Annotated in this window: 48 protein-coding genes, 2 tRNA genes and 1 pseudogene (2 of these 51 cut by a window edge); 35 read left to right on the forward strand and 16 right to left on the reverse strand. The window is 69.5% G+C overall.

Annotated elements, in window-relative coordinates:
* Positions 1-359, reverse strand: partial view of a mechanosensitive ion channel family protein gene (locus NGB36_RS15075; RefSeq protein ID WP_505016739.1) — the start only. The gene continues 721 nt to the left of window position 1, outside the view; 359 of the gene's 1,080 nt are visible here — the first part of the coding sequence; its start codon is at positions 357-359; its stop codon lies beyond the left edge, outside the window.
* A gap of 272 nt (positions 360-631) precedes the next feature.
* Between NGB36_RS15075 and NGB36_RS15080 the strand changes: the two genes are divergently transcribed.
* On the forward strand, positions 632-1,168 hold the full coding sequence (locus tag NGB36_RS15080) for an HNH endonuclease (protein ID WP_255920784.1): 537 nt from the start codon (positions 632-634) through the stop codon (positions 1,166-1,168).
* Between the two features lie 50 nt (positions 1,169-1,218).
* Here NGB36_RS15080 and NGB36_RS15085 read toward each other — a convergent pair whose 3' ends face one another.
* Entirely contained in the window at positions 1,219-3,375 is a 2,157-nt protein-coding gene (locus NGB36_RS15085) for a beta-sandwich domain-containing protein (RefSeq protein WP_255920785.1), read from the reverse strand.
* Positions 3,376-3,449: 74 nt separating this feature from the next.
* On the opposite strand from NGB36_RS15085, the gene NGB36_RS15090 reads away from it, so the two are divergent.
* Complete coding sequence (locus NGB36_RS15090; protein ID WP_255920909.1) at positions 3,450-3,782, forward strand: SRPBCC family protein; 333 nt, start codon at positions 3,450-3,452, stop codon at positions 3,780-3,782.
* A gap of 29 nt (positions 3,783-3,811) precedes the next feature.
* Here the strand turns inward: NGB36_RS15090 and NGB36_RS15095 are convergent, their stop codons facing one another.
* On the reverse strand, positions 3,812-4,228 hold the full coding sequence (locus NGB36_RS15095; protein WP_255920786.1) for a PIN domain-containing protein: 417 nt from the start codon (positions 4,226-4,228) through the stop codon (positions 3,812-3,814).
* Positions 4,225-4,446, reverse strand: a complete 222-nt coding sequence (locus NGB36_RS15100) for a type II toxin-antitoxin system VapB family antitoxin (protein ID WP_255920787.1) — start codon at positions 4,444-4,446, stop codon at positions 4,225-4,227. The genes NGB36_RS15095 and NGB36_RS15100 overlap by 4 nt, the downstream gene beginning before the upstream one ends.
* 120 nt (positions 4,447-4,566) lie before the next feature.
* On the opposite strand from NGB36_RS15100, the pseudogene NGB36_RS15105 reads away from it, so the two are divergent.
* The 6 genes and pseudogenes from NGB36_RS15105 to NGB36_RS15130 all read left to right on the forward strand — a co-directional run.
* Positions 4,567-4,776 (forward strand): annotated as a pseudogene (locus NGB36_RS15105) (Scr1 family TA system antitoxin-like transcriptional regulator); the annotation flags it as partial.
* A gap of 16 nt (positions 4,777-4,792) precedes the next feature.
* A complete protein-coding gene (locus NGB36_RS15110) occupies positions 4,793-5,023 on the forward strand; it encodes a DUF397 domain-containing protein (RefSeq protein ID WP_255920788.1) in 231 nt (76 codons plus the stop codon).
* Positions 5,024-5,298: 275 nt separating this feature from the next.
* Positions 5,299-6,732, forward strand: a complete 1,434-nt coding sequence (locus tag NGB36_RS15115) for an amidase (protein ID WP_255920789.1) — start codon at positions 5,299-5,301, stop codon at positions 6,730-6,732.
* A gap of 162 nt (positions 6,733-6,894) precedes the next feature.
* Positions 6,895-7,152: a hypothetical protein gene (locus tag NGB36_RS15120; RefSeq protein WP_255920790.1), complete on the forward strand. Its 258-nt coding sequence runs from the start codon at positions 6,895-6,897 to the stop codon at positions 7,150-7,152.
* Positions 7,152-9,293 (forward strand): 4-alpha-glucanotransferase, encoded by a 2,142-nt coding sequence (malQ, locus tag NGB36_RS15125; RefSeq protein ID WP_255920791.1) that lies wholly within the window; start codon positions 7,152-7,154, stop codon positions 9,291-9,293. Before NGB36_RS15120 ends, malQ begins: the two co-directional genes overlap by 1 nt.
* 9 nt (positions 9,294-9,302) lie before the next feature.
* A complete protein-coding gene (locus NGB36_RS15130) occupies positions 9,303-9,530 on the forward strand; it encodes a hypothetical protein (RefSeq protein WP_255920919.1) in 228 nt (75 codons plus the stop codon).
* Between the two features lie 101 nt (positions 9,531-9,631).
* Here NGB36_RS15130 and pepN (NGB36_RS15135) read toward each other — a convergent pair whose 3' ends face one another.
* The 3 genes from pepN (NGB36_RS15135) to pepN (NGB36_RS15145) form a co-directional block, all read right to left on the reverse strand.
* Positions 9,632-12,202, reverse strand: a complete 2,571-nt coding sequence (gene pepN, locus NGB36_RS15135) for an aminopeptidase N (RefSeq protein ID WP_255920792.1) — start codon at positions 12,200-12,202, stop codon at positions 9,632-9,634.
* A 191-nt stretch (positions 12,203-12,393) separates the two neighbouring features.
* Positions 12,394-13,407, reverse strand: a complete 1,014-nt coding sequence (locus NGB36_RS15140) for a putative endonuclease domain-containing protein (protein ID WP_255920793.1) — start codon at positions 13,405-13,407, stop codon at positions 12,394-12,396.
* Positions 13,408-13,519: 112 nt separating this feature from the next.
* Positions 13,520-16,144 (reverse strand): aminopeptidase N, encoded by a 2,625-nt coding sequence (pepN, locus tag NGB36_RS15145; protein ID WP_255920794.1) that lies wholly within the window; start codon positions 16,142-16,144, stop codon positions 13,520-13,522.
* A 136-nt stretch (positions 16,145-16,280) separates the two neighbouring features.
* Between pepN (NGB36_RS15145) and NGB36_RS15150 the strand changes: the two genes are divergently transcribed.
* Positions 16,281-16,928, forward strand: coding sequence for a mycothiol-dependent nitroreductase Rv2466c family protein (locus NGB36_RS15150; RefSeq protein WP_255920795.1), 648 nt, complete (start codon positions 16,281-16,283; stop codon positions 16,926-16,928).
* A 526-nt stretch (positions 16,929-17,454) separates the two neighbouring features.
* Here NGB36_RS15150 and NGB36_RS15155 read toward each other — a convergent pair.
* Positions 17,455-18,900 carry an amino acid permease gene (locus NGB36_RS15155; RefSeq protein ID WP_372509446.1) on the reverse strand — a complete coding sequence of 482 codons (1,446 nt, stop codon included), beginning with the start codon at positions 18,898-18,900 and terminating at the stop codon, positions 17,455-17,457.
* Between the two features lie 276 nt (positions 18,901-19,176).
* Between NGB36_RS15155 and NGB36_RS15160 the strand changes: the two genes are divergently transcribed.
* Positions 19,177-19,782, forward strand: a complete 606-nt coding sequence (locus tag NGB36_RS15160; RefSeq protein ID WP_255920796.1) for a biotin transporter BioY — start codon at positions 19,177-19,179, stop codon at positions 19,780-19,782.
* A gap of 240 nt (positions 19,783-20,022) precedes the next feature.
* Here NGB36_RS15160 and NGB36_RS15165 read toward each other — a convergent pair whose 3' ends face one another.
* Positions 20,023-21,504, reverse strand: coding sequence for an amino acid permease (locus tag NGB36_RS15165; RefSeq protein WP_255920797.1), 1,482 nt, complete (start codon positions 21,502-21,504; stop codon positions 20,023-20,025).
* A 162-nt stretch (positions 21,505-21,666) separates the two neighbouring features.
* Between NGB36_RS15165 and NGB36_RS15170 the strand changes: the two genes are divergently transcribed.
* On the forward strand, positions 21,667-22,155 hold the full coding sequence (locus NGB36_RS15170; RefSeq protein ID WP_255920798.1) for a ribose-5-phosphate isomerase: 489 nt from the start codon (positions 21,667-21,669) through the stop codon (positions 22,153-22,155).
* Positions 22,155-22,964, forward strand: coding sequence for an Fpg/Nei family DNA glycosylase (locus NGB36_RS15175; protein ID WP_255920799.1), 810 nt, complete (start codon positions 22,155-22,157; stop codon positions 22,962-22,964). The genes NGB36_RS15170 and NGB36_RS15175 overlap by 1 nt, the downstream gene beginning before the upstream one ends.
* Before the next feature lie 19 nt (positions 22,965-22,983).
* Here the strand turns inward: NGB36_RS15175 and NGB36_RS15180 are convergent, their stop codons facing one another.
* Positions 22,984-24,213, reverse strand: coding sequence for a GNAT family N-acetyltransferase (locus NGB36_RS15180; protein ID WP_255920800.1), 1,230 nt, complete (start codon positions 24,211-24,213; stop codon positions 22,984-22,986).
* A 131-nt stretch (positions 24,214-24,344) separates the two neighbouring features.
* Between NGB36_RS15180 and NGB36_RS15185 the strand changes: the two genes are divergently transcribed.
* The 3 genes from NGB36_RS15185 to NGB36_RS15195 all read left to right on the forward strand — a co-directional run bounded on the left by NGB36_RS15185 (position 24,345) and on the right by NGB36_RS15195 (position 26,345).
* On the forward strand, positions 24,345-25,490 hold the full coding sequence (locus NGB36_RS15185; protein WP_255920801.1) for a PP2C family protein-serine/threonine phosphatase: 1,146 nt from the start codon (positions 24,345-24,347) through the stop codon (positions 25,488-25,490).
* A 176-nt stretch (positions 25,491-25,666) separates the two neighbouring features.
* Positions 25,667-25,861 carry a hypothetical protein gene (locus NGB36_RS15190; protein ID WP_255920802.1) on the forward strand — a complete coding sequence of 65 codons (195 nt, stop codon included), beginning with the start codon at positions 25,667-25,669 and terminating at the stop codon, positions 25,859-25,861.
* A 244-nt stretch (positions 25,862-26,105) separates the two neighbouring features.
* Positions 26,106-26,345: a hypothetical protein gene (locus tag NGB36_RS15195; protein WP_255920803.1), complete on the forward strand. Its 240-nt coding sequence runs from the start codon at positions 26,106-26,108 to the stop codon at positions 26,343-26,345.
* 132 nt (positions 26,346-26,477) lie between these two features.
* Here the strand turns inward: NGB36_RS15195 and NGB36_RS15200 are convergent, their stop codons facing one another.
* Positions 26,478-26,822, reverse strand: coding sequence for a VOC family protein (locus tag NGB36_RS15200; protein WP_255920804.1), 345 nt, complete (start codon positions 26,820-26,822; stop codon positions 26,478-26,480).
* 375 nt (positions 26,823-27,197) lie between these two features.
* Positions 27,198-27,268, reverse strand: a tRNA-Gly gene (locus NGB36_RS15205).
* Positions 27,269-27,427: 159 nt separating this feature from the next.
* On the opposite strand from NGB36_RS15205, the gene NGB36_RS15210 reads away from it, so the two are divergent.
* The 5 genes from NGB36_RS15210 to clpX all read left to right on the forward strand — a co-directional run bounded on the left by NGB36_RS15210 (position 27,428) and on the right by clpX (position 32,265).
* A tRNA-Pro gene (locus NGB36_RS15210) sits at positions 27,428-27,504 on the forward strand.
* Between the two features lie 221 nt (positions 27,505-27,725).
* A complete protein-coding gene (gene tig, locus NGB36_RS15215) occupies positions 27,726-29,138 on the forward strand; it encodes a trigger factor (protein ID WP_255920805.1) in 1,413 nt (470 codons plus the stop codon).
* 337 nt (positions 29,139-29,475) lie between these two features.
* The gene (locus tag NGB36_RS15220; RefSeq protein WP_255920911.1) at positions 29,476-30,078 is read left to right on the forward strand and encodes an ATP-dependent Clp protease proteolytic subunit; all 603 of its coding nucleotides are present in this window, start codon (positions 29,476-29,478) and stop codon (positions 30,076-30,078) included.
* Between the two features lie 65 nt (positions 30,079-30,143).
* Positions 30,144-30,827, forward strand: coding sequence for an ATP-dependent Clp protease proteolytic subunit (locus tag NGB36_RS15225; protein WP_372509447.1), 684 nt, complete (start codon positions 30,144-30,146; stop codon positions 30,825-30,827).
* Between the two features lie 151 nt (positions 30,828-30,978).
* Positions 30,979-32,265, forward strand: a complete 1,287-nt coding sequence (gene clpX / locus NGB36_RS15230; protein WP_255920806.1) for an ATP-dependent Clp protease ATP-binding subunit ClpX — start codon at positions 30,979-30,981, stop codon at positions 32,263-32,265.
* Positions 32,266-32,340: 75 nt separating this feature from the next.
* On the opposite strand, the gene NGB36_RS15235 is transcribed toward clpX, so the two are convergent.
* Positions 32,341-33,243 (reverse strand): hypothetical protein, encoded by a 903-nt coding sequence (locus tag NGB36_RS15235; protein ID WP_255920807.1) that lies wholly within the window; start codon positions 33,241-33,243, stop codon positions 32,341-32,343.
* Between the two features lie 145 nt (positions 33,244-33,388).
* On the opposite strand from NGB36_RS15235, the gene NGB36_RS15240 reads away from it, so the two are divergent.
* From NGB36_RS15240 to NGB36_RS15290, 11 genes are all read left to right on the forward strand, one after another.
* Positions 33,389-36,013: a valine--tRNA ligase gene (locus tag NGB36_RS15240; protein ID WP_269470206.1), complete on the forward strand. Its 2,625-nt coding sequence runs from the start codon at positions 33,389-33,391 to the stop codon at positions 36,011-36,013.
* Between the two features lie 81 nt (positions 36,014-36,094).
* On the forward strand, positions 36,095-37,618 hold the full coding sequence (folC, locus tag NGB36_RS15245; protein ID WP_308288856.1) for a bifunctional tetrahydrofolate synthase/dihydrofolate synthase: 1,524 nt from the start codon (positions 36,095-36,097) through the stop codon (positions 37,616-37,618).
* An 18-nt stretch (positions 37,619-37,636) separates the two neighbouring features.
* Positions 37,637-38,017 (forward strand): DUF4233 domain-containing protein, encoded by a 381-nt coding sequence (locus NGB36_RS15250; protein ID WP_255920809.1) that lies wholly within the window; start codon positions 37,637-37,639, stop codon positions 38,015-38,017.
* 71 nt (positions 38,018-38,088) lie between these two features.
* Positions 38,089-38,502 (forward strand): nucleoside-diphosphate kinase, encoded by a 414-nt coding sequence (ndk, locus tag NGB36_RS15255; RefSeq protein WP_255920810.1) that lies wholly within the window; start codon positions 38,089-38,091, stop codon positions 38,500-38,502.
* Positions 38,503-38,800: 298 nt separating this feature from the next.
* Positions 38,801-39,820 carry a rod shape-determining protein gene (locus NGB36_RS15260; protein ID WP_255920811.1) on the forward strand — a complete coding sequence of 340 codons (1,020 nt, stop codon included), beginning with the start codon at positions 38,801-38,803 and terminating at the stop codon, positions 39,818-39,820.
* 131 nt (positions 39,821-39,951) lie between these two features.
* Positions 39,952-41,007, forward strand: coding sequence for a rod shape-determining protein MreC (gene mreC / locus NGB36_RS15265; protein WP_255920812.1), 1,056 nt, complete (start codon positions 39,952-39,954; stop codon positions 41,005-41,007).
* A gap of 3 nt (positions 41,008-41,010) precedes the next feature.
* Positions 41,011-41,658: a rod shape-determining protein MreD gene (mreD, locus tag NGB36_RS15270; protein WP_255920813.1), complete on the forward strand. Its 648-nt coding sequence runs from the start codon at positions 41,011-41,013 to the stop codon at positions 41,656-41,658.
* Positions 41,659-41,710: 52 nt separating this feature from the next.
* Positions 41,711-43,933 (forward strand): penicillin-binding protein 2, encoded by a 2,223-nt coding sequence (mrdA, locus tag NGB36_RS15275; protein ID WP_255920814.1) that lies wholly within the window; start codon positions 41,711-41,713, stop codon positions 43,931-43,933.
* Between the two features lie 8 nt (positions 43,934-43,941).
* Positions 43,942-45,144 carry a rod shape-determining protein RodA gene (gene rodA, locus NGB36_RS15280; RefSeq protein WP_255920914.1) on the forward strand — a complete coding sequence of 401 codons (1,203 nt, stop codon included), beginning with the start codon at positions 43,942-43,944 and terminating at the stop codon, positions 45,142-45,144.
* A gap of 68 nt (positions 45,145-45,212) precedes the next feature.
* Positions 45,213-46,751, forward strand: coding sequence for a CYTH and CHAD domain-containing protein (locus NGB36_RS15285; RefSeq protein WP_255920815.1), 1,539 nt, complete (start codon positions 45,213-45,215; stop codon positions 46,749-46,751).
* A gap of 125 nt (positions 46,752-46,876) precedes the next feature.
* Positions 46,877-48,829: a TIGR03960 family B12-binding radical SAM protein gene (locus tag NGB36_RS15290; RefSeq protein WP_255920816.1), complete on the forward strand. Its 1,953-nt coding sequence runs from the start codon at positions 46,877-46,879 to the stop codon at positions 48,827-48,829.
* 279 nt (positions 48,830-49,108) lie between these two features.
* On the opposite strand, the gene NGB36_RS15295 is transcribed toward NGB36_RS15290, so the two are convergent.
* Both NGB36_RS15295 and NGB36_RS15300 read right to left on the reverse strand, forming a co-directional pair.
* Positions 49,109-49,768 (reverse strand): class I SAM-dependent methyltransferase, encoded by a 660-nt coding sequence (locus NGB36_RS15295; protein ID WP_255920817.1) that lies wholly within the window; start codon positions 49,766-49,768, stop codon positions 49,109-49,111.
* Between the two features lie 90 nt (positions 49,769-49,858).
* Positions 49,859-50,347 (reverse strand): hypothetical protein, encoded by a 489-nt coding sequence (locus NGB36_RS15300; RefSeq protein WP_255920818.1) that lies wholly within the window; start codon positions 50,345-50,347, stop codon positions 49,859-49,861.
* Between the two features lie 258 nt (positions 50,348-50,605).
* On the opposite strand from NGB36_RS15300, the gene NGB36_RS15305 reads away from it, so the two are divergent.
* Entirely contained in the window at positions 50,606-51,304 is a 699-nt protein-coding gene (locus NGB36_RS15305) for an XRE family transcriptional regulator (RefSeq protein WP_255920819.1), read from the forward strand.
* A 337-nt stretch (positions 51,305-51,641) separates the two neighbouring features.
* On the forward strand, positions 51,642-52,187 hold the full coding sequence (locus NGB36_RS33445) for a replication initiator (protein WP_308288857.1): 546 nt from the start codon (positions 51,642-51,644) through the stop codon (positions 52,185-52,187).
* Between the two features lie 221 nt (positions 52,188-52,408).
* On the opposite strand, the gene NGB36_RS15310 is transcribed toward NGB36_RS33445, so the two are convergent.
* Positions 52,409-54,028: a recombinase family protein gene (locus tag NGB36_RS15310; protein ID WP_255920820.1), complete on the reverse strand. Its 1,620-nt coding sequence runs from the start codon at positions 54,026-54,028 to the stop codon at positions 52,409-52,411.
* 279 nt (positions 54,029-54,307) lie between these two features.
* Between NGB36_RS15310 and NGB36_RS15315 the strand changes: the two genes are divergently transcribed.
* A complete protein-coding gene (locus NGB36_RS15315; protein ID WP_255920821.1) occupies positions 54,308-55,150 on the forward strand; it encodes a TIGR03936 family radical SAM-associated protein in 843 nt (280 codons plus the stop codon).
* A gap of 217 nt (positions 55,151-55,367) precedes the next feature.
* Positions 55,368-57,671, forward strand: partial view of a ribonuclease E/G gene (locus NGB36_RS15320; RefSeq protein ID WP_255920822.1) — the 5' portion only. The gene runs 1,281 nt beyond the window's last position; only the first 2,304 of its 3,585 coding nucleotides appear in the window; it begins with the start codon at positions 55,368-55,370; its stop codon lies beyond the right edge, outside the window.

Below are 57,671 nucleotides of genomic sequence, written 5' to 3' on the forward strand. Positions count from 1 at the left end.
AGTGCCGCGGTGCCCAGGATCACGAACGATGCGACGCTGCGCAGCACCGAGCCGATCGCCTCGCTGCGCTGGCGACGCCGCTCCGCGTTGACCAGCAGCCCGCCCAGCGCGCCGCCCTGTGCGCTCGCCTCGGCACCGCGGTTCATCCGGGCGATGAGCTGGGTGATCATCCGCCGTACGACGGCTCGCAGCACCACCGCGATCGCCAGGATGATCAAGATCTCTATGCCGGTGGAGAGCCAGTTCACCCAGTGATTCTCGACGTAGCTCGCCAAGCCGTTGGCGGACTGAGTGGCGCGCGTCACGGCGACGGCGGGGCTAGTCGGAGCGTCGGCGGTCGTGGACCAGGACCCGGGCACAGCTGAGAACCCTCCATGGAGAAGACCTGCCCGCCAGGTGCGGGATCTGTGAAAAGTGCGGGCAGTCCATCCACCCTAACGGTGCAATCTTTGGCCTTTCCCCGTCATTCCGTAGGGCTCCGTCCGAAATGATGGGATGTAAAGAGGTGTGGTCGAAAACACCTCGAGCTCGTTACCTGGTCATGGTGGCGCCACGACCAGGCTTCCGGCGACACTGAGGGGAGATCGTCCCGGCGCGAGCCACGCGCCGCCGGCGTACAAGGGAGGCATCCGTGCCGCATGTCCTGGTCCTCAACGCGTCGTACGAGCCGCTCGGCGTCGTACCGCTCCGCCGCGCGCTCGTTCTCGTCCTCAATGACAAGGCCGTATGCCTCGAGGAATCCGGCGCCCTGATGCACAGCGCGACCCGCGCCCTACCGGCGCCCAGCGTCGTCAAGCTCAACAGATTCGTCAGGGTCCCCTTTCGGGGACCCGTCCCGCTCACCCGCCGGGCGCTCTTCGCTCGCGACGGCGGCAAATGCGCGTACTGCGGAAGCGCCGCAACCAGCGTCGACCACGTCATCCCGCGCAGTCGCGGAGGCCAGCACTCCTGGGACAACGTGGTCGCCGCGTGTCGCCGCTGCAACCACGTCAAAGCCGACCGTCACGTCTCCGAGCTCGGCTGGCGCCTGCGCCATCAGCCGGCTCCGCCGACGGGCCTGGCGTGGCGGATCATCGGCACGGGCCATAGGGACCCGCGCTGGCTGCCATACCTGCAGCCATACGGCGCGGAGGACGCGATGGCCCGGATAGACGGCATCTCTGCCTGATATCCGGGTCATCGCGTTTTGTCATCCCTGTCAGCCGGGCGGTGCGTCGGTCACATGACGGAGATCGCGAAGATGTGAATGGCGCTGTCGCCCGGCAGCGTCACCGTCGCGATCTGCTTGCCCGCGGTCAGCGGGATCGTGTTGCTGAAGACGTCGTAGTCGGTGCCGAAGTTCGCGGGCCCGGACGGGGTGTCGCGGTGATCGGTGATGATCGCCACCTTCGCGCCGTAGGCGTCGGTCGGGGAGCAGCACCAGTTGGGGAAGCCGAGCGTCCCGGTCGATGTGGTGCCGTCGGTGTACTTCACCGTCACGGTCGCGCTGTCGAAGCCTGCCTCCGCGCCGAGGAGGGCCAGCTCCGAGCCGGAACCGCTCTCCTTGATCGTGACCGCGCCGCCCGCCACGTTGTCGGGCGTACCGCTCGCCGCACTCGGCCAGGTGAAGGTGAGGCCGTTCGCCGTCACCGTGGAGCCCGGGGTGACCCCGGCCTTCGCCAGCGCCTGCGCCGAGTAGGTGTCCCCGTTGCCGTCGAAGTCCCCGGCCGTCGGTGCGGACTCGTCGGTGACGGCGGCATTGTTGAACGCCTGCGCGAGATTGTCGTACGGCAGGTCGTAGAGCACCGTCGAATCGGCCGAGGTGTTCTGCTGCCGTCCCAGGGAGGCGTAGCCGGCGGTCGCGGTGAGCGTGTCGGTGGACCGCCCCGGGGGAGGGGCGGGTGCGATCACGGTGAAGGCGGCGGTGGCGCTGCCTCCGGCGCCGACCTTCCCCAGCGGTACGGACGAGGGCTCGACGCGCCAGCCCGCGGGAGCGTGCAGCGAGACGGAAGCGCCGTTCAGCGGGTTCGGTCCGTCATCGGAGAGGCTGACCGGCACCGAGACGCTCTTGCCGCCGGGGAAGGAACGCTGCGTGACACTCAGCACGGTCGCCGACGGCGCGGAGGCGCCGTGCGTGGGCGAGACCCGGTAGATCACGGTGCCGTGCGGCGGGACGGTGGCCGCGATGGTCCCCGTACTCGTCGTGACCTTCTTGCTCACCAGGTCCTTGAGCGTGACGTTGCCCGTGCCGGAGAACCCGACCGTCGTGGCGTGGGTGGTGATGGTCTGTGCACGGTCGTTCTTGTTGAACAGCACGACCGCGCGGTCGCCGTTCGCAAGCGGCTTGGACAGCACGTCGTAGCCGCCGCCCGTCTGCACCACCGTGCCCTGCGCGCCCAGCTTGTCCTGGTCGACGGCGATGACGTCCTTGTTGGAGACGATCGCCAGCGGGGCACCGCTCAGCGCGCCCACATCGGTGGAGAGCAGCAGCGGTGAGGCGAGCTCCGACCAGAGCGTGAACTGCGACTGCTGCTCGGTGAGGCTGAGACCGGGATTGCCGACCTCCAGCATGTCCGCGTCGTTCCAGTGGCCCGGCCCGGCGTACGGGGCGAGGCGCAGCATCGAGGTCTGCTCGTAATTGGTCAGCACGCTCTGCCAGTTGTCGGCGATGTCGTCGCCGACCCGCCACAGATTCCCCTCGTTCCCGATCCACTTCATGATCTGCCAGAAAGTGGAGTTGTCGAAGTAGTACGCGGGCGCGGACTCCGAGAAGACGATCGGGCGCCCGGTCTTGCGCAGCGCCTCGCTCGCCTGGGTGTAGACGATCTTCGCGACGTCGGCCGCGGATGCGCCCGGGTAGTCGGAGAGGGGCTGGTAGCAGTAGTCCAGCTTCAGGTAGTCGACGCCCCATGAGGCGTACTGGCGCGCGTCCTGGTCGAAGTGACCGTAACTGCCCGCCGCGCCCTGGCAGGTGTTGGTCCCGGCGTCCTCGTAGATGCCGAACTTCAGCCCCTCGGCGTGCAGATGGTCGCCGAGCGCCTTCATCCCCTGCGGGAAGAGCGCGGTGTCGACCTGGAGGTTGCCGTTGGCGTCGCGGGTCTTCTGCATCCAGCAGTCGTCCACGTTGACGTACGTGTAGCCGAGCTTGGAGAGCCCCTTGGCGACCAGGGCGTCGCCGGTCTTCATGAACAGGTTCTCGTTGATGTTGCACTCGTACTTGGCCCAGTCGTTGAAGCCCATGGGCGGGGTGAGCGCGAGCCCGTTGTACGAGCCGGACGGCGTGGTCGCGGGGGAGGCGGCGGCCGGCGGCCCGCTCATCCCGGCCACCCCGAGCGCCACGGCGGCAACGGCGGCGGCGACGGCGGCGAGTCTTCCGCGCTTGCGGAACGTTCGCATCACACGCTCCTCTGGTGGAGGGGAGGGGTTCATAGAGTGCGTGAAACTGCAATGTTGCTGAAGCTTCCGAGCAGATTCACGCACGACCCCCCGTCGCGTCAACACCGCCCGACGGCCGCAGCGTGCGGGAGCGGGTGACGGCGTGGGAGCGCGCTCGCCGCTTCGCCTATCAGGTGGACGACTTCGGCGGCGTCATGGCCCGCCTGATGACCCGTGCGGTGGGCGAATGGACCTTCACCGGCGACGCGGCGCGCTCCCGCTTCACCTGGACGTACACGTTCTTCGCCACGAGCCGCGCTACGGCCCCGCTGGTCCGAGTGTTCGTCCGCCTCATGTGGTCCGGCTGCATGCACGGCTGCGCCGACCGCAGCGTCGCGCTCGCCGAGGCGCGCGGCCAGTCCGCGTGACGGGAGAGACAGCAGAGGGCGCCGCGTACTCAGAGCGGGATCCGGCGCACGTTCCTCTCGTGGAGGTCGCGGGCCGAGCGGGCCAGTGTTTCGAAGTCGGCGTCGTCGTGCAACACGGTCAGGCCGTGGTGGGCGGCTGTAGCGGATAGCAGCAGGTCGACGACGGACAGGGCGCGATGGGTTCCGCTCTGTGTGAGTCGGTACTGTGCAGCCTCAATCCATTGCCAGGCCGACTTGTGTACGGGAACGTCCGGATACAGATCAACGAACATGTCCGTAAATGCGTCGTACTCGCTGCGGTTCCTGGCCGACGACTTGAACTCTGTTCGTTGCGGCTGACAGGAGCCCACCACGCCAGAGCTGATCGCCTCAGCCCACGCACCGCGGAGCTCCTTGTCGCGGAGGATGCGCCACAGGGCGGACGAATCGATGAGATACCGGATCATCGCCCCGCGTTCTTCTCTGCCGCGTGCCTACGCTCCCACGACTCGTAGTCCCAGCCCTGGGCCATGTCCGCGTACCGTTCGAGGGCCTCGATGCGGCGGTGGCGAGCGGCGTATTCGCGCAGCGCTTCGTTGACCGCGTCCTTCTTGGTTCTGTGTCCGGACAGTCTCATGGCCTCGGCGAGTGCCTCGTCGTCGAGGTCGAGGGTCGTTACGCTCATCGTGCGCCCCTTATATAAGCCATTCAAGAGCCATGAATATGGTACATGGGTGATGTCGCGACTGCCACGGCAGTGCGTGGCAGGGGATCCGGCTTCGGGTGATGCCGTTCAGCGCGGGCGCACACCGGTCTGGACGGGACGTTCGGTGTCTTCGGCATGCCGGTGACGGGAATGGATGTCGTCATGATCGACAACATTGCGTCGGTCGCATATTTGGAGCACGATGACGACGTCCAGCGCATGCGGACCGTGTTCGACGTGCTGCGGGCGACCGCGCTGGGACCAGGCCCGTCGCTTGACCTGATCAAGCAGGCAGCACATCTGCCGTAGCCGTGGAAGGTACTCCGTGTCGGATCTCGTGTGGCGGAAGTCCAGCTTCTCCGGAGGCGGAGGCGGAGGCGACTGTATCGAGGTCACCCGAGGTGACAACGGGATGATCTACCTGCGCGAAAGCGACGAACCCGACGTCGTCGCCGTCACCACGCCGGCGAAGTGGGACGCGTTCGTCAAGGGAGTCAAGGCGGGCGAATTCGACCACTTCGTCGAAGGTGTTGAGGACGAGAACACGGCGGGCTGACCCCTGTCGGCGACGCGGCTGTTCGACGGGACGGCATTGTGCTTCGCCGGGTGCATCGTTTCGTCTCACGCCTTCGGCGCAAAGATGGCTGGCTACGACGGAAGTTGCGGGGCGGCCGGCGCCGTACGTCGGCGTAGTTGCGCCCCGCCCATCTCGTCACCCGCTGACTATCGCGGCGTGCCACAGGGGCTGTCCACGTAAGTGCCGGCCTACCGGGCACTTCGAGCACCCGTACGTGACCCCGTCGCGAGCCGCCGCGGCGTACCGTCGTCACCATGGCGGAACCGCATGAGTTGACGATGCTGGAACAGGCGACGGCGGTGCGGCGCGGGGAGTTGTCCCCGGTCGCGCTGGCCGAGCACTATCTGCTGCGCATCGACCGTCTCGATGCCTCCCTCGGCGCGTACCTCACCGTCACCGCCGACCGTGCGCTGGATGATGCCCGCCGCGCCGAGCAAGTGCTTGTCCAGGGCGCTCAAGGGGACGCGCTGCCGCCGCTGCTCGGTGTGCCGGTTCCCGTCAAGGACCTCACGCCCGTGCCCGGTGTGAGGTTCACCTCCGGCTCGGCCGTCTTCGCCGACCGCGTCGCCACCGTGGGGACGCGCGTCGGTGAACTGCTGCACGAGGCCGGCACCGTGCTGCCCGGCAAGACCAACACCCCCGAATTCGGACTCCCCGCCTACACCGAGAGCCGCGTCGGGCCGCCCGCCCGCACCCCGTACGACCTCACCCGTGGCGCCGGGGGTTCGAGCGGCGGCGCGGCCGCGGCGGTCGCCGCCGGGCTCGCAGCGGCCGCGCAGGGCAGCGACGGCGGCGGATCGATCCGGATCCCGGCGAGCTGCTGCGGGATCGTCGGGCTCAAGCCGACCCGGGGACGGGTGAGCCCTGCACCGTTCGGTGACATCAGCGGTCTCGCCGTCAACGGCCCGCTCGCCCGCACGGTACGCGACGCTGCCGCGCTCCTCGACGTCATGGCCGCGCCCACGCCGGGTGACCCCTTCCCGCTCCCGGCCACAGACCGCACCTTCCTCGGCTGGTGCGACGCGTACGAGCGCACCCCGCGCCGGCTGCGCATCGCCCGCTGGGCGCAGCCCGACGTGCCGGGCGTCGCCGTCGATCCCGAGGTGCTCGTCGCCTATGAGAAGACCTCGGTGCTGCTCGCCGAGCTCGGCCATGACGTGGTCGACGCCCCGCAGCCGCTCGCGCCGGGCGACCGTGATGCCTTCACACCGGTATGGGCTGTTCTGTCTGCCCTCGCCCCCGTCCCCCCGGAGCGTGAAAGCGACCTCATGCCGATGACGCGCTGGCTGCGTGACCAGGGGCGGGCGGCCGGCGGCCTCGACTATGCGCGGGCACTCGCCGCGATGCAGACCGTGGGCCGGACCTTCACCACCGCCGTCGCCCGGTACGACGCCGTGCTCACCCCCACCCTCGCCCAACTCCCGCCATCCGTGGGGGCGTTGCGGGACGACGCGGATCCGGCCGCGGACTTTGGGGCACAGATCGCGTTCACCCCTTTCACCGGCCCGTGGAACATCGCGGGCCTGCCCGCGATCTCGCTGCCCCTGCACTGGTCGGCGGACGGGCTGCCGATCGGCATGATGCTCGGCGCGCCGCACGGCGCGGAGGGGCCGCTGCTCGCCCTCGCCGCCCAACTGGAGGCGGCGCAGCCGTGGGCCGTACGCGGTGCGCCACCGGGCTTTGAATGACACCAGACGCTTTACTCTGCGTACGGCTCTGGTTACGGTCAACAGGGGGTGGAATCGGTGACGAGTGTGATGTTTGTCAACCGTCCGGTATCCGGATGGATGGGCGGACAGGCTCTGGGTAGAGCTGACGTGTCCGACCGTCCAGACCAACGGAGGCACTCCGTGGCTGTCCCCACCGACCTACACCCTTTCGACCTCGACCTGGACCTGTCCAAACCCGGCTCCGACGATGAGTACGGCGAGTACGGCGAATTCGACGGTGACCGCGGATACGCCGAGCAGCCGCTCACGTCGGAGCCCCCCATGGCCGAGGACGTCCCCCTGACGAGTGAACCGCCGCTCGCCACCGAGCCGGCGCTGATCAGCGAGCCCGCCGCCACCGGCGACGCGGGGGCCGGTGTGGAGCCGACGGAGTACTGATGGGCAGACCGAACGGGGGAGCCGCCGGAACCAGCGCCCCGGCGGCAGCCGAGCTTGCGCGGCTCGCGCAGCTGCACGGCGTCGACACGTCCTACGAGCCCGCGCCGGGCCGGGTCGTCCACGTCCCCGAGGCCACCGTGACAGCGGTGCTCGGCGCGCTCGGCGTCGACGTATCGACCCCGCGAGCCGTCCACGACGCCCTCGCCCGCCATGAACAGCGAAGCCGCAGCCGCCTGCTGCCGCAGTGCGTGGTGCTGCGCGCCGGATACGCGCCGCGGCTCGATGTGCCGGACGGAACCGTGCTCACGGCGGAGTTCGACGACGGGAGCGTGTACGACCTGCCGGCCCCGGCTGGCGGCGAGCCGCTCTCCCTCCCCTTCGGCCACCACATCCTGCGCGCCGCCGCCCCCGACGGGCGCAGCGCCTGCGCACCCCTGATCGTCGTACCGGAGCGGATCGACGGGCCGCCGCGCCGCAGTTATGGATTCATGGCACAGCTGTATTCCGTGCTGTCGGCACGCTCGTGGGGGATGGGTGACCTCGCCGACCTCGCGGACCTCGCCGGATGGGCGGGGCGTGCGCTCGGCGCAGGGTTCCTCACCGTCAACCCGCTGCACTCCGCCGTGCCGGCAGCGCCCGGCGAACCCACCGACCCCTCGCCGTACCGGCCGTCGTCCCGCCGCTTCCCCGACCCGGTCTACCTGCGGATCGAGGACATCCCCGAGTACGCCTACCTGCCCCCCGAGGACCGAGAACGCGCCTGCGACCTGCTCGTGCAGGCCACCGCGCTGCGCGACTCCGTCCTCGACAAGGACGCCCTGATCGACCGCGACGCCGTCTGGCGGCTGAAGCGGGCCGCGCTCGAACTGGTACGGAAGGTGCCGCTGACGCCCGGCAGGCGCGCCGCGTACTGCGACTTCCTCGCCGAGCAGGGGCAGGCGCTCGACGACCACGCGACCTGGTGCGCGCTCGCCGAGATCCACGGCCCCGACTGGCATGGCTGGCCGGCGGGGTTGCGCGATCCGCGCTCGGCGCAGACCGCGCGCGCCCGCACGGAGTGTCTCGACGGCGTCGACTTCCACTGCTGGCTCGCCTGGTTGACGGACACTCAACTGCGTGCCGCGCAGCGCTCGGCGGCCGATGCGGGGATGGCGGTGGGGATCGTGCACGACCTCGCGGTCGGGGTGCATCCGGCGGGCGCCGATGCGTGGGCGCTGCGCGACGCGCTCGCGCCGGGGATGTCGGTGGGCGCACCGCCCGACGCGTTCAACCCCCACGGCCAGGACTGGGGTCTGCCGCCGTGGCGCCCGGACGCGCTCGCCGCGACCGGCTATGCGCCGTGGCGCGAGCTGCTGCGCGGCGTGCTGCGGCACGCGGGCGGGGTACGGATCGATCACGTCATGGGCTTGTTCCGGCTGTGGTGGGTGCCGAACGGCCGCCCGCCGACCGAGGGTGCCTATGTGCGCTACGACGCCGAGGCGATGCTCGGCGTGCTCGCCCTCGAGGCCCACCGCGCGGGGGCGCTGGTGATAGGGGAGGACCTGGGCACGGTCGAGCCCGGCGTGCGGGAGGAGCTCGCGGGGCGCGGGATCCTCGGGACGTCGGTGTTGTGGTTCGAACGGGATCACGAGGGTGACAGGCGGCCGCTGCCGCCCGAGCGGTGGCGGGAGGGGTGTCTGGCCACCGTGACCACCCACGACCTGCCGACCACCGCGGCACGGCTGACCGGCGAACACGTCCAGCTTCGGCACGGCCTCGGGCTGCTGGGCCGGTCGCTGTCCGAGGAGCAGACGCAGGACGCGATCGAGGTGGCGGAGTGGCTCGCTCTGCTCGGGCGGCTCGGCCTGCTGCCGGAGGGCCCCAGGGACGAGGAAGGCGCGATCAAGGCGATGCACCGTTTTCTTCAGCGGACGCCGGCACGGATGATCGGGGTCTGGCTCCCGGACGCTGTCGGCGACCGCCGTCCCCAGAACCTCCCCGGTACGACGGATGAGTACCCCAACTGGCGGCTTCCGATCGCCGATGCGACGGGACGTCCGCTGACCCTCGAACGACTGGCCGCGTCATCGCGGCTGCATGCGCTCGTCGACGAACTGCGGCGCGCCGACCCCGCTCGCGCGGGACGGGCGGTCATTGGCTAGTTTTGGACCGTGGTCAACAAGAACGCTTTGCGCGCCGGTGCGGTCAGCGCCGGGACGGCGCTGATGATGCTGATGTCCTCGTCCGGTTTCGCCTTCGCGAGCGACGGCGGTTCGGACCCGGGCCCGGGCCTGAGCATCGGTGAAACGCTCGGGCTGTACGTCGCGATCCCGCTGGCGCTGTTCGCGATCATCGCGAGTCTGGTGATCGCGACGGACAAGTCCCGCAAGAAGCAGTAGGTCGTTCCCCCGCCCGCCCAGCCGATCACGGCTATGGGCGGGCGGGGAAATCACTTCTTCTCAACCCAGACGTCGGGTCACCGCAAAACGCGGCAAAACGCTCACGCAGAACGCGCCGCGTCAGCGGCCTGCGCACGCAGCGCCCGCTCGATGCCCGCGCGCGACTCGACGACCAGCCGCCGCAGCGCAGCGCTCGGCTCCGCGGAGGCGAGCCACGCATCCGTCGCGTCCAGCGTCTCCTGCGAGACCAGCAGCGTCGGGTAGAGCCCGATCGCGATCTGCTGTGCCATCTCGTGGCTCCTGCTCTCCCATACGCCCTTCACTACTTCGAAGTACTTCGGTGCGTACGGCGCGAGCAGCTCGCGCTGGTCGGTCTGGACGAAGCCGCCGATCACGGCCTCCTGCATGGCGTTGGGCAGTGCGTCGGACTCGACGACCGAGCGCCACGCCTCGGCCTTCGCCTCCGCGGTCGGACGCGCCGCCCGCGCCGTCGCCGCGTGCCGCTCACCCGCCGACGTCGCATCCCGCGCCAGCTCCGCGTCGATCGCCTTGTCGTCGGCGCGGCCCGTGGCCGCCAGCCGTTCGAGCAGCGCCCAGCGCAGCTCGTCGTCGACGACGAGCCCCGGGATCTCCTCGCTGCCGTCGAGCAGACCGGAGAGCAGGTCGAGCTGCTCGTCGGTCCGCGCGGTCGCCATGAAGGCGCGCGCCCAGGCGAGCTGGTGATCGCTGCCGGCCTCCGCGGCGCGGAGCCGCTCCAGCGTGGCCTCGGTCCAGCGGGCGAGCCCGGTCTGCCGCCATGCGGGATCGGCGTACAGGTCGAGCGCCAGCTTGACCTGGCGGTGCAGCGACTGGACGACGCCGATGTCGGATTCCTTGCCGATGCCGTGCAGCACCAGGTCCAGGTAGTCGCGGGTGGCGAGCTCCCCGTCGCGCGTCATGTCCCACGTCGAGGCCCAGCTCAGCGCACGCGGCAGTGAGTCGGTGAAGTCGCCGATGTGCCGGGTGACGGCGGAGAGCGAGTCCGGGTCGAGGCGCACCTTGGCGTAGGAGAGGTCGTCGTCGTTGAGCAGGATCACCGCGGGGCGCGGGCGCCCGGTCAGCTGCGGGACCTCGGTGAGCTCGCCGTCGACGTCGAGCTCGATCCGGTCCGTGCGGACCAGGGAGCCGTCCTGGACGTCGTAGGTGCCGATGGCGATCCGGTGCGGGCGGAGCACCGCCTCACCCTTGGCCCCGGCGGGCAGCGCCGGCGCCTCCTGCCGGACGTGGAGCGAGGCGATCGCGCCACTGCCGTCCAGCTCGATCTGCGGGCGCAGCACATTGATGCCCGCGGTCTCCAGCCATGCCGTGGACCAGGCCTTCAGGTCACGGCCCGAGGTCTCCTCCAGCGCGCCGAGCAGGTCGGTGAGCCGGGTATTGCCCCACCGGTGGCGCTTGAAGTACGTCTGCACACCGCGGAAGAACTCGTCCTCGCCGACATAGGCGACGAGCTGCTTCAGGACCGAGGCGCCCTTGGCGTACGTGATGCCGTCGAAGTTGACGAGCACGTCGTCCAGATCGCGGATCTCGGCCATGATCGGGTGGGTCGATGGCAGCTGGTCCTGCCGGTAGGCCCACGTCTTCATGGAGTTCGCGAACGTCGTCCACGAGTGCGGCCAGCGGCTGCCCGGCGCCGCGGCCTGGCACGCGATGGAGGTGTAGGTGGCGAACGACTCGTTCAGCCACAGGTCGTTCCACCACTCCATCGTCACCAGGTCGCCGAACCACATGTGGGCCAGCTCGTGCAGGATCGTCTCCGCACGTGTCTCGTAGGCCGCGTCCGTCACCTTGGAACGGAAGACGTACTGGTCGCGGATGGTCACCGCACCCGCGTTCTCCATCGCTCCGGCATTGAACTCGGGCACGAAGAGCTGATCGTACTTCGCGAACGGGTAGGGGAAGTCGAACTTCTCCTGGAACCAGTCGAAGCCCTGGCGGGTGACCTCGAAGATCGCGTCGGCGTCGAGGTACTCGGCGAGCGACGGGCGGCAGTAGATGCCCAGCGGCACGCTCCGCCCGTCGGCGTCCCACGTGCTGTGCACGCTGTGGTACGGGCCGGCGATCAGCGCCGTGATGTAGGAGGAGATGCGCGGTGTCGGCTCGAAGGCCCAGACGCCGTCGACCGGTTCCGGCGCCGGGGAGTTCGAGATCACCGTCCAGCCGGCGGGGGCCTTCACGGTGAAGCGGAAACTGGCCTTCAGGTCCGGCTGTTCGAAGCTGGCGAAGACCCGGCGGGCGTCCGGCACCTCGAACTGGGTGTAAAGGTAGGCCTGCTTGTCCACGGGGTCGACGAAGCGGTGCAGCCCCTCGCCGCTGTTGGTGTACGCGCAGGTGGCGACGACCTTGAGCTCGTTGTGGCCGGCGGCGAGCGACGGCAGCGCGATGCGGCTGTCCTCGAACACCTCCGCCGGATCGAGGGACGTCCCGTTCAGCACCACCTCGTGCACCGTAGGGGCGACCAGGTCGATGAAGGTCGACGCGCCCTCCTCGGCGCAGTCGAAGCGCACAACCGTGGTCGAGGGGAACGTCCCTCCCTCCTGCGCCCCGCTGAGATCGAGATCGATCGCGTAGGAGTCGACTTTGAGCAGGCGAGCCCGCTGCTGCGCCTCTTCGCGGGTGAGGTTCGTGCCCGGCACGTGAACTCCTTCGTTCGCTTCTCCGCCTTTGTCAGACCTTCGTCAGACTCTGGCCATCCTGCCACGCACAAGAGTTCTCGGTCGCTTCTCCGGCCCCTCGCAGACTCTGCGGACGGCCCCGTCCCTCGGCCGCCCTCCCTCTGCTCCGTGGGGCCCCCTTCGCCGGCTCACGTGCGTCGCTCACGTGCAGGTCAGCGGGGGAGTACCGCGACGTAGGCGTGGGGGTGGCTGTTCTCCGCGTCGATCAGCGCCGTCCTGACCACCATGGCCTGTTGTTCGAGCGACCCGCGCAGCTTCTTCGGGGTCACCCTGATCACGATGATCCCCAGCCGCTCCAGGTGCTCCTGTTTGCGGGCGTACTCCGCCCACAGAACGTCGTCGTCCAGACGCGGAGCGCGCGCGTCGAGCTCCAGCGCGACGGCGTGGTCCGGCCAGTACGCGTCGACCCCGCCCAGGTATGGCCCGCCGGGCAGCCGCAGGTCCACGTTCCACACCGGGTCGGGCAGTCCGAAACAGCGCACCATCTCGTACAGCCGGTCCTCCGCGATGGTGCGGCCCTCGGCGAGCAGCGCGTCCACCGCGTCGACGACATGAGGGCGGGAGAGCAGCCGGGCCGCGGTCAACTCCTTGACGACGGCGGTCGCTTCGCAGTGGCCGGCGCGCACGGATTCGATGAGCACCGCCCGCACCGTCGCCGGGTCGTCCTCCAGATCGGCGACGGCGTCGGCGATGGCGCGCGGCACCGGGGCGCACGGCAGCCCGCGCACGGTCTCCGGGCGCGGCAGGCTGTGGGAGCGGCGGATCTTCACCTCGCCCGCGTCGCGAAGCCGCCGCTGGCGCGGCACGAGGACGTCGATGCGGTCCAGGCCGATCAGCGGGGGAACCGCTTCGAAGTTGTGCAGGGCGAGGGCGGCGAGGCCGGTGATCATCGCGTCGGAGCGGCAGTGCTGGCCGTGCGGGGGACGGCTTGCGTACAGGACGGCGGCGTGCGCCCGGTCCTCGCCGGTGGCCGGGCCGGAGTGCAGCAGGACCACCTGCGGGAGGATCTGCTGCCACGGGCCGTCGGGACGGCACCGCTCGGCGAGCACATCGGCCGGAACGCCGTGCGCACGCAACTCGCGCGTGGTCATGACGCGACGCTGGGTGCGCTCGAGGTGCACGAGGGTGAGGGGGTGGCCGGGGCTGAGGGGCGTGTTGTGGTTCATGCTGCCTCAATTCCCGCAGGTTGAGCGCCACTTAACCGCTGTTACACGGCTGTCGACAAATCAGGACAGTACGGGGCTAAAGTACGCACGTTCGATGGTCGAGAATGGGTGATTACCGCGTTCGAACATGACGCTGTGCAACCGTGGCGTCACAGGCCTGCGCGCGCAGTGCACGCTCCAGGTCGTCGCGGCCCTCCAGGACGAGGCGGCGCAGGGACGCGGGCGCGTCCGTGTGCGCCGCCAGCCATGCGTCCGCCGCGTCGATCGTCTCCTGCCGCGCCTGCAGAACGGGGAAGAGGCCGCGGACGATCGCCATGCCGATCTCGATCGACCGCTCGGACCACACGCGGGCGATCGCGGAGAAGTACCGGTCCGTGTAGGGGGCGAGCAGCTCGCGCTGGCCGGGCTGGGCGAAGCCGGAGATGGTGGCCTCCACCAGAGCGTTGGACAGCTTGGTGGATTCCACGACGTCGGCCCAGGCGGCCGCCTTGACCTCTGCCGAGGGGCGGGCGGCGAGGCAGCGTACCTGGTGGCGCTTGCCCGAGGCGGTGTCGTCGCGGGCAAGTTCGGCGGCGAGAGCCGACGCGTCGGCGGCGCCGCCCGCCGCGAGCGGTTCGAGGAACGTCCAGCGCAGCTCCTGGTCGACGTCGAGGCCGTCGATGCCGGCGGTCCCGTCGAGCAGGTCCTGCAGCAGCTGCAGGTCGGCGTCGGACGCCGCCACGGAGGCGAAGAAGCGGGCCCACGCGAGCTGATGGCCGCTGCCCGGCCCGGAGCTGCGCAGCTCGCGCAGCGCGCACTCGGCGAGCGCCCGGCCGGCATCCTCACGGTGCTGCGGCGCCACATAGTGCACCAGCGCCGACTTGGACCAGGTGTGCAGCATCTGCAGCACGCCGATGTCCGTCTCGCGGCCGGCGAAGTCCCGTACCAGGCGCAGGTAGTCGCGGGCCGGCATCAGGCTGTCGCGGGTCAGGTTCCACACCGCGGACCAGCACAGCGCGCGGGCCATGGGGTCGGTGAGATCGCCGAGGTGGCCGCGGAGGGTGTCGAGCGATCCCGCGTCGAAGCGGATCTTGCAGTAGGTGAGGTCGTCGTCGTTGACAAGGATCAGATCCGGGCGCTCGGCACCCGCCAGCTCTCCGACCACCGTACGCGGGCCGCGCACATCGGTCTCGGCGCGCGCGTACCGCTCCAGAGTGCCGCGCGGCGTGCGGCGGTATAGGCCGACGGCGACCCGGTGCGGGCGCAGCCCGGGGTGGGCGTCGGTGGCCTCCTGGATCACGGAGAGCTCCGTGATCCGCTCCTCGGCATCGGCGCCTCCCCTTTCATACGTCGCCTGCGGAGTCAGGGAGTTGACGCCGGCAGTCTGCAGCCAGGCGCGGGACCACTCCGTCATGTCGCGGCCCGAGGTCTCCTCCAGCACCGACAGCAGATCCTGCAGTGCAGTGTTGCCGTACGCGTGGCGCTTGAAGTAGCGACGCGCACCGTCGAGGAAGGCATCCCGGCCCACGTAGGCGACGAGCTGCTTGAGGACGGAGGCGCCCTTGGCGTAGGTGATGCCGTCGAAGTTGAGCTTGGCGTCCTGCAGGTCGCGGATGTCGGCGGTGACCGGGTGGGTGGTCGGCAGCTGGTCGGCGCGATAGGCCCACGCCTTGCGGCGGTTGGCGAAGGTGATCCAGCCGTCGGTGAAGCGGGTGGACTCGACGAGCGAGAGCGCGCCCATGAAATCGGCGAACGACTCCTTGAGCCACAGGTCGTCCCACCACCCCATGGTGACCAGGTCGCCGAACCACATGTGCGCCATCTCATGGAGGATGACGTTGGCCCGGCCCTCGTACGCGGCCTGCGTCACCTTGCCGCGGAAGACGAACTCCTCGCGGAACGTCACACAGCCCGGATTCTCCATGGCGCCGATGTTGTACTCGGGCACGAACGCCTGGTCGTACTTCCCGAACGGATACGGGTAGTCGAAGTGGTCGTGGAAGAAGTCCAGGCCCTGCTTGGTGATGGTGAAGATGTCGTCGGAGTCGAAGTGCTTGGCAAGCGACCTGCGGCACAGCGCGCCCAGCGGGATCTGCAGAGTGGAGCCGTCGTCGAGCGCGCGGGTGTAATGGTCGTGCGCCATGTGGTAAGGGCCGGCGACGACCGCCGTGATGTAGGTGGAGATGGGCCGGGTCGGCAGGAAATCCCAGGTGAGGCCCGGGCCGTCGGCAGGCGGCCGCGGCTCGCCCGAGCGCGCCCCGTTGCTCAGCACCGTCCAGTGCTCGGGGGCGGTGACGGAGAAGGTGAAGGGCGCCTTGAGGTCGGGCTGTTCGAAGGTGGCGAAGACGCGGCGCGCGTCGGCCGGTTCGTACTGGGTGTAGAGGTAGACCTCGCCGTCCTCCGGGTCGGTGAAGCGGTGCAGGCCCTCGCCCGTCCTGCTGTAGGCGCAACGGGCGTCCACCGTCACCTCGTTGTCCGCCGCGAGGGGGCCGAGCGCGATCCGGGTGCCGTCGAAGACCGCGGCCACGTCCAGCTCCTCGCCGTTGAGCACCACGGACTCGACGGAGGGCGCCAGCAGGTCGAGGAAGGTGGCCGCCCCCGGCTCGGAACACCGGAAGCGGACCGTGGTCACCGAGCGGAAGGCGGGCTCCTGGTGCCGCACCGCCGAGCGCAGGTCGAGCGCCACCTCGTAGCCGTCCACGGAGATCAGCCGGGCGCGCTCCCTGGCTTCGTCGCGGGTCAGGTTCTCCCCGGGCACAGTGACTCCTTTGTCTCGTCCGCACGGCGTCTCCGGTGACGTCGGTCGCATCATCGCATGCGCCACTGACAGGCGGCATGCGCGGGGAATTGCGGCCTGACCACGTGTGTTTCAAGGAGAATATGCGGATGACCACATGGGAGAGGCCGTGACTGATACCGACAAGATCCCCGCCGACTTCTGGTTCGACCCGCTGTGTCCCTGGGCATGGATGACCTCGCGCTGGATGCTTGAGGTCGAGAAGGTCCGCCCTGTCGAGGTGCGCTGGCATGTGATGAGCCTGGCCGTGCTGAACGAGCCCAAGCTGGACACCCTCCCCGAGGAGTACCGCGAGAACCTCAAGAACGCCTGGGGCCCGGTACGGGTGTGCATCGCCGCCGAGCAGAAGTACGGCAATGAGGTGCTCGGCCCGCTGTACACCGCCCTCGGCACCCGCTTCCACAACCAGGAACAGCCCAGGACCCGCGAGACCATCGTGGCCGCGCTCCAGGAGGCGGGCCTCCCGGCGGAGCTCGCGGACGCCGCCGACACCAAGGACTACGACGCCGAGCTGCGGATCTCCCATCAGGAAGGGATCAGCCTGGTCGGCGAGGACGTGGGCACGCCCGTCATCGCCGTCCCCGGCGCGCACGGCGACCGCGTAGCCTTCTTCGGCCCGGTCGTCACCCCGGCGCCGAAGGGCGAGGCCGCGGCGAAGCTGTGGGACGGCACGCTGCTCGTCGCCTCCACGCCCGGCTTCTACGAGATCAAGCGCACCCGGACGGTCGGCCCGATCTTCGACTGAGCCGCTGCCGCCGCAGTCGGCGGCACACGGGAATGCCCCCGCGCGACACCACGCGCGGGGGCATTCCGCTGTCGGGGCGGTGCTTCCCCGTACGATCTTTGGGACGAACGGACGGGGGCCGCCTCGAGCGGCTCGCGTCCGCTGGGCGTACTCATCACTGTGAGAGCGGCAGCATGGACGCCAAGACCTATGCGCGTTTGCGCGCCATCGCCGAAGAGCTGATGTCGCGTCACGACATGTGGGCCGTCGAGGTCGATGAAGCGGGCATCACGATGATGATGCCGCCCGTCAACCGGCACGAACTGATCACCAAGCGTCTCCGCCGCCAACTCGAGGCACAGATCGCGCGCGTCACACCTACGCCTTCGGGGACCGGGTGCCCGTCGGGCCATGGAAGATCGAGACACGGGAGTTCCGGACCTACGCCGGTTGACGCCGGTCGCGTACGGGAGCCGACAGCGGAGGGGCGGACCTCGAAAGGCCCGCCCCTCCTCCGTACCCGCGGCTGACGCGCCGCGCGCAGGAGTCAGCCGCGCGCCGTGGCGGCCGTCCGTTGCCGGACGAAACCGATCAGTGCCAGCACCACCGCCATGCCGCCGGTGAAGTACAGCTGGATCCGCGTGTCCGGCTGGCGGGCCATGAGCGCCAGCACGGTGACGATCCCGGCGAGCGCGATCCAGGTCAGCCCGGGGAAGAGCCACATCTTCACCACGAGTTTCTCCGGCGCCTCACGCTCCAGCCTGCGTCGCATCCGCAGCTGCGCGACCGCGATGAACGCCCACACCACCAGCACCGCGGCGCCGACCATGTTCAGCAGCCAGGTGAAGACGGTCGTCGGCCACCAGTAACTCAGCAGCACCGCGAAGAACCCGAACGCGGACGAGGCCAGCACCGCGACCCGCGGCACGCTGCCGGTCAGCCGGCCGAGCAGCTTCGGGCCCTGGCCGCGCGCGACCAGCGAGTACGCCATGCGCGACGAGCCGTAGATGTTGGCATTCATCGCCGAGAGCAGAGCCACCAGCACGACCACGTCCATCAACTGCCCCGCGCCCGGGATCCCGACGCGGTCGAGCACGGCCACGTACGGGCCGTGCTTGACGACGGACGCGTCGTTCCACGGGATCAGCGTGACGATCACGGCCATCGAGCCGACGTAGAACAGCGCGATCCGCCACATCGCAGTGCGCACGGCCCGGCCCACGCTCTTGACGGGGTTCTCGGACTCGGCCGCCGCGATGGTGACCGTCTCCAGGCCGCCGTAGGCGAAGACGGAGGCGAGCAGGCCGACCACAAGGCCGCCCGACCCCTTGGGGAAGAAGCCGCCGTCCCCGGTGAGGTTGGCGCTGCCGACCGCGTGCGTGCCCGGCAGCAGACCGAAGATGGCCAGCACACCGAGGACGAGGAAGAGCGAGATCGCAGCGATCTTCAGGGCAGCGAACCAGAACTCGAACTCACCGAAGTTGCTCACGGCCGCGAGGTTGGTGCCGCAGAACACCGCCATGAAGACGGCGACCCACAGCCACGAGGGCGTACCGGGGAACCAGTTGGTCATGATCCCGGCGGCGCCGATCGCCTCGGCCGCCACACCCACGCACAGCAGCGTCCAGAACATCCAGCCCGCGGTGAACCCGGCCCAGGGGCCGATCGACCGTTCGGCGTGCACGGAGAAGGAGCCGGAGGCCGGGTTGGCGGCGGACATCTCACCCAGCATGCGCATGATGAGCATCACCAGCAGCCCGGAGAGGGCGTAGGCGATGACGATCGACGGGCCGGCCGCGGCGATGCCCGCCCCCGAGCCGACGAAGAGCCCGGCGCCGATCACGCCGCCCAGCGCGATCATCGACAGATGGCGCTGCTTCAGGCCGTGGCTGAGGCGCTGACCAGCGGCCTCGGCGGTTACCTGGGAGGTGACCTCGGCGGTGACCTGGGGGGCTTGCTGAGCCGCGGTGGCCGGGTCGGGTGTCCGACTCATGATCGAGACCGTCCAGTGGTTGAAATCGGCACGGGCCGCCCCAGTCTGAGGGTGAGGCCCGCTGATGCCAACCTGGCGTTCGTATTCCGGACACTTTGCTTACGTTGTGTGACCGCTTTGTCTGTCCGGTCGGACATATGGCGGGATGTGACAGGTGATTGTCCGGACCGCACCAACCGCGCCGTGACGGCTTTGGCCGGATCGTCGTGTCCGCCTCAAGGACGCTCGGCTACCGTCGCACTGTCCCTGACCTGCACACTCACCCGCGGAGCCTCGATGAGCACAGCCGCAGCCCCCGCCGCCGCCCGTCCCGGAGAGGTCCTCGCCGACCTGCTCCCCGCCTCCACCGCTGCCCGTGCGCGGCTGCGCGACACGGCACTCGTCGTCGGCGGTGCCGCGCTCACCGGGCTGGCCGCTCAACTGGCCGTGCCCGTGCCCGGCTCGCCCGTGCCCGTCACCGGACAGACGTTCGCGGCGCTGCTCGTCGGGACCGCGCTCGGAGCCCGCCGCGGACTGCTCTCCCTCGGCCTGTACGCGGTCGCCGGAGTCCTCGGAGTGCCGTGGTTCGCGCAGGGCGCCCACGGCGCGTCCACGCCGAGCTTCGGCTACATCGTCGGCATGATGCTCGCCGCCGGCGTCGTCGGAGGGCTCGCCCGCCGCGGCGCCGACCGCGGGGTGTGGCGCACCGCCGGGGCGATGCTCGTCGGCGAGGCCGTGATCTACGCGGTCGGCGTGCCGTACCTGGCGGTGGCCGCGCACCTGTCGCTCGGCGAGGCGGTCTCGCTCGGCCTCGTCCCGTACCTGATGGGCGACGCGCTCAAGGCTGCGCTCGCGATGGGCGCGCTCCCCGCCGCCTGGAAGCTCGTCGGCCGCCGGGGCTGACCTTCGCGGCTGCGGCCGCCGCGCCACGGGCCCTGCACGCCTCGAGGGCGCGCGGGGCCCTGTCGCGTTCCGTCCCGCGGCCGGCCCATCGCCTGGCGATCGAACGCACCGGTGGTGACGTGGCATCGCAGCAGGCCCGAGCGCCCCCGGCGCGCTCCCGCAGGAGCCGACGCCACCCCGGCCTCGCGGCGGCAGCCGTCGAGGCCATGGCGGCGCGCCCCGGCGCGGGGGCCCGCCCCGCTACGCGGCTGCGCGCCTGCGCCGCAGCCGCTCTCGTACGACGGCGACGCCAAGGACCAGGGCCGCCGCGAGCAGGGAGAGGATCATCTGCTGGCGGCCGCTCGCGTCGGTGAACATGTAGCCGATCACGAACGCGATCATGGCGATGGTCGCCCACGTCAGATACGGGTACGCCCACATCTTCACGGTGAGCCGCTCCGGCGACTCGCGCTCGATGATCCTGCGCATGCGCAGCTGCGAGAAGCAGATCACCAGCCAGACGAAGAGCGCCACGGCACCGGAGGAGTTGAGCAGGAACTGGAAGACGGTCTTCGGGTAGGCGTAGTCGAAGAAGACCGCCAGGAAGCCGAAGACGACGGAGGCGAGGATCGCCGGTGCCGGGACGCCGCGCGCCGTGGTGCGGCGGAACGCCTTGGGCGCGTCGCCGCGCTCACCGAGCGAGAACGCCATCCGGGAGGCGGTGTAGAGGCCCGAGTTGAGGCAGGAGAGCACGGCGGTGAGCACGATCAGATTCATGAACTGGCCGGCGTGCGGGATCCCGACATGGTCGAGCACCGCCACGTACGGACTCTTGGCGACCTCGGGGGAGTTCCACGGCAGCAGCGAGACGACGATCAGGATCGATCCGAGGTAGAAGACCGCGATCCGCCAGATCACGCTGTTGGTGGCCTTGGTGACCGCCTTGCGCGGGTCGGGCGACTCGCCGGCGGCCAGCGTCACGATCTCGCTGCCCATGAAGGAGAAGACCACCATCAGCACGCCGGTGAGGATCGCGCCAGGTCCCTTGGGCAGGAAACCGCCGTGGCCGGTGAGGTTCGTCATCCCGACGGCGTGGTCGTGAGTGCCCGGCAGTACGCCGAAGGCCGCCAGACCGCCGAGCACGATGAACGCGGCGATCGCAACGACCTTGATGCCCGCGAACCAGAACTCGAACTCGCCGTAGGAGGCGACCGAGAACAGGTTGGTGGCGGTGAGCACGACCATGACGATGAGTGCCCATGCCCACTGCGGGACCGCCGGGATCCACCCGGTGAGGATCCCCGCGCCCGCCGTCGCCTCCACCGCGAGGACGACCACCCAGAAGAACCAGTACAGCCAGCCGATGGTGAAGCCCGCCCAGCGGCCGAGCGCGCGGTCGGCGTAGGCGGAGAACGACCCGGAGACGGGGTTGGCGGCCGCCATCTCGCCCAGCATCCGCATCACCATGACGACGAGGGCGCCGACGAGGGCGTAGGAGAGCAGAATGCCCGGCCCGGCCGCTGCGATGCCTGCACCGGAGCCGACGAAGAGTCCGGCGCCGATGACGCCGCCGATGGCGATCATCGACAGATGGCGGTTCTTCAGCCCGGCCTGCAGCCCGTGCCCGGTCGCGTGACCGGCGGCGAGGCCGGCGGTGTGGCCGGAACCGGTGGCGGCGGACAGACCCCGGCCGGGGTCGCCGGCCCTGCTGTCCTCTGTCGTGATCGGCGGTTGTGCGCTCATGCACGATCCTTTGTTAAGACTGTGATCTCGGTTCGCGAGTCACCGCATGCAACCCCACCCACGCGGCTCAGGGGAACAGATGTATCCAAATCGTTGCGAACGGTGTATTGGGCACGCACCCCCGATACGCCCTCGGGCGCCTGCCCATGGCAGACTCGCCGCATGCGCGTGTACCTCGGCTCCGACCATGCCGGATACGAACTCAAGAACCACCTCGTCGAGTGGCTCAAGGCCGCAGGCCACGACCCCGTGGACTGCGGACCGCACATCTACGACGCCGGGGACGACTATCCGCCGTTCTGCCTGCGGGCCGCCGAACGCACCGCCGCGGACCCCGGCAGCCTCGGCATCGTGATCGGCGGATCGGGCAACGGCGAGGCCATCGCCGCCAACAAGGTCAAGGGCGTGCGTGCCGCGCTGGCCTGGAGTGAGGAGACCGCCTCGCTCGGCCGCGAGCACAACGACGCCAACGTGATCAGCGTCGGCGCGCGCATGCACACCGCGCAGGAGGCGACCCGGTTCGTCGAGGTCTTCCTCACCACGCCGTTCTCGCAGGGAGAGCGCCACATCCGCCGCATCGGCATGCTCACCGACTACGAACGGACCGAGAAGCTGCCGGAGATCCCCGCCCAGCATCCGCAGCAGGACTGATGCCGGAAGGGCACACCATCCACCGACTGGCCGCCGACCACACGGAGAGGTTCGGCGGCCGGTCTGTGCGCGCCAGCAGCCCGCAGGGGAAGTTCGCGGACGGGGCCGCGCTGATCGACGGCCAGGTGCTGGAGAGCGCCGAGGCGCACGGCAAGCATCTGTTCTTGGGGTTTGGAGTGGTCGGCTGGGTCCACGTCCACCTCGGCCTGTTCGGCAAGGTCGCCCTCGGTACGGGCGCGGCACCGCCCGCCACCGATACCGTACGGCTGCGGCTCATGGTCCCCGACGCCTACGCGGACCTGCGGGGGCCGACCGCCTGCGAGCTGATCGCCGACGAGGAGAAGCAGGCGATACACGGCCGCCTCGGGCCCGACCCCCTACGGCAGGGGACGGGTCCCGAGCCGGCGTGGCGGCGGATCTCCCGCAGCCGCACCAGCATCGCCGCGTTGCTGATGGACCAGAAGGTCGTGGCGGGCGTCGGCAACGTGTACCGCGCCGAGGTGCTCTTCCGGCACGGCATCGAGCCGTACCGGCCGGGCAACCGGCTGACCCGCACCGACTGGGACGCGATCTGGGCCGACCTGGTCGCACTGATGCGGGACGGTGTGCGCACCAACCGGATCGACACCGTCCGCCCCGAGCACACTCCCGAGGCCATGGGCCGTGCGCCGCGCGTCGACGACCACGGTGGCGAGGTCTACGTCTACCGGCGCGCCGGCCTGCCGTGCCTGGTCTGCGGGACGGAGGTCCGCACCGCGGAGCTCGCGGGCCGCAACCTGTTCTGGTGCCCCGCCTGCCAGCAGGCGTGAGCGCCGGCAGGGGCGCGGCTCAGAAGCCGTGCGGCAGCCACGGTGCGACATCGCTGCGGAACGCCGTCGACGCCTCCGCCAGCGCGCCCGGGCGCAGCTCCCGCACCCGCCCCGCCCCCGCCATCGCCGACAACGCAAAGCCGCCGAGATACCCCGACCCCAACTCCCGTGCGGTCAACGCCAGATCCGCGGCGTCCGAGCTCCGCTCGCAGACCGCCCCCTCGGCGTCACCCATCAGCCGCCAACGCCCCGCGTTCCAAGGGCAGAAGACATCCTCGACCTCGAACACCACGTCCACCGGCGCCGCGTACGTCCGTGCCCGCAACGCGGCCCCCACGTCGACGAGCCGTACGTACATCGCGTCCTGGACCGTGAGCCGGCACCGTCGTATGTCGGAGACCATGTGCCACAGCGGATCGTCCGGCGGACGACGGTCCACGCTGATCCTCGACGTCAGGTCGATGTCGAACAGATAGCGCCACAGCGCCCCGTACGTCACCGGATCCAGTGCCTCCAGATCGCGCAGCCGCACCGCCCCGCTGCGCCCCGAGGACTCCACCTCGGGCCTGACCACATACCGGGCGTATCCGCTCACCTCCCCGTCCGTCTCGGCCAGTACGCACAGCAACTCTCCGGTCGCGCCGGACTCCGAGTGCGGGGCCAGCAGCGGCAGCCGCTCCCAGCCCGGCTTCCTGGCCGGCGCCCCGGGGCGTCCGGCCACTCGCGCCGCATAGACCTTCTCGCACGCGGCGACCGCGTCCTGCGGAGCCGCGATCCGCAGCCGCACCGCGTCGGCATCCCGTGGCGCATCGATGTGCACGCGGCTGGTGTCGATCTCGGCGAACACGTTCTCCGTTCCGTTGCCGAAGCCGAACCGCCCGTAGATCGGCGGCTCCGACGTCTCCAGTACCGCCAGCGGCTCCCCCCTTTCCCGCGCGTCATCCAGCAGCCGCCGCATCATCGCGGTGAGCAGGCCGCGCCGCCGGTGCGTCGGCTGCACGCTCACCATCGTGATGCCGGCCGCTGGTACAAGGACACCACCGGGCACTGACAACCGGAACGAGAACGCCCCCGACGTCCCCACCACCTCGTCGTCGTCCCACACGGCCAACGACCGTTCGACCTCGGTGAGTTCCCGCCAGAGCTGCCGCTCGTCCGCCGGGTCGGGCACCCCGCCGAAGGCCCGTTCGAGCCTGCCGAACCAGTGGTCCCAGTGCTCCGCGCCGAGCACCCGCAACTGCGTCGTCATGTCCCCTGCCTACCAGCGCGGCCGCCGCGTGGCGACCGTATTTCCACCGTCCCGCCCGGCCCGGGATCCGGCCAAGAACCGGCGAGTCGCGAATCGACGCACCGCCGAACGGGTGGATAGGGTCACCGCACATGGCACGCGGTGCGGCTCCAGACGGTCCCGTTGCCCGGTGGCGAAGGTCGCTGCACCGGGCCAGGACACGCCTGCGCAGATCGGCCGTCGACTACTTCCGCGGCGACGGCGCCGACTGGCTGGCCCTCGCCACGCTGCTGCTCACCGTGCCGCTCCTCGGCTGGGCGACCAGCGTCGCGCCGGCCTGGTGCCCGCCCACCGCGCTCGTCTTCCCCGTACTCGTCGGCGGCCTGCTGCTGCGCCCGGCCAGCCTCCTGCTGCTGTATGCGGCCGCCGGCACCGCCCTCGTCTCCGAGAACGCCATTCTCGGTCCGTATCAGGACAATCCGTCCGGAGCGGTCACGCCGGGCACCGTCCTCGTGGTGGGCGCGGTGGGTTTCGCCGGGCTGCTGATCGCCCAGTTCCGCAGCAGGGTCGGCGTGCCGTGGCGCCGCGGCGGCACCATGCTCTTCGACCTGCGTGAACGCATCCGTGTGCAGAGCCAGTTGCCGCGGCTGCCGCACGGCTGGCACGCCGAGATGGCGCTGCGTCCGGCGGGCGGGCAGTCGTTCTCCGGTGACTTCGTGGTGGCTACCCGCACCAGCGGCGGGCGAATCCTCGAAGTGGTGCTGACCGACGTCTCCGGCAAGGGCATGGACGCCGGATCGCGCGCCCTGCTCCTGTCCGGCGCGTTCGGCGGACTGCTCGGCTCGCTGCCGCCGCACCGATTCCTCACCGCCGCCAACGGCTATCTGCTGCGTCAGAACTGGGACGAAGGTTTCGCGACCTCCGTCCATTTGGTGCTTGATCTGGAGAGCGGGGATTACGAACTGCTGTCCGCTGGGCATTTGCCTGGTATGCAACTGAGCGCGGGGAGCGGACGGTGGGAGGAGAAGGCGTCGAACGGGCTGATGCTCGGCGTGCACGAGGAAGCGGAGTTCCACGGCACCAAGGGCACGTTGCGCTCGGGTGACGTCCTGATGCTCTTCACCGACGGGTTGGTCGAGGCGTCCGGCCGTGATCTGGCCGAAGGCATCGACCGCTTGATCGGCGAGGCCGACCGGTTTGTCGCGCAAGGATTCCGCGGCGCCGCCTGGCGTTTGATCGAGGCGGTGGCCAAGGACGTCAACGACGACCGGGCGTTGCTCATCGTCTGCCGTGACTGAAGCTGTGACGGAGGCCGGTAGGTGAGCCACGAGTTGATCACACGTCAGGGAGACACGTTGACGGTTGGGTCCACCGGGCGGCGGCTTGGTGGCACGATGGACGGGCGCGGGGGGATCAGGGGTGGCGTGCGTATCCCCCCGACCGGCGAGGGTTCCGAGCGAGGAAGTGATCGGTAGTGGCCATCTCCCTGTCTGTTGTCCTGTTGTTGGCGATTGTGCTGATCGTGATGATGCGGGGCGGATCCATAAAGGTCGGCCCGGCCATCGTGGCCATGCTGTTCGGCTTCTTCCTCGCGTCGACAGGGATGGCGCCGTCGATCAACCGTTTCCTCACATCGCTGGCCGACACCATCAACCAGATCAAGCTGTAGGCGCCCGGCACACGCCCGGGCGGCGCACCGCGGCGGTACGCGGCCGGGCCGGTACGCGGCGGGCCGGGCGTCCCCCGTCCGTGTACCGCCGCCGCGCCGGGCTGCCGTGCCCGGTCGCCGGCCGGGTCCATGAGACTGATCCGGCCGATCCGGTCATAGACGCGCCGAACGCCGCGCGCTTCACGGGATCCGCCAGTGACTCCGCGCACCATCGCAAGGAGTGCACTGGAGAGGACTGACCGTCATGACCGTCCACATGCCATTGATCATCCTCGTCACCATCATCGCCTGCCTCGGCTACCGCATCTGCCGCCCCCCGTTCTGGCTCGTCGTCATGCTCATGCTCGTCGGCTTCCTCAGCGCACACAGCTACTTCGCCCCCGCCATCCACTCCGGCACCAAGGCAGGCGTCGAGATCGTCGACAGCACCGCCGGGTGGGGCGACGACCATCAGGCCGGCCCCGACCGCGAGGACGGGCGGTAGCCGTCGTCCCACGCACGGCGTAGTGGCCGAGCGCCTCCCGATCCATGATCGGAGCAGTGGTGACACTCCGTCACAACTCCGGGAATCGTCCCTCTCCCTCTTGCCCGGACCCGGGCGAGGAAGTTCACCCAGTCACGGCTGCTGGCGGAGCCCGATGATGTTGCCGTCCGCATCCTTCACGGAGGCGACCAGCAGGCCGCCGCCGACGTCGTGCGGCTCCTCGTGGGACTCGGCGCCGGCGGCGAGGAGGGCCTGGTGCGCGGCGGCGATGTCGGGCACGTCGCGGAAGCAGACCGGGCCGGTGAGGCCGCGCTCGTGGCCGTCGGGGACGAGGCCGATCTGCTGGCCGTCGAGCTCGAAGCCGACATAGTACGGCGAGTCCGTCGACGGCTCGACGCCGAGGAACGTGCCGAAGAGCGCCTTGGCCTGGGCCAGGTCCTTGACGTGGTAGATGATCACGGTGATGCCACTGCTCATGGCGTAGGTACTCCTGCGTTTCGTGGTGGTCCTGCGGCGGCCTGCGGGTTCCGCCGGTGATCCCACGGTAGGCACAGGGTGCGGGCGGCGGCTTCTCCGATACTGACCGATCAGCCGGTCCGGGCGGCCGCTTCGCGGTCGTCGTCGCTGAGCACGTCGTCCAGCTCGTCCTCGTCCTCGTCCAGCTCCGGCTCCGGGGCGTTGCGTGCTCCCCGTGAGCCGATCCAGATGCAGTGAGCGCCCTCGTCGAGACGTCACGCCAACCGCCAACCGCCAACCGTGGCACGTGTGTGGCACGACTGAGCCCACGACCCCCTCAATGAGCTGGGCCCCAGATCGGCGACCATCTCGCCGACTTGGGGCCCGGCCATGCAGAGCGGGCGACGGGAATCGAACCCGCGTAGCCAGTTTGGAAGACTGGGGCTCTACCATTGAGCTACGCCCGCAACGGCCAGTCATTCTGGCACACCGCATCGTAGCTGATCGATGCGGCCCGCGTCGCCGCCCCCCGTTGCCTCCCGCCCACGCAGAGGGCCCGGGCTGGGCGCCCCCGGGGAATTGGCAGCCGGGACGTGCGGAGCCATGTACTCTACGTGTCGCACTTACGGGGTGTGGCGCAGCTTGGTAGCGCGTCCGCTTTGGGAGCGGAAGGTCGTCGGTTCGAATCCGGCCACCCCGACCATTCGTCCGGCTGCGCCGCGACGGGTCTCCGCGGTGATCTCCACACCGGGGTCAGGTACGGCGTCCGTACCGGTACTATGCAAGCTGCGCCTGTATACGGGGCGACGTAGGGGCGAGAACCCCGAGAAGTACGTCTCGTCGGCCACCGGCACCCTCATCGGTGCCGCTCAGTAGCGCAGGCCGCTACCCAAGCCCCAGATGTCAGCCCAAGGAGACCCAACCGTGAAGAGCGCCGTGGAGAATCTGAACCCGACCCGGGTTCGACTCACCGTCGAGGTGCCCTTCGAGGAGCTCAAGCCCAGCCTCGACGCGGCGTACAAGAAGATCAACCAGCAGGTCACGGTCCCGGGGTTCCGCAAGGGCAAGATCCCCGCGCGCATCATCGACCAGCGGTTCGGCCGGGGCGCGGTACTCGAAGAGGCCATCAACGACGCACTGCCGAAGTTCTACACGGAGGCGGTCAACTCCGGTGAGCTCGACGTCCTCGGCCAGCCCGAGATCGACATCACCGAGTTCAACGACAACGAAGAGCTGAAGTTCACCGCCGAGGTGGACGTCCGCCCGGCGCTGGAAATCCCGGACTACTCCGGCATCGAGGTCACCGTCGACGCCATCGAGGTGTCCGACGAGGACATCGACAAGTCCATCGAGCAGCTGCGCGACCGCTTCGCCTCGACCACGCCGGTCGAGCGGGCCGCCGCCGACGGCGACGTGGTCGTCGTCGACCTGGAGGCCTCCGTCGAGGGCAAGGTCCTGGAGGACGGCGTCGCCAAGGGCATCAGCTACACCATCGGCTCCGGCCAGCTCCTCGACGGCATCGACGAGGCCGTCATCGGGCTGGAGGCCGGCGGCTCGGCCACCTTCTCCTCCGAGCTCAAGGGCGGCTCGGCGGCCGGCAGGACCGCCGAGGTCAAGGTCGACGTCACCGCCGTCCAGGCCCGTGAGCTGCCCGAGCTCGACGACGACTTCGCCCAGCTGGCGAGCGAGTTCGACACCCTCGACGAGCTACGCGCGGACACCGCCAGGCGCCTGGAGCGGATGAAGAAGTACGACCAGGCCACCCAGGCCCAGGAGAAGGTGCTCGACGCCCTTCTGGAGCTCATCGACGTGCCGATGCCGGAGAAGCTCCTCAAGGACGAGATCGAGACCCGCAAGCAGAACCTGGAGCAGCACCAGTTCCCCATGATGGGGCTGACCTGGGAAAGCTTCCTGGAGCGCGAGGGCAAGACCGCCGAGGAGTACGACGCGCAGCTCGAGGAGCAGGCGAAGAAGGGCATCAAGACCCAGTTCGTCCTCGACGAGCTGGTCAAGAAGGAACAGCTCTCCGTGAGCCAGGAGGAGCTCACCGAGCACCTCATGCGCCGCGCCGCCTCCTCGGGCATGAGCCCCGACCAGTTCGCCCAGGCCGTCGTCGAGAGCGGCCAGGTGCCGATGCTCGTGGGCGAGGTGGCCCGCGGCAAGGCCCTCGCGGCCGTCGTGGAGGCCGCCAAGGTCGTCGACAGCAACGGTGACACCGTCGACCTGGAGGATGAGGACGAGGACGGCGAGACCGTAGAGGCCACCTCCGAGGCCGCCGAGGCCGCCGAGGCTCCCGAGCAGTCCGCGGAGGCCGCCGAGGAGACCCCCGAGGTCTGATCCCCGCGCTGCAGCCCGCGCAGATCACCCGAACGGGCCCGGACGCACCCCCGCGTCCGGGCCCGTCACGTTCGGAGCCGGCGCGCCTGCGCTCACAGCGAACAGCTTCGCGTGGGGGATTGCTGGGCCCGACCTGCGCGTTAGGGTCCGTAGTAACGAGGGCAGGGGAGACCCTTGACGGTGCAGACGGTGCCGGAGCACGAGCGGCGACGCACTCGACGTACGTACTCCGCACCCCCCACGCCCGACGAGAAGATTGCGCAGACGGCGCGTCGCCGTCCGACAACGAGCAGGTGGATACGTGACGAATCCGCAGATCCAGACGCCGGGACCTCTGATGCCCACCGCCAACGGCCAGCCGGGCGGCCTCGGCCTCGGGGACCAGGTCTACAACCGACTGCTCGACGAACGCATCATCTTCCTCGGCCAGGCCGTGGACGATGACATCGCCAACCGGATCTGCGCGCAGATGCTGCTGCTCGCCGCCGATCCGGCCAAGGACATCTACCTCTACATCAACTCGCCTGGTGGATCGGTCACCGCCGGCTTCGCGATCTACGACACGATGCAGTACATCAAGAACGACATCGTCACGATCGCGATGGGCCTCGCGGCATCCATGGGCCAGTTCCTGCTGACCGCGGGCACCCCGGGCAAGCGGTTCGCCCTCCCCAACGCCGACATCCTGATGCACCAGGGCTCCGCCGGCCTCGGCGGCTCGGCCTCCGACATCAAGATCCAGGCCGAGCAGCTGCTGCGCACCAAGAAGCGCATGGAGCAGCTGACCGCCCTGCACAGCGGCCAGACCGTGGAGACGATCAACCGCGACGCCGACCGCGACCGCTGGTTCACCGCGGAAGAAGCCAAGGAGTACGGACTCATCGACCAGGTCATGCACACCGCCTCGGACGTACCGGGCGGTGGCGGCACCGGCGCCTGAGGGCCCGCCCCAGGGCAGGCATCCCACGCCCCGATACGCTCCCCCTCCCGCTCACCCTCAGGACGGTGAACTCTCCCATGAACAACCCCACCACGCGCGCTCTCCAGCAGGGCGTGGACGCCAGCGGCTCGCTGGGCGCTGAGTCCCGCTACGTCGTTCCGCGCTTCGTGGAGCGCACGTCCCAGGGCGTGCGCGAGTACGACCCGTACGCCAAGCTCTTCGAGGAGCGGGTGATCTTCCTCGGCGTGCAGATCGACGACGCCTCCGCCAACGACGTCATGGCGCAGCTGCTGTGCCTGGAGTCGATGGACCCGGACCGTGACATCTCGATCTACATCAACTCGCCCGGCGGCTCCTTCACCGCGATGACGGCGATCTACGACACGATGCAGTTCGTCAAGCCGGACATCCAGACCGTCTGCCTCGGTCAGGCCGCCTCCGCCGCCGCGGTGCTGCTCGCCGCCGGTACCCCCGGCAAGCGCATGGCGCTGCCCAACGCCCGGGTGCTCATCCACCAGCCGTACACCGAGACCGGCCGCGCCCAGATCTCCGACCTGGAGATCCAGGCGAACGAGATCGTCCGGATGCGCCGCCAAATGGAGGAGATGCTCGCCAAGCACTCCAACCGGACGCCCGACCAGATCGCCGCCGACGTCGAGCGCGACAAGATCCTCACCGCGGAGGAGTCCTTGTCATACGGCCTGGTCGACCAGATCACGTCGTCGCGCAAGGCATCCGTAGGGGTCTGAGGCCGCTCACCCCTTGGTCCGGCCGTCCCGCAAGTCGAGGTCACGAGTCGGTCCAAGGGGGGCCCGCACGGGGGGCCCGGCAAGGTACCGTCGGAGATTAGGCACCAGGTCCCGTCGAACTGACGGGACCCAGGCGAAGGGGAAGCACCTCGTGGCACGCATCGGTGACGGCGGCGACCTGCTCAAGTGCTCGTTCTGCGGGAAGAGCCAGAAGCAGGTGAAGAAGCTCATCGCAGGGCCTGGCGTGTACATCTGCGACGAGTGCATCGACCTTTGCAACGAGATCATCGAGGAGGAGCTGGCCGAGTCCTCCGAGGTGCGGTGGGAGGACCTGCCGAAGCCGCGCGAGATCTACGAATTCCTCGAGGGGTATGTCGTCGGCCAGGAGCCGGCGAAGAAGGCCCTCTCCGTCGCCGTCTACAACCACTACAAGCGCGTGCAGGCGGGCGAGAACGGCAGCCGCGGCCACGACGACGGCATCGAGCTCGCCAAGTCCAACATCCTGCTGCTGGGCCCCACGGGCTCCGGCAAGACGCTTCTGGCGCAGACCCTCGCCCGCATGCTGAACGTCCCCTTCGCCATCGCCGACGCCACCGCGCTCACCGAGGCGGGCTACGTGGGCGAGGACGTCGAGAACATCCTGCTCAAGCTGATCCAGGCGGCCGACTACGACGTGAAGAAGGCCGAGACGGGGATCATCTACATCGACGAGATCGACAAGGTCGCCCGCAAGAGCGAGAACCCGTCGATCACCCGCGACGTCTCGGGTGAAGGCGTCCAGCAGGCGCTGCTGAAGATCCTGGAGGGCACCACGGCCTCCGTGCCCCCGCAGGGCGGCCGCAAGCACCCGCACCAGGAGTTCATCCAGATCGACACCACGAATGTGCTGTTCATCGTCGGCGGGGCCTTCGCGGGTCTGGAGAAGATCATCGAGTCGCGGGCCGGTGCCAAGGGCATCGGCTTCGGCGCGACGATCCGCTCCAAGCGGGACCTGGACTCGGTCGACCAGTTCGCCGAGATCATGCCGGAGGACCTGGTGAAGTTCGGGATGATCCCGGAGTTCATCGGCCGGCTGCCGGTGATCACCTCCGTCCACAACCTCGACCGCGAGGCGCTGCTGAAGATCCTCGTGGAGCCGCGCAATGCCCTGGTCAAGCAGTACCAGCGCCTCTTCGAGCTCGACGGTGTCGAGCTCGAATTCGAGCGGTCGGCGCTCGAAGCCATCGCCGACCAGGCGATCCTGCGCGGCACCGGGGCCCGCGGGCTGCGGGCGATCATGGAAGAGGTGCTGATGTCGGTGATGTACGAGGTGCCGTCCCGCAAGGACGTGGCCCGCGTCGTGATCACCGAGGACGTCGTGCACTCCAACGTCAACCCCACGCTGGTCCCGCGCAACCGCGGCGGCGAGCAGGGCGAGCGCCACGAGAAGAGCGCGTAAGAAGCACTGGAAGCACGAAAGGGGCGCCCGGATCCCTCCGGGCGCCCCTTAACGCATCCCTACGCCGTCACACCGTCACTTCTTGACGCGGACCTCGCCGCGCAGCTGCGCCGTGGTCTGCGCCCAGTCGGAGACGGACGGCGGCGTCGGCGTGGACGAAGCAGCACCCAGGTTGTCGGGGTCGATGTAGGGAGTCCACATCACCAACGCGACGGTACTGCCGTCGCCCCACGCGCAGATCGGTGTGGCGCCGAGCCCCATGTCCTTCGAACCGCACTTCATCACGCTGCCGTCGAAGCCCGAGGGGTGCTCGTCGGTGGTGGACGACAGGCCGACCGCGGAGAGCAGGGTGGAGACCGCCGTGCCGGGGTCGGAGACATCGCCGTACGCGCCGGCGAGCACCACCTCGTCCGTGCTGTCCTTCCACGCCTGGCTGACCGAGGTGGCGTTCGATATGCCGCGGTCGTTGCCCGTCTGTGTCCCGCCCATCTGCGACGAGATCTTCGACGACATCGAGGAGTCCTGGGTGTACTTGCCGCCCAGCACGCTGCTCGGTGTGGAGAGCTTGTAGGTGCCCTGGTCACTGGAGCTGCCGCCCATGAGGGCGAAGGCGAGGCCGCCGCCCGCGACCACCACGACCGCGGCCGCAATGGCGATGATCTTGCCCGCGTTGCTCTTCTGGACGGGCGGAGGTGGCGGCACCTGCTGACCGCCCCAGCCGGGCTGCTGACCGTACGGCTGCTGGCCGTAGGGGCTCGGGCCCAGCGGTGGCTGCGGCGGCTGGCCCTGGGGCGGCTGTGCGTACGGGTTCGCACCCTGCGGTGGCTGCGGCGGCTGGCCCTGCGGCGGCTGTGCGTACGGGTTCGGCTGCTGAGGGGCACCGCCCTGCGGGTAGCCGTGGCCGTAGCCGGGCTGGGGGCCAGGCTGCGGTGGCTGCTGGCCGCCGTAAGGGCTCGGCGGTGACTGGTTGAAGCTCATAGGGGTGCGTCCTCCCGTTGTTGGCAATGCGGCGCATATCTTTCCGGATCGCATGCCCACGTCAAACGCCGGGTCCTCACTGTTACGAGACCAAAGCGGTTCGAAGACCCGGCCGTGCCGCCTCTAGAATTGCGCCGTGACCGACATGAACCAGCGCCCCCAAGGCGGGGCCAGCAGCAGTCCCGAGCACCTGCCGACCCAGTATGTCCCGGCCGAGGTAGAGGGGAAGCTGTACGAGCGCTGGGTAGAGCGCGGTTACTTCGAGGCCGACGCCAAGAGCGAGAAGCCGCCGTACACCATCGTCATCCCGCCGCCGAACGTCACCGGCAGCCTGCACCTGGGTCACGCCTTCGAGCACACGATCATCGACGCCCTCACCCGCCGCAAGCGGATGCAGGGGTACGAGACGCTGTGGCAGCCCGGCATGGACCACGCCGGCATCGCCACGCAGAACGTCGTCGAGCGGGAGCTCGCAAAGGAGGGCAAGTCCCGCCACGACCTCGGCCGCGAGGCGTTCGTCGAGCGCGTGTGGCAGTGGAAGGCGGAGTCCGGCGGGCAGATCTCCGGTCAGATGCGCCGCCTCGGCGACGGCGTCGACTGGTCGCGTGAGCGCTTCACCATGGACGAGGGCCTCTCCAAGGCAGTCCAGACGATCTTCAAGAAGCTCTACGACGACGAGCTGATCTACCGCGCCGAACGCATCATCAACTGGTGCCCACGCTGCCTGACCGCCATCTCCGACATCGAGGTGGAATACCAGGACGACGACGGTGAGTTGATCTCCATCCGCTACGGTGAGGGGGACACCGCGATCGTCGTCGCGACCACCCGTGCCGAGACGATGCTGGGGGACACCGCGGTCGCCGTCCACCCCGACGACGAGCGCTACGCCCACCTCGTCGGCACCGAGATCGAGCTGCCGCTCACCGGCCGCCGCATCCCGGTCGTCGCGGATGCGCACGTCGACCCGGAGTTCGGCACCGGCGCGGTCAAGGTCACCCCGGCCCACGACCCCAACGACTTCGAGATCGGCCGGCGCCACGGCCTGCCGTCCGTCAACGTGCTCGACGAGCACGGCGTGATCACCGCGCACGGTCCCTTCCAGGGGCTGGACCGCTTCGAGGCGCGCTCGGCCATCGTCGGCGCGCTGCGCGCCGAGGGCCGGATCGTGGCCGAGAAGCGCCCGTATGTCCACTCCGTCGGCCACTGCTCGCGCTGCAAGACCACCATCGAGCCGCGGCTTTCGCTGCAGTGGTGGGTCAAGGTCGGCCCGCTGGCGAAGGCGGCGGGCGACGCCGTGCGCGACGGGCGGGTGAAGATCCACCCCGAGGAGATGGCGAAGCGCTACTTCGACTGGGTCGACAACCTCCACGACTGGTGCATCTCACGCCAGTTGTGGTGGGGCCACCGCATCCCCGTCTGGTACGGGCCGGATGGCGAGGTCGTCTGCGTCGGGCCGGACGAGGAGCCGCCGTCCGGCGAGGGCTGGCACCAGGACACCGATGTGCTCGACACCTGGTTCTCCTCCGGCCTGTGGCCGTTCTCCACGCTCGGCTGGCCGCAGCAGACCGACAGCCTCGCGAAGTTCTACCCCAACTCCGTTCTCGTCACCGGCTACGACATCCTCTTCTTCTGGGTCGCCCGGATGATGATGTTCGGCCTCTACGCGATGGACGGCACACCGCCGTTCCACACCATCGCCCTGCACGGCATGGTCCGCGACCAGTTCGGCAAGAAGATGTCGAAGTCCTTCGGCAATGCGGTCGATCCGCTGGACTGGATGGACGCCTACGGCTCCGACGCGGTCCGCTTCACTCTCGCCCGCGGCGCGAACCCCGGTACCGACGTGCCGATCGGCGAGGACTGGGTCCAGGGCTCGCGCAACTTCGCCAACAAGATCTGGAACGCGACGCGCTTCGCGCTGATGAACGGCGCCACGGTCGAGGGCGAACTGCCGCCTGTGGCCGAGCAGTCGGCGGCCGACCGCTGGGTCCTCTCCCGGCTGAACTCGGTCGTCGCCGAGGTGGACGCCTACTACGACGACTACCAGTTCGCCAAGTTGTCCGACGCGCTCTTCCACTTCGCGTGGGACGAGGTCTTCGACTGGTACGTCGAGCTGTCCAAGACGACGTTCGCGGCGGGCGGCCGTGCGGCGGACGTCTCGCGGCGCGTGCTCGGTGAGGTCCTCGACGTCACGCTGCGGCTGCTCCACCCGATCGTCCCGTTCGTCACCGAGGCGCTGTGGACGGCGCTCACCGGCCGTGAGTCGGTCGTCGTGGCGGACTGGCCGACCGACAACGGCTTCCGCGACGCGGCGGCCGAGGAGGAGATCGCCACCCTCCAGCAGGTGATCACCGAGGTGCGCCGGTTCCGCGCCGACCAGGGTCTCCAGCCCGGCCAGCGCGTCCCGGCCCGCCTCACGCTGGACGGCACGCCGCTCGCCCCGCACGAGGAGGCGATCCGCTCGCTGCTGCGCCTGCAGCCGGCCGGGGAGGGGTTCACCACCACCGCGTCGCTGCCGGTGGCGGGTGCGACCGTCGAGCTCGACCTGTCCGGCGCGATCGACTTCGCGGCCGAACGCAAGCGCCTCGCCAAGGACCTCGCGGCGGCCGAGAAGGAGCTGGCGCAGACCACGGCGAAGCTCGGCAACGAGGGCTTCCTCGCCAAGGCACCGGAGCAGGTGGTGGACAAGATCCGCGGCCGCAAGGCCGCGGCGGAGGCCGAGATCGCCCGGATCACGGCCCAGCTGGACAGGCTCCCGGAGAGCTGAGCACGCCACGGCGAAGGCCCGCGCCTCACCCGCGTCGGGCCTTCGCCGTGGCTGTCAGTGCCGCTCCGTAGACTGGTCACCGTGAGCGAGCGCCCCCGAAACGATGAACCCGTCCCCGACGAGCCCGAGGAGTTCGACGAGATCGTCGCGGCCGAGACCGACCGGGATCCCGATCTCGCGGTGATCGAGGCGGGCAGCCGCACCCTGCGCGCGCAGGCCGCCCCGGCGCCGGGCGACGAGGAGCCGGCCGGGCCCCGCACGCCCGAGGAGGCCCAGGCGCTGCGGGAGGTCGAGGCGGAGCTCGCGACCCGCTGGCCGGAGACGAAGCTCGACCCGTCGCTCGACCGCATCCGCGCGCTGATGGACATCCTCGGCGAGCCGCAGCGCTCGTACCCGTCGATCCACATCACCGGGACCAACGGCAAGACCAGCACCGCTCGCATGATCGAGACGCTGCTGCGCGCCTTCGAGCTGCGCACCGGCCGCTACACCAGCCCGCACGTCCAGTCCGTCACCGAGCGGATCAGCCTCGACGGCGCACCCGTCTCCGTCGAGCGGTTCGTGGAGACCTACCGGGACATCAAGCCGTACATCGAGATGGTGGACGGTTCGCAGCCGCACCGCATGTCGTTCTTCGAAGTGCTCACGGCGATGGCGTTCGGGGCGTTCGCGGACGCGCCGGTCGACGTGGCCGTCGTCGAGGTGGGCATGGGCGGCGTGTGGGACGCGACGAACGTGGTGGACGGCAGCGTCGCGGTCGTCACCCCGGTAGCGCTCGACCACACCGACCGGCTCGGCACCACCCCCGGTGAGATCGCGGGCGAGAAGGCCGGGATCATCAAGATGGACGCGACGGCCGTGCTCGCCCAGCAGCCGGTGGACGCGGCCCAGGTGCTGCTCAAGCGCGCCGTCGAGGTGGACGCGACGGTGGCCCGTGAGGGCATGGAGTTCGGTGTCACCGCCCGCGAGGTCGCGGTGGGCGGGCAGATGCTGACGCTGCGCGGCCTGGGCGGGGAGTACGAGCAGGTCTTCCTGCCGCTGCACGGCGCGCACCAGGCGCACAACGCGGCGGTGGCGCTCGCAGCCGTCGAGGCGTTCTTCGGTGTGGGCTCCACGAAGGCGGCGCGCCCGCTCGACATCGACACGGTGCGTGGTGCGTTCGCCTCGGTCACCTCGCCCGGCCGTCTCGAAGTCGTACGCCGCAGTCCCACCGTCGTCCTGGACGCGGCACACAACCCCGCGGGGGCCCAGGCGGCCGCCGGGGCGGTGCAGGAGGCGTTCGGGTTCACCCATCTGGTGGGTGTGATCGGCCCGAGCTCGGACAAGGACGTGCGCGGGCTCCTCGAAGCCTTCGAGCCGGTCTTCGCGGAGGTCGTGGTGACGCGGAACTCCAGCCACCGTTCGATGGACGTCGACGAGCTGGCGGCGGTCGCCGTCGAGGTCTTCGGTACCGAGCGTGTGCAGGTCGAGCCGCGGCTCGACGACGCGCTGGAGGCTGCGATCACGCTCGCCGAAGAAGAGGGCGAATACGCGGGCGCGGGCGTGCTGGTGGCCGGTTCCGTGATCACCGTCGGAGAGGCCCGGCTGCTGCTGGGCCGGAAGTGACTGGAAGGCGGACGAGCGATGCGGACGCTGTGTGCGAGCACGCTGATCGGTGAGGCCTTCGTCATCGGTCTCGCGGGGCTGGTCGCGATGAATCTCTCGGGTTATTCGACGGCCACCGTTTGGACGGTCAGTGGCGTAGCCATGCTGCTGTGCGTGCTGCTCTGCGCGATGGTCAGCCGCCCGGGCGGGGTCGCGATCGGCTGGGCGCTGCAGATCGGCCTCGTGGCTTCGGGTTTCGTGGTGTCGACAATGTTCTTCCTGGGCGCGGCCTTCGCCGGGCTGTGGTGGGCCGCGGTGCATTACGGTCGAAAGATCGACGAAGTGAAAGCCATGCATGCGAAAGCCATGCATCCGGCCGATGCGGATGATGCGGCTGAGGCAGCACAGACGCACCCCTGATCACCCGCTCAGCTGCGCCCGATAGGGTCAGCACACTTCGGAATGCATTTGCACGTGGCAAGGAGCCGCCCATGAGCCAGCGCACCCTCGTCCTTCTCAAGCCGGACGCCGTCCGGCGTGGCCTGGTCGGTGAAATCCTTGGCCGGATCGAGCGCAAGGCCGGCTGGAGCATCGACGCGCTGGAGCTACGGACGCTCGACCGTGCGACGCTGGAGCAGCACTACGGGGAGCACGTGGGGAAGCCGTTCTACGAGCCGCTCGTGGAGTTCATGGCGTCGGGCCCGACCGTTGCCCTCGTGGTCACGGGGGAACGGGTGATCGAAGGTATGCGGGCACTCGCCGGCCCGACCGACCCGATCGCCGCGGCGCCCGGCAGCATTCGCGGTGATTTCGGGACGATTGTCCGGGAGAATCTCATTCATGCCTCGGACTCCGAAGCTTCAGCCGAGCGTGAGATCAAATTGTTCTTCCCCGAGCTCGGTTGAGCCCTGCCCGGCGTTGGGCTGAATGTCCGTCAGGTTGCGACCCGATGACAGCGGCCCCACGATGGCATATGCCTAGGCAGAATGGGAACCAATCGCTCCGACACGACGTCACCATTACAGGGGACGGCAGTGCGTTCTGCTGACAATGGCCGAGGCGCCCCGCCCGCGGCCCAGCGGTCGCACCTAAGATGAAAGCCTCGCTACGGACCGCTTATCAGCCGTACATATCGCACATCCGTCGTCCCAGTCCCCACCGCTCCAGCTCGGGAAGGCCAGACGTATCCTCATGGCGAACAACATGTCGTTCATCGGCCGTGACATGGCTGTCGACCTCGGCACCGCCAACACGCTGGTGTACGTCAGGGGTCGCGGGATCGTCCTCAACGAGCCGTCGGTCGTCGCCATCAACACCAACACCGGCGGCATCCTGGCGGTCGGCGCCGAAGCCAAGAAGATGATCGGCCGCACACCTGGCAACATCGTGGCGGTCCGCCCGCTCAAGGACGGCGTGATCGCCGACTTCGAGATCACTGAGCGGATGCTCCGCTATTTCATCCTTAAGATCCATAAGCGGCGCTATTTCGCTCGCCCGCGTGTCGTGGTCTGCGTGCCCTCCGGCATCACCGGCGTCGAGCGGCGTGCCGTGATCGAGGCGTCCACCCAGGCCGGCGCCCGCCAAGTGCACATCATCGAGGAGCCGATGGCGGCGGCGATCGGCGCAGGGCTTCCGGTGCACGAGGCCACCGGCAACATGGTGGTCGACATCGGCGGCGGCACCACGGAGGTGGCGGTCATCTCGCTGGGCGGCATCGTCACCGCCCAGTCCATCCGGGTGGCCGGCGACGAGCTGGACAACGCGATCATTCAGCACATCAAGAAGGAGTACAGCCTGCTGCTCGGCGAGCGCACCGCCGAACAAATCAAGATCACGATCGGCTCGGCGCACGACATGGACGGCGACGAACACACCGAGATCCGCGGCCGGGACCTGGTCAGCGGCCTCCCCAAGACGGTCGTCATCTCCGCCGCCGAAGTCCGCAAGGCCATCGAGGAGCCGCTCAATGCGATCGTCGACGCCGTCAAGACCACCCTTGACAAGTGCCCGCCCGAGCTGTCCGGCGACATCATGGACCGCGGCATCGTCCTGACCGGCGGCGGCGCCCAGCTGCGTGGCCTGGACGAACGGCTGCGCAGGGAGACGGGAATGCCCATCCACATCGCCGAGGACCCGCTCGATTCCGTCGCTCTGGGCTCCGGAAAGTGCGTCGAGGAATTCGAGGCGCTCCAGCAGGTGCTGGACGCCCAACCCCGCAGGTGAGCTCCTGGGGTCCGCCGCTCGGGTGACCCGTCACCCCGTGCGGCGGACCGTTTCCCATCCGGTTACGAGATCGCTGACCGGCCACGGCCCCGAAGGCGGCCGGTCCGACGAGGAAGGCACGGCCGCCGCACGTGAGGGACACAAAGGAGAGCCGGCTGCTCTTGGTCCTGCTGGTCGCCATCGCGTTCGCGCTGATCACCGTGGACATCCGCGGTGGCGACGAATCTCCCCTACAAGGCGTCCGCACGGCGGCCGCCTCGGTATTCGGACCGGTGGAGAACGGCGTCGCCGACGCCGTCAACCCGGTCGGCAACGCCATAGCGGCGGTACGGGACTCCGCGTCCCGCCACGACCGCATCGCGGCGCTCGAGCACCAGAACGAACTGCTGAAGCAGCAGCTGGGCAGCAGCACCGTCACCCGCAACCAGGCGACCGAGGTCGACAACCTGCTGCGGATGGCCGGAGCGGGCCAGTACGGGATCAAGGCTGCCCAGGTCATCGCCATAGGAGCCGCCCAGGGCTTCTCCTGGACGGTCACCATCGACGCCGGATCCAACGACGGCATCCAGCGCGACATGACGGTGATCGACGGTGACGGTCTCGTGGGCCGCGTCACCACCGTCGGCCCGTCGAGCTCCACCGTGCTCCTTGCCATCGACCCCCAGTTCACCGTGGGCACCCGTATGGAGAACTCCATGGAGCTGGGCTTCGGCACCGGCCAGGGCGACCGGCCGATCCGCGTCGAGCTGCTCAACGGCCGCGCCAACGTCCACGACGGCGACCGGCTGGTCACCTTCGGCTCGGTGGCGGACAAACCGTTCGTGCCGGGCGTGCCCGTCGGAAAGGTCGTCAGCATCGAACACGGTGGCGGCGGCCTGATGAAGACAGTCGAGGTGCAGCCGTTCGTCAACTTCACCAGCCTCGACATCGTCGGCGTCGTCGTGGTGCCGCCGCGCACCGATCCGCGCGACACCGTCCTGCCGCCGAAGCCGCGGGTCAAGCCCACGCCGACGGTGACGGTCACGGTGAACCCGTCCGCGTCCGCGTCGGCGTCGGCGAGCGCGAGCGCAGGCGGCGCCTCGCCCAACGACATCCCCGGCGCGAGCAGCTCCCCGTCCCCGTCGGAGCCGCCGTCCGCGTCACCGTCACCGTCACCGTCCGACACAAGCAACGGCAACGGAGGCTGAGCGATGCGCGTCAACCGGATCCTGCTCTCCGTCGCCCTGGTCGTCGTGGCGCTCGTGCTGCAGGTCAGCGTGCTCGCCCGGCTCCATCTGCCGGGCGCCGTGCCCGACCTGATGCTGCTCGTCGTCCTCGCCCTCGCCATCACCTACGGCCACGTGGGCGGCGCGCTCGTCGGCTTCGGCGCCGGCCTGCTCGCCGACTTCGCCCCGCCTGCCGACCACGCAGCCGGGCGCTACGCCCTGGTGCTGTGCATCATCGGCTACGCCGCCGGACTGGCCAAGCCCGACATCGGCCAGGTGCGCTCGGCCTCCATGCCGCTGCTCGTGGTCGGGGCCGCCGCGATCGGCTCCACGCTGCTCTACGCGGGCGTCGGGGCCCTCGTCGGCGACACCGCGGCCCGCCATGTGGGCCTCGGCGAGCTGCTGTTCACCGCGGTCGTCTACGACCTGCTGCTGGCGCCGTTCACTGTGCCCTGGATCATGGCGCTCGCCCGGAAGGCGGACAACGATCCGGCGGCCAACGACGCCGCCGGCGGCCTCGGTGCAGGCCCGTACCGGTGGATCACCCCCGGCACCTCCCGCACCGGCCGGATCTCCCGCACCCGCGTCGGCAGCCAGCGCGCTGGCCTACTCAAGGGGGGTAGGAAGCTGTGACCAACGCCCACCCGTCGCCCGCCGCCACCCTCAAAGGAGGCGCTGCGCGCCAATGACCAACATTCCTGAGACCGGCAGGACCCAGCGGGTCACCATCCGGCTCGTCATCATGCAGGTCATCATCGTCTCGATGCTGCTCACCCTCGGCGGGCGGCTGTGGTACCTGCAGATCCGCAACGGTGAGCAGTACACCCAGGAAGCCAACAGCAACAACATCCAGCAGGTCGTCGACCCGGCGGTGCGTGGTTCGATACTGGACGACCACGGCGTGCCCCTCGCCGACAACCAGACCCGGCTCGTCGTCACCGTCAACCGCACCGCCATGATGGGAATGAAGGACGGCGGCAAGGCCGTGCTCACCCGTCTCGCGGGCATCCTCGGCATGACGTACCAGGACGTCGCCGACAAGGTGCGGCTGTGCGACGCGCAGACCCCCAAGCCGTGCTGGAACGGCTCGCCCTACCAGCCCATCCCGGTGACCACCACGGCCACCACCCAGCAGGCGCTGCAGATCATGGAGCGTCGCGAGGCCTTCCCGGGCATCGTGGCGCAGCCGACCGCGGTGCGCCACTACGACGGCCCGGACGGCGTCAACGCGGCCCAGGTGCTCGGCTATCTCTCCCCGGTGACCGACCAGGAGATCACCGCCTCGGAGAAGGACGGCAAACCGACGCTGCAGCGCACCGACGAGGTGGGCCGTGCGGGCCTGGAGAACACCTACGACGCCCAGCTGCGCGGCACCGACGGTGTCACCCGCTACCAGGTCGACAACCTCGGCCGGGTGATCGGCGACGCGGGCGACACCCCAGCCCAGCCCGGCAGCGACGTGGTCACCAGCATCGACGCCAAGGTGCAGGGCATTGTCGAGCAGCAGCTGAACCAGGCTATGCAGGACGCCCGCCACACCTGGGACACCATCACCAACCAGTACTACAAGGCCGACTCGGGCGCTGCCGTGGTGATGGACGTCCACACCGGCCGGATCATCGCCATGGCGAGCGAGCCCACCTACGACCCGAACGAGTGGGTCGGCGGCATCTCCGCCAAGGACTACGCCCAGCTCACCGGCTCGAGCTCCGACTATCCGCTGCTCAACCGCGCCATCCAGGGCCAGTGGGCCCCGGGTTCCACCTTCAAGGTGGTCTCCACCTCGGCGGCCGTGCAGGCCGGCTACGACCCGAAGGCCAACGCCTACCCCTGCACGTCGAGCATGAACATCGGCGGCCAGACCTTCAAGAACTTCGAAGGCGAGAGCGCCGGTGACATCAGCCTGGGCAAGGCGCTGGAGATCTCCTGCGACACCGTCTTCTACGGCCTCGCATACGACCAGTGGCTCAAGGACGGCGGCCTGCACCCGAAGAACCCGAAGGACTGGTTCTACAAGACCGCCCACGAGTTCCACCTCGGCCAGAAGACCGGCGTCGACCTGCCGGGCGAGGTCACCGGTCGGGTCCCGGACCGCCAGTGGAAGATCGACTACTACAAGGCGATGAAGAACATCTGGTGCGCGCAGGCCAAGAGCAACAATCAGGACTACGTCACCAAGATCGCCCGCGAGGACTGCACCGACGGCATGGTGATGCGCGCCGGTGACTCCGTCAACTACGCGATCGGCCAGGGAGACACCCTCGTCACCCCGATACAGGAGGCGATGATCTACTCGGCGCTCGCCAACGGCGGCACGCTCTACCAGCCGACCATCGGCAAGGCGATCGTCAGCGCCGACGGCAAGAACGTCCAGATGATCCAGCCGAAGCCGACCGGCCGGCTGCCCGACACCTCGTCGACGATCTCGTACATCGACCAGGCGCTGCAGGGCGTGATCACCGAGGGCACGGCGGCGTGGAAGTTCGGCGGCTGGCCGCAGGACAAGATCCCGCTCCAAGCCAAGACCGGTACCGCGGAGGTCTACGGCAAGCAGACCACCGGTTGGCTCGCCACCTACTCCAAGGACTACGCGGTCATCATGACCATCGCCCAGGCGGGTACCGGTTCCGGTTCCACCGGCCAGGCGGTGCGCAACATCTACTCGGCGCTGTACGGCGTCCAGTCGAACGGCTCGATCGACCCGAAGAAGGCGATCCTTCCGCACCCGCCGCAGGGCCTGCCGAAGATCGGCCCCGACGGCGTGGTGCAGCAGGCATCCTTCACCCACGCGAGTGACTTCGCCTACCCCAGTGACCCGGAGTCCGCCGTCGGCGGCGTCGTCGTCCTGGCCGCGCTGCCCCCGGACCGCAACGAGAAGCTGCTGCTCGGCCGGAGGTACCAGACATGACCTCGGGCATGACCGGCGTCGGCAGCGGTTACACCGTCCGCCGCTTCACGCCCGAACGCGGCGCCGTGGGCAAGCTGATGGCGCGCGACTCCGTGTTCCGCCGGCTCGACTGGGTGATGCTGTGGGCCTGCATCGCGCTGACGTTCATCGGCTCGCTGCTGGTGTGGTCCGCGACGATCCACCGCACCCAGATCAACCACGGCGATCCGGAGTACTTCCTGATCCGCAATGTGCTCAACGCGGCCATCGGGATAGGGCTCTGCGCCGGGACGATCGTCATCGGCCACCGCAGGGTGCAGTCGATCGTCCCGATCCTCTACGGCCTGTCCATCGTGCTTCTGCTCGCCGTGCTCTCACCGCTCGGCTCGACGGTCAACGGCGCCCACTCCTGGATCGTGCTCGGCGGCGGATTCTCCCTGCAGCCATCGGAGTTCGCCAAGATCACCATCGTGCTGGGCATGGCGATGATTCTTTCCGCACGCGTCGACGCGGGCGACCGGCTCCACCCCGACCACCGCACCGTCATGCAGGCGCTGGGCATCGCCTTGCTGCCGGTCTGCGTCATCCTGCTCATGCCCGACCTGGGGTCGACGATGGTCGTGGCCACCACCATGCTCGGTGTGCTGCTGGCCTCGGGCGCGTCCAACCGCTGGGTGGTCGGGCTGATGGCGGCAGGCACGGCGGGCGCGGTGCTGGTGTGGAAGCTCCACATCCTCAAGCAGTACCAGGTGGACCGCTTCGCGGCCTTCGCCAACCCCGCGCTCGACCCTGCGGGCGTCGGCTACAACACCGCCCAGGCACGCATCGCCATCGGCTCCGGCGGCCTGCTGGGCAAGGGGCTCTTCCACGGCACGCAGACCACAGGCCAGTTCGTGCCCGAGCAGCAGACCGACTTCGTCTTCACCGTCGCCGGCGAGGAGCTCGGATTCGTCGGAGCAGCGCTGATCGTGGTGCTCGTCGGCATCGTGCTGTGGCGGGCCTGCCGGATCGCCCGCAACGCGTCCGACCTGTACAGCACCATCATCGCCGCCGGGATACTCGCCTGGTTCGCCTTCCAGTCGTTCGAGAACATCGGCATGACCCTGGGCATCATGCCGGTCGCGGGCATCCCGCTGCCCTTCGTCTCCTACGGCGGCTCATCGATGTTCGCGGTGTGGATCGGCGTCGGGCTACTGCAGTCCATCCGGATACAGCGCCCCATCTCGGCGTAGCGCGTCACCTCGGCCCTTGCGGCTCGCGCCCGTTGCGGCAGGGGAGGCAACACGGTTACGTTCGGCCCATGGGCAAGCGGCTGCGGGAGACCGAGCGCAAGTACGAGGCCGACGCTCAGGCCGGCGAGCCCGACCTGAACGGCATCGACGGGGTGGCCGCCGTGCGCCCACTGGAACCGGCGGCCCTCGACGCCGTCTACTTCGACACCGCCGACCTGCGCCTGGCCCGGCACCACATCACGCTGCGCCGGCGAACCGGCGGCGACGACGCCGGATGGCATCTGAAGCTGCCCGCCGAGGCCGCGGACACCCGCACCGAGGTGCACGCCCCGCTCGGCCGCGCCCCCCGCACCGTGCCCAAGGCGCTCGCCGACGAGGTCGCCGTCCACGTGCGCGGGCGCCGCCTGGTGCCGGTGTTACGGCTGAAGAACGACCGTGAACGGGTGCACCTGCTCGACAAGACGGGCGGCACCCTCGCCGAGATGGCCTACGACCACGTCACCGCCGAACTCCTCGAAGGCGCCGACGGCGAGGGCGAGCCCGTGCAGCACTGGACCGAGACCGAAGTCGAACTCGTCGGCGGCGGGCCTGAGTTGCTCGATGCGATCGAGGAACGCCTCGCCGCCGCCGGACTGCACCGCTCCGCCTCGCCGTCGAAGCTCGCCCGCGCCCTCGGCGACCGTCTGACGGACACCGCACCGTCACCCGCCCCGCCCCCGCCCGCGCGCCCGGAGACCGCCGGCGACGCCGTCCTCGCCTACCTGCACAAACAGGTACGGGCCATCACCGAGCTCGATCCAGCGGTGCGGCGCGACGAGCCCGATTCGGTGCACCGCATGCGCGTCGCCACCCGCAGGCTGCGCAGCGCGCTGCGCACCTACGCCCGCGAGCTCGACCGGAGCGTCACCGGGCCGGTCGCCGACGAGCTCAAGTGGCTCGCAGGTGTCCTCGGCGCCGAACGCGACCGCGAAGTGCTCGCCGCCCGCCTCGCCGACCGGGTCGCCGAGCTGGAGGACGGGCTCGCCACCGACGAGGTCACCGGGCGGCTGCGACAGGGTGTGGAGGCGGCCTCCCACTCCCGGGCGCGGGCCGCACTGCTGAGGGAGCTGCGCGGCGACCGCTACTGCGCGCTCCTCGACAGCCTCGATGCGCTGCTCGCCGACCCCCCGCTGCGCGACCGCGCCAAACGCCCCGCCGACAAGGCGCTCACCAAGGCCGTACGCCGTGACCACCGGCGGCTCGCCCGCCGGATGGCAGCGGCCATCGCCCAGCCCCCCGGATCCGGCCGTGATGTGGCGCTCCACGAGGCCCGCAAGGCCGCCAAGCGCGCACGCTACGCCGCCGAATCCGCCCAGCCGGTGCTCGGCCGCCCCGCCGACCGTCACCGGGTGCGGATGACCGGCATCCAGCAGCTGCTCGGCGAGCACCAGGACAGCGTGATGTGCCGCGCCGCGCTCGTCCGCATCGCCCGGGAGGCCCACGCGGCAGGCGAGGACACCTTCGCGTACGGGGCCCTGCACCAGCTGGAGCGTGACCGCGCCGCCGAGGTCGAGGAGACGCTCCCCGCCGCCTGGCGCCGGGCCGACCGCGGCAGGCTCGCGGGCTGAGACGCGGACTGAGACGCGGACTGAGACGCGGGCCGAGTTGCGGGCCGGGATCGGAGTGTGGCGAGCGCGTTAAGCTGGATGGTCACCCCGTGCCCGCTTGTCCCGCTCGAGAAAGACACTTCCCAATGCCTGTCGAGTCGGTGTTCCCACGCCTGGAAGCGCTTCTCCCGCATGTCCAGAAGCCCATCCAGTACGTCGGCGGAGAGCTGAACTCCACCGTCAAGGACTGGGACTCCTGCGACGTGCGCTGGTCCCTGATGTACCCGGACGCGTACGAGGTCGGGCTGCCCAACCAGGGCGTCATGATCCTCTACGAGGTGCTCAACGAGCGCGAGGGCGTGCTCGCCGAGCGCACCTACAGCGTCTGGCCGGACCTGGAGGCGCTGATGCGCGAGCACGGCGTTCCGCAGTTCACCGTCGACGCGCACCGTCCCGTGAAGGCATTCGACGCCCTCGGCGTCTCCTTCGCCACCGAGCTCGGCTACACCAACCTGCTCACCACGCTCGACCTCGCCGGCATCCCGCTGGAGGCGGCCGACCGCACCCTCGACGACCCGGTCGTGATCGCCGGCGGCCATGCCGCGTTCAACCCCGAGCCGATCGCCGACTTCATCGACGCCGCCGTCATCGGCGACGGTGAACAGGCCGTCCTGGAGATCACGGACTGCATCCGCGCCTGGAAGGCCGAGGGCCGCCCCGACGGGCGGGACGGGCTGCTACTGCGCCTGGCGAAGACCGGCGGGGTGTACGTGCCGAAGTTCTACGACGTCGAATATCTGCCCGACGGGCGGATCGCCCGCGTCGTACCCAACGTCTCCGGTGTGCCGTGGCGCGTCTCCAAGCACACCGTCATGGACCTCGACGAGTGGCCCTACCCCAAGCAGCCGCTCGTCCCGCTCGCCGAGACCGTCCACGAGCGGATGTCGGTGGAGATCTTCCGCGGCTGCACCCGCGGCTGCCGCTTCTGCCAGGCCGGCATGATCACCCGCCCGGTGCGGGAGCGCTCCATCACCGGCATCGGCGAGATGGTCGAGACCGGCCTGAAGACGACCGGTTTCGAGGAGGTCGGCCTGCTGTCGCTGTCGTCCGCGGACCACAGCGAGATCGCCGACATCACCAAGGGCCTCGCCGACCGGTACCAGGACGACAAGATCGGCCTGTCGCTGCCCTCGACCCGCGTCGACGCCTTCAACATCGACCTCGCCAACGAGCTGACCCGCAACGGCCGCCGCTCCGGGCTGACGTTCGCGCCCGAGGGCGGCAGCGAGCGGATCCGCAAGGTCATCAACAAGATGGTCTCGGAGGAGGACCTGATCCGCACCGTCGCCACCGCGTACGGCAACGGCTGGCGCCAGGTGAAGCTGTACTTCATGTGCGGCCTGCCCACCGAGACCGACGACGACGTGCTGCAGATCGCCGACATGGCCACCAAGGTCATCGCCAAGGGCCGTGAGGTCTCCGGCAAGAACGACATCCGCTGCACGGTCTCGATCGGCGGCTTCGTCCCCAAGCCGCACACCCCGTTCCAGTGGGCGCCGCAGCTGTCGGCCGAGGAGACCGACGCGCGCCTGGAGAAGCTGCGCGACAAGATCCGCGGCGACAAGAAGTACGGCCGCTCGATCGGCTTCCGCTACCACGACGGCAAGCCGGGCATCGTCGAAGGCCTGCTCTCGCGTGGCGACCGGCGCCTCGGCGCGGTGATCCGCGCGGTGTACGAGGACGGCGGCCGCTTCGACGGGTGGCGCGAGCACTTCTCGTACGACCGGTGGATGGAGTGCGCGAACGAGGTGCTGACCCCGCTCGGCGTCGACGTCGACTGGTACACCACGCGCGAACGCGGCTACGAGGAGGTCCTGCCCTGGGACCACCTCGACTCCGGCCTGGACAAGGACTGGCTGTGGGAGGACTGGCAGGACGCGTTGGAGGAGACCGAGGTCGAGGACTGCCGCTGGACACCGTGCTTCGACTGCGGCGTCTGCCCGCAGATGGATACATGGGTACAAGTAGGCCCGACTGGTAAGAAGCTGCTGCCGCTGACCGTGAAGAGCGCTACGACCAGCGGAAACGCGGCTTCATGAGCGACGCTGTGAAACAGATCACAGAGGCGGTCGCTGGCTCATCGGAGGCTGAGGCGGCTTCGGTCTTGGCGAACCTGGGGGTTCAGGGCCCCCGGAAGCCGAAGCGCTCGGCGGCCGCCAGGACCCCGCTCCCGGCTTCTCGGGAGTGCTCCCGCATCCGGAGCCAGATCGAGTGGGTGTAACCCCGTAGAGGGCGTCTCAGCCGCGCGTGGCTCCGGCATGGGGGTCGTCCCCGGCCCTCCGCCTGGTGAACGCCAGAGGGCCTGCTGCTGCTCTGGGTCAGTGTCCGACGCTCGCCGTGACTAGCAGCGTGCCAATGTGACCCGCCTCGGGTGCGTCGAGGACGGAGGCGTCAATCTCTGTGAAACCGGCCTTGGCAAGCAGACTTGTCCACTTGCGGGGCGTGTAACTGTAGCGGTAGGTGAACATCGCCCTCCCGGCGAAACCGCCCTTGTACATGCCCTGCGGCCCGTAGGCGCCGGGGATGGCCGGGGGCTGGGAGAACGCGAACACTGCGCCGGGGTTCAGTCGCTCGCGGACCAATGGGAAGAGCTTGGCGGGGTCGGTGAACCATGCCGCCCCGAAGATCGAATAGATGGCGTCGTACGAGTCCGTGCAGCTGCGCAGGTATGCGAGCACTTCGGCGCACTCGAACTGCGCGCCCGTGTCGGCCCACCGCTCGGTGGTCTTCTTCACCATGACGGGCGACAGGTCCACGCCGCGCGCTGTGACACCCTGCCCTGCGAGGTAGGCGAGGGCGCGGCCGGTGCCGCAGCCGATCTCCAGCACCGTGCGCGGATTGCCGAGGAGTTCGGGGCCGGGGCCGTGGCCTGCGTACTGGGTCCAGTGGAAGACGGGTTCGGCGTCGGGTTTGAAGGCGCTCTCCGCGTAGGTGTCCCACAGTTCGGTTTCGGCCTCGATGTCGTGTCGGGCGGGCATCGCATGGTCCTCTAAGTCGGGTGAGCGGAGGGGATACGGGCCTGCCCCCGCCGTTGAGACAGGGACGGCGGCAGGCACTCTAGCGCTGGATCAGTGGCTGTCGGGCACCTTGTTGTCGCACGGCGAGCACTCGGCGCCGTCTCGTGCCCACAGCTCCTCGTCCGGCTGGAAGCCGATGGAGCGCAGGAAGTCGGCGGTGCGCAGAACGATGCCGTCACGGCGGCGCTGGATGAATGGAGCGTGATGCTTGTACGCGCCGCCGTTGTAGAGATCGCAGAACGCGAAGTACACGGGGGTGTCGAGCAAGAGTTGATGCACGCCGATGTCGACGACCTTGCCGACGCCCAGGTGTACCTCGGGGTGCTCCATGGACGCGATCACGTACATCACGGCGTTGCCCAGGATTCGCTCGGCCAGGTCGCGGACCATGACCTCATCCCGGAGCAGCAGGGCCACTTCGCGGTCCCAGATCGTCATGCCGCTGTCGAGGACGTTGACGGTGAGGTGCTGGATGTGTGGCTGCACCTCGTTGAGGATGATGTGCGGATCACGCGTCCGCGTCTGGACGGCTGTGCTCATCGAACACCCCTTCACTTGTGGTTGGCGTTCAGTGCACTTGCGGGCCCGCTCCGGCCGCACGGATGTCCCGGCGTCGGACGACCGGAGTGGGACTGGACCCCGCCTGGTGCTGGGGTCTGCCCACGGGGGGAAGTCGTGGGCAGGAGGAGGTCACCAGCAGCAGGCGGGGGGCTCAGGGGTTGGGGGTGGCGATCACGGATAGACCGATCACCAGACCCGAGGCAAACGCGATGGTGAGCGCGAAGATCGGCCCGGCGTATGCGGCGATCCTGTCCCAGATATGCAGGCAGGCGCGCGGGAGAGCCCAACGACGCCAACAAGCGTCTCGTACAACGCTGGGAGTCCGGGACCATCGCTACACCGCGCCCGGCCTATGCACGCGCCCTGGAGACCGTTACAGGGCTCCCCATAGAATCGCTCGGCTTCGCGGTGCCCGTTACCGAGGCTCGCGTCTCCGAGGACGGTCACGGTGGTCACGATGTCGAGCTGTCGCCGTCCGGGATCGGGGCGGCCGGCACTTCGCCGAACGCGCGCCCCTCTCCGCGGGGCAACCTGTCGGGAGTATGGCTCAGCCGATACGAGTACTTCAGCTCAGGGCGCAGCGACACGTTCATCGGCCTGCACTTCGTCGTAGTCCTCCAACACGGCGACCGGTTGACCATGCGCAGTTTGCCCGGCTCCTCCGCCTCGCCGTTGACCATGGACCTGACCGTGGACGGCAACGTCATCACGGGCACGTGGGTGGAACAGACGGCAGAGTCCGGTTACTACCGGGGCGCTCGGTACCACGGTGCGATCCAGATGCTCGTGGAGCCCACTGGGCGGCGCATGGTCGGCAAGTGGGTCGGGTTCGGCAAAGAGATGGACGTCAACACAGGTCCGTGGGAACTGGTCTTCCAGGACGCGTCGACAATCAAAGCAACCCTGGAGACTTACAACCGGCGCCCCGAGGTGTAACCCCCGCTCCCTCACGAGCGGAGCCGCCCCCGCTTCTGCGTACCCCCAGCACGCAGGAGCGGGGCTTTCCGCTGGTCAGCGCGCACTGTGGGCATGCGGCCGGCCGGAGAGAGTTGGGCCGGTGTCCTGCCCGGTCTGGGGCCGGGTGCGGCCAGGGGGCCTTACGCTCGTCAAGCGAATCGGGTGGGGCGGAGCCCTGCCCGGTGAATCCGGACGATTGGCCCCCTGGTCGTGCCCGACGCGGGTCCCGGATCGGGGAGGTGGCTCAAGTCTCGTAGGCCGTCCGCCCCCGGCCCGTGGGCAACGAGTCCCACCGCGGCGTGCTGGCCGATGTGGCGTGTGCGGCGGTCTGGCCGGGGCCCGATGCGGTCGGCAGAGCCGATACAGCACACGAGAGTGCCCCTGCTGGTTGCGGCTGGCGCGGTGCTTTTCGGGTTCAAGGGGTCCGGGCGGTGGGCGCCCTGGCGACCGGCGGGAACGACGCCCACGCCCCACGCCCAGCCGGGGCGCCAGGGGGCGCCCGGCGCGCCGAAGGCGCGCCCTTGATGAATTCGAGGATCTGAGGCTACGCGCCTGGGCTCACATGCTCGGCTTTCGCGGCCATGTCTTGACAAAATCCCGCGTCTACTCGACCACGTACGGGGCCCTGCGCGCTGCCCGTGACGAATACCAGCGGGAAACGGCAGGCAGGGAATCTTGCGGCGACGCGGATAGCGAAACCGTCACGAAATCGGTGTGGCGGTACGTCGGCAGCGGTCACACCCTCGGCGAAGCATGGTTCGCGCGCGGAATCGCAGAAGAGAGGGCCTTCGCTCGTGAGGCGGCGCGAGATGACGCAATAGACGGGGGGCGGCGTCATGTCGGCACAAGACAAGCGGCGTGACCTTGAGAAGTGGGATGAGTCTGTGCGTCGGCCGGCGGCCAAGCGTCCGACGAGGAGGACGGCGAAGAGAGCACAACGGCTTGCGTTAATCGAGAGCGAAATCGTGATTGTGGACGACGACGGAACTGAAAAGCCGTTTGACCCTTCGTCCTGGTTCGAGTGAGAGAAGAAGCTGGCGGGTAAGCAGGGAGCAGCTTCACTCGTCGGTCACGCCCTCTGCATCAAAATGCCTCCGCAAAGTCGTCTTCTTTGAGTATCAGACGGTCTCGTACGTCCTTGGGGATCATCAGCTTCATGTGGATACGGGGGGCACGAACACCCTGCACCTTGCTTCGTTTGATCTCGCACTTCACGCCGACTCGAAGGAGGTCTGCCGCCATGGCTTCCATGCCTCCCTCCTCCCAGTGCTCACGGAAGGTCTTCCCGTTGTGCACGTTAACCCACCGGTCCTGCGTGGTGTCGGGGTCGATGGTCTCAAGCTCGCTGATCAGCTTGTCTAGGGTCTCCTCGGCCTGCTCCCGCGTGAACCGCGTCTTCGTGAACCGCCCTCCCGGCTCCAACTCCTTCATGTAGTAGGCGACGGACTCTTCGAGCCTCTTGACCTTCTTACGGGCCTCGGCACCCTGTGCGTATTCCCGGGTCTGTACGGGTTCGTTCCCCAGAACGGACAACACGTCCGTGACAAGTTGGTTGTAGACATCCTCGGGATTCGGCGCTCCGAGTCCGCCGCTGCGGCACCCGCTACAGCGCAAGTACCTGTAAGTCCCGACCTTGTTGGTCGTCTTTTGGACGGTCATGTTCGTCTGGCAGTCGGCACAGACTAGGACGCCGAGGAACTTCGTGGCTCCGCCAGGCTGACGTGTGGGCTGGTCCTTGCTTCGCCTGTGGAGGGCGGCTTGGAGGGTGTTGAACTCGTCTTCGGTGAAGATCGGCTCCGCGACTTTGATCGGCTTGCCGTCCTTGCCGAGGACGAGCTTGGACCGGCGTTGCCCACCGTTCTTGTCCTCTTCCACTCGGTACCCCATGAGGGCGGGGTTCTTGAGCCTGCGGAGGAGCGTGCTGGCAGTCAGCCCCGGGCCGCACAGTCCGGCGCGGACGAGCACCTTCACCATCCGCCGGGCTGAGGCGCTCTTCTCCCTCATGGCCGCACGTCGGCACCAGTGCAGGGCGCGGTAGGCGTCCTCGTCGATAGAGAGGGCAACCTTCCCGCTCTCGTCCTCCGTGGTGACGTAGCCGTAGGCAGGCTTGCCGACCAGCCACTCACCTTGTGTCTTCGCGTAGTCCCAGAGGCTCGCCACGCGGGTGCTGGTGTTGGCGGCCTCGATCTCGGCGATGCCGCCAACGATCGTGACCATGATCTTCCCGGCCGTGGTGGTCAAGTCGATGCTGTCGTTCTTGGAGACGAGGTTCTTCCCGTACTCAAGGCACCAGTCGATCATGGTGGACAGGTCCGAGAGACGACGTATGAAGCGATCCAGCTTCCAGAAGAGCAGTACGTCGAATTCCGGGGACCGGTTGTTGAGCCAGTCGCCGAGCTCCTTGCGCTTCCAGGGTGGAACCCTGGTGGCGCTCACATTGAGGTCGCTGGCGACGCCGACGACCCTGCACCCCATGTCCCTCGCCAGGAGTCGAAGATCAAGTTCCTGTCGGACTGGGGATGTGGTGTCTTCCGTGAGTACGGACAGCCGGACGGATAGGAGAGCGCGGGGAGCGTCCTGCGGTAGTAAGGCCTCCGCGCTCTTGAGTTCCTCCAGTAGTGCCAGGTCGGCCTCTGTCCACTCGGTCTCTGCGGAGTAGGCCCTCTGCTCACTTGCGGTGCGCCGCGCTCCTCTTCTCGCCATGTTGGGATGCTAGCCTGGTTTTGGAGCCGTATCCATGTGACTGCAGATGGACACGCACATCCAGCCGGCCCACCGGCAAGAAGCTGCTGCCGCTCACGGTGGTCAAGTAGTCGAGTACACGGTGGTCGGACAGCCAGGGCCGAGCGGCCGGCGAAGTGGCCGCCGTTTCGGCGCGTAACCTTAAAAGTGAAGAAGGGCCCGTCATCGGGCCCACGAACACACAAGGATTGAACGACACTGGGCAAGCGACAGCCCGAAGGCCCGCCGCCCGCACCCGCGGTGCAGCGCATTCGCCTGCGCTACACCAAGCGCGGCCGCCTCCGGTTCACCAGCCACCGCGACTTCCAGCGTGCCTTCGAAAGGGCGCTGCGGCGCGCCGAGGTGCCGATGGCCTACTCGGCGGGCTTCACTCCGCACCCCAAGGTCAGCTACGCGGGCGCCGCACCCACCGGCGTCGCCAGCGAGGCCGAGTATCTGGAGATCGCACTCACCGAGCCGCGCGACCCGGAACGGCTCCGGACGCTGCTCGACGAGTCGCTGCCGCCCGGCCTCGATGTGGTCGAGGCGGTCGAGGCCCGCACTTCCGGGCTCGCCGACCGGCTCGAGGCATCGGTGTGGCAGCTGCGGCTCGACGGGGTGGCTCCCGCCGAGGCGGAGCGTGCGGTCGCCGCGTTCCTCGCCGCTGGCACCGTCGAGGTGAAGCGGACGACGAAGAACGGGCTGCGCGCCTTCGACGCGCGCGGTGCGGTCACGGCGCTGGAGGTTGTGGCAGAGCGCGCGCAGGCGCTGCAGCAGGTCGACGGGGGTCCGTCGACGGGCTTGTCGACAGACGTCGAACACAGTGCCGATAGGCCGGGGCGTGCTGGCTGTGCGATACTGCGGCTGGTTGTTCGGCATCTGACACCTGCCGTACGACCCGACGACGTCCTGTCCGGCCTCCGTGCGACGGCCGACCTCGCGCCGCCGGTTCCCGCAGAGGTGACCAGGCTGGCGCAGGGGCCGCTCGACGAGGAGTCCGGCACGGTGACCGATCCGTTGGCGCCAGATCGCGATGCTGCCACGGCCGCCCCACCCACGGCCGCCGGGCTGACCGCCGCGACGGTGTCGGACGGTTCCGCGTAGGACCGTCGTCGACGCGTCGCCGATGCGCCAGGGAGCCACCCGGGCCCGGTGATGCGCTGACACAGGAGACTTTCGCCGGTGCCGTCAGAGCGGCGCCGACGAGTGAGACGACAGCTCCCGTGAGGCGCTCGCGCCCCGGGCAGCGGAGCCGTGACAGTGCGGACCGCCGCCGGAACCAAGGCGCGGCGCCCGGGAGCGTGACGGGAGAAATGCCCGCATGCTCGAGAACCCCGAGCCCGGTAATGAGGCGCCCCAGGCGCCCGATACACAGGAATCCGGCGTGAGCGCCGGACCAGAGACGCCGCCGGCCGCGCGCCGCCGTCGCCGGGCCGCATCACGCCCGGCAGGCCCGCCGGCTGCGACCGAGGCCACGGCCGAGGAGCCGGTGGCCGCATCCGCTTCGCCATCCGTGCCTGCCGACGACGCCGTGAGCGCGCCGGAGGCCGAGGAGAAGCCTGCCCGCACCCGGCGCCGCGCGACCCGCAAGGCGACCGCCCCTGCGGGCCCGCCCAGGGCGGCGGAGACGACGGAGGAGCCCGCCGCAGCGACGGGCGCCGCGGAGCCGCAGCAGGAGGAGCCCGCCCGCGCGACGCGCCGGCGCACCCGCAAGACCGCCGAGACGAAGAAAACCGCGGAAGGTGCGGAAACCACAGAGGCTGTGGAGGCCGCTGAGGCCACCGAGCCGGAGGCGGTCGAGAAGCCTCGCCGCACCCGCAAGCGCGCAGCCGCGACTGCGGAAGCTGCGGAGGACACCCGGCGGCTGAAGCCGGGGGCGCTCGCCCCCAAGGGCGCGGAAGCGGCGCCCGCATCCGAGCCCGAGGCCGCCCCCGAGACGAAGCCGGCCGGCACCCGCCGCCGTAAGGCCACCGCGCCCGCCGGCCCGCCGAGCTTTGCTCATGGGCAGGCCGAGGGGGCGCCGGAAGCGGAACCGGAGGAGGCCGCGGGGCTTCCGCGCGCCGTCCGCCCGCCCACCGCCGTCTTCCAGCCCCCGGTGTTCACTGCTCCGGAGCCCACGCCTGCGGTGCCTGCCGCCGCCCGCGAGGAGGCAGCCGCCGGCGAGGAGGAGGAAGAGGAGACCGCTTCCCGTCGACGCCGTCGCCGCCGGGGCGGTGCCCTGTCGGAGGCACCTGCCGAGACCGTCGTCACCGAAGAGGAGCCCGCCGAGGAAGCCGAGGCGGAAGCCGAGGCCGAGGAGGGCCGCGAGGAGGGTGCCGAGGAGCGTCCCTCCGCCCGTCGCCGCCGTCGCGGCGGCCGTCGCCGTCGCCGCGGTGAGGCAGCCGAGGGCGAGGAGGCCCCCGCCGAGGAGGCCGCCGAGGAAGCTGAGGCGGAAGCCGAGGCCGAGGAGGGCCGCGAGGAAGCCGCTGCCGAGCAGGGCGAGGGGGCCGCAGGTACCAGCAGCAGCCGTCGCCGTCGCCGCCGTCGTCGTCGCAGCGGCGAGGCCGCCGCGGAGGCCGAGCAGCTCACCGACGAAGAAGGCGTCCGCACCGTCGTCAAGATCCGCGAGCCGAGGGAGCGGCGCGGCAAGGAGGCCGAGCCGTCCGACGAGGTGCAGTCCATCAAGGGCTCGACCCGTCTGGAGGCGAAGAAGCAGCGCCGCCGCGAGGGCCGTGAGCAGGGCCGGCGCCGGGTGCCGATCATCACCGAGGCGGAGTTCCTGGCGCGCCGCGAGGCCGTCGAGCGCGTCATGGTGGTCCGAGAGAACGGGGAGCGCACCCAGATCGGCGTCCTGGAGGACGACGTGCTCGTCGAGCACTTCGTCAACAAGGAACAGGCCACCTCCTACGTCGGCAATGTCTACCTGGGCAAGGTCCAGAACGTGCTGCCGTCGATGGAGGCCGCGTTCGTCGACATCGGCAAGGGCCGCAACGCGGTGCTGTACGCGGGAGAGGTCAACTTCGAGGCGCTGGGTCTCGCCGGTGGTCCGCGCCGCATCGAGACCGCGCTCAAGTCCGGCCAGTCCGTCCTCGTCCAGGTCACCAAGGACCCGATCGGCCACAAGGGCGCCCGGCTGACCAGCCAGGTCTCCCTGCCCGGCCGCTACCTGGTGTACGTGCCCGAGGGCTCGATGACCGGTATCAGCCGCAAGCTGCCCGACACCGAGCGGGCCCGGCTGAAGCAGATCCTCAAGAAGATCGTCCCGGAGGACGCGGGCGTGATCGTGCGCACCGCTGCCGAGGGCGCGAGCGAGGAGGAGCTGCAGCGGGACGTCGCACGGCTGCAGGCGCAGTGGGAGGAGATCCAGAAGAAGGCGAAGAACGGCAACGCGCCGACGCTGCTCTACGGTGAGCCGGACATGACCGTCCGGGTCGTCCGCGACATCTTCAACGAGGACTTCTCCAAGGTCATCATCAGCGGTGACAACGCCTGGGAGACCATCCACGGATACGTCAGCCATGTCGCGCCCGACCTGGTCGACCGGCTGCAGAAGTGGACCTCTGACGTCGACGTCTTCGCCACCTACCGCATCGACGAGCAGCTGCTGAAGGCGCTCGACCGGAAGGTGTGGCTGCCCAGCGGCGGT

This window comes from Streptomyces humicola (assembly GCF_024436035.1).
Lineage (GTDB): Bacteria > Actinomycetota > Actinomycetes > Streptomycetales > Streptomycetaceae > Streptantibioticus_B > Streptantibioticus_B humicola.

Bases quoted from the DNA above. Each gene is read 5' to 3' on its own strand.
- mrdA (WP_255920814.1), top strand. From the start codon at position 41,711: ATGACCAACATTCCTGAGACCGGCAGGACCCAGCGGGTCACCATCCGG.
- NGB36_RS15285 (WP_255920815.1), top strand. From the start codon at position 45,213: ATGGGCAAGCGGCTGCGGGAGACCGAGCGCAAGTACGAGGCCGACGCT.
- NGB36_RS15200 (WP_255920804.1), bottom strand. From the start codon at position 26,822: ATGAGCAGTGGCATCACCGTGATCATCTACCACGTCAAGGACCTGGCC.
- NGB36_RS15140 (WP_255920793.1), bottom strand. From the start codon at position 13,407: ATGAACCACAACACGCCCCTCAGCCCCGGCCACCCCCTCACCCTCGTG.
- NGB36_RS15180 (WP_255920800.1), bottom strand. From the start codon at position 24,213: ATGACGACGCAGTTGCGGGTGCTCGGCGCGGAGCACTGGGACCACTGG.
- NGB36_RS15100 (WP_255920787.1), bottom strand. From the start codon at position 4,446: ATGAGCGTAACGACCCTCGACCTCGACGACGAGGCACTCGCCGAGGCC.
- NGB36_RS15095 (WP_255920786.1), bottom strand. From the start codon at position 4,228: ATGATCCGGTATCTCATCGATTCGTCCGCCCTGTGGCGCATCCTCCGC.
- NGB36_RS15240 (WP_269470206.1), top strand. From the start codon at position 33,389: ATGAACCAGCGCCCCCAAGGCGGGGCCAGCAGCAGTCCCGAGCACCTG.
- NGB36_RS15170 (WP_255920798.1), top strand. From the start codon at position 21,667: ATGCGCGTGTACCTCGGCTCCGACCATGCCGGATACGAACTCAAGAAC.
- NGB36_RS15155 (WP_372509446.1), bottom strand. From the start codon at position 18,900: ATGAGTCGGACACCCGACCCGGCCACCGCGGCTCAGCAAGCCCCCCAG.
- malQ (WP_255920791.1), top strand. From the start codon at position 7,152: ATGGGCAGACCGAACGGGGGAGCCGCCGGAACCAGCGCCCCGGCGGCA.
- ndk (WP_255920810.1), top strand. From the start codon at position 38,089: ATGAGCCAGCGCACCCTCGTCCTTCTCAAGCCGGACGCCGTCCGGCGT.
- NGB36_RS15235 (WP_255920807.1), bottom strand. From the start codon at position 33,243: ATGAGCTTCAACCAGTCACCGCCGAGCCCTTACGGCGGCCAGCAGCCA.
- NGB36_RS15250 (WP_255920809.1), top strand. From the start codon at position 37,637: ATGCGGACGCTGTGTGCGAGCACGCTGATCGGTGAGGCCTTCGTCATC.
- mreD (WP_255920813.1), top strand. From the start codon at position 41,011: ATGCGCGTCAACCGGATCCTGCTCTCCGTCGCCCTGGTCGTCGTGGCG.
- NGB36_RS15165 (WP_255920797.1), bottom strand. From the start codon at position 21,504: ATGAGCGCACAACCGCCGATCACGACAGAGGACAGCAGGGCCGGCGAC.
- NGB36_RS15195 (WP_255920803.1), top strand. From the start codon at position 26,106: ATGACCGTCCACATGCCATTGATCATCCTCGTCACCATCATCGCCTGC.
- NGB36_RS15115 (WP_255920789.1), top strand. From the start codon at position 5,299: ATGGCGGAACCGCATGAGTTGACGATGCTGGAACAGGCGACGGCGGTG.
- NGB36_RS15290 (WP_255920816.1), top strand. From the start codon at position 46,877: ATGCCTGTCGAGTCGGTGTTCCCACGCCTGGAAGCGCTTCTCCCGCAT.
- NGB36_RS15305 (WP_255920819.1), top strand. From the start codon at position 50,606: ATGCGGCGATCCTGTCCCAGATATGCAGGCAGGCGCGCGGGAGAGCCC.
- NGB36_RS15310 (WP_255920820.1), bottom strand. From the start codon at position 54,028: ATGGCGAGAAGAGGAGCGCGGCGCACCGCAAGTGAGCAGAGGGCCTAC.
- NGB36_RS15085 (WP_255920785.1), bottom strand. From the start codon at position 3,375: ATGCGAACGTTCCGCAAGCGCGGAAGACTCGCCGCCGTCGCCGCCGCC.
- rodA (WP_255920914.1), top strand. From the start codon at position 43,942: ATGACCGGCGTCGGCAGCGGTTACACCGTCCGCCGCTTCACGCCCGAA.
- NGB36_RS15300 (WP_255920818.1), bottom strand. From the start codon at position 50,347: ATGAGCACAGCCGTCCAGACGCGGACGCGTGATCCGCACATCATCCTC.
- NGB36_RS15260 (WP_255920811.1), top strand. From the start codon at position 38,801: ATGTCGTTCATCGGCCGTGACATGGCTGTCGACCTCGGCACCGCCAAC.
- NGB36_RS15185 (WP_255920801.1), top strand. From the start codon at position 24,345: ATGGCACGCGGTGCGGCTCCAGACGGTCCCGTTGCCCGGTGGCGAAGG.
- NGB36_RS15175 (WP_255920799.1), top strand. From the start codon at position 22,155: ATGCCGGAAGGGCACACCATCCACCGACTGGCCGCCGACCACACGGAG.
- NGB36_RS15220 (WP_255920911.1), top strand. From the start codon at position 29,476: ATGCCCACCGCCAACGGCCAGCCGGGCGGCCTCGGCCTCGGGGACCAG.
- NGB36_RS15295 (WP_255920817.1), bottom strand. From the start codon at position 49,768: ATGCCCGCCCGACACGACATCGAGGCCGAAACCGAACTGTGGGACACC.
- NGB36_RS15150 (WP_255920795.1), top strand. From the start codon at position 16,281: ATGGGAGAGGCCGTGACTGATACCGACAAGATCCCCGCCGACTTCTGG.
- NGB36_RS15160 (WP_255920796.1), top strand. From the start codon at position 19,177: ATGAGCACAGCCGCAGCCCCCGCCGCCGCCCGTCCCGGAGAGGTCCTC.